The sequence below is a fragment of the Dysgonomonas sp. 521 genome (genome assembly GCF_010501055.1).
GTDB lineage: Bacteria > Bacteroidota > Bacteroidia > Bacteroidales > Dysgonomonadaceae > Dysgonomonas.
The window spans coordinates 1-49729 of the sequence record NZ_QVMO01000020.1; the positions used below are offsets into that span (position 1 = coordinate 1).

Consider the following 49729-nt stretch of genomic DNA (forward strand, 5'->3'; position numbering starts at 1 on the left):
ATAGAACCGGTTTGTCTGCATTGTTCTAATGCTTCTGCTAATTTAGGACGATGATTATTTTTACCTGTTTCCGTTTCTAAATACTCTTTGAGAATTTTTGAGTTATCCTTCACATATGTATTTATAATCTCTCGCTGAGCTTCAATACCAAGTCCGATGATTTGTTGTTTTATAGTACTTTGACGAAGATATGATATATAGGTTTTCATACAATTGATGTCAAATTTGCATAAACTGATGGCTCCTTAATTTATCGTTAAATCTCTCCGTAAAGGTAAAAACTATATAAATCTTGTAAAAGATGAGGCAGACCGAAGGCTTACATAACAATCAACTATCGTGGTATTTCGAAAAGAGAATTGTATGCAGCTATGGCAATGCAAGGAATGCTTGCAAGTGGTCTAAAAATAACTGGAGGAGAATTTGCTTCACAAGCTGTTTCGTTAGCCGATTGCCTTATTAATGAATTAGATAAAGACGAAGAGTAACAACCCTATAAAATTCCAAATCATTATGTCAACTCAAAATCAACAGTTAGCAAAACAAGAACAGTCAATGACACCAACATTCGACCTTTTCAACCCTGTAACATTCGACCTTGCTCAACGCATGGCGAATATGTATAGCCGGAGCGACCTTGTACCGAAGCAGTATCAGGCATCACAAGGAAACGAACAGAAAGCAGTCGCCAATATAATGATTGCTTTGGAAACGGCTCAACGCATTGGTGCCAGTCCGCTTATGGTTATGCAGAATATGTATATCGTTTACGGTCAACCTGCATGGAGCTCAAAGTTTCTTATCGCTACGGTCAATTCCTGCGGAAGATACAATTCCCTGAAATACAAATTCGACAAACTTGGCGAAGTAACTCTTCCCGGTACGCAAACCAAAGTAGATAACTGGCAATGTATAGCGTACACCACCGAAAAAGGCAACGATGAGATTATGGAAAGTATTCCGGTATCTATCGACATGGCTATCAAAGAAGGATGGTACACAAAGAACGGTTCTAAGTGGCAAACCATGCCTAAACTAATGCTACAATACCGAACTGCAACATTTTGGACGCGCGCCTATGCTCCTGAATTGTCGATGGGATTAAAAACCGATGATGAAGTGTACGATATTGTCGATGTTCCTTACGAAGAAATACCTGTCAACGTAGAAGAAAAGGTAAATCAGGAGATAAAGAACCATGCCAATAGCGAAACGCTGAACATGGGCGGTTCTTCCAAATCCGCACCTTCAGGAGAAAATACACAAGGCGAAGGCGACCAAACACCGCCCCCTGCTAATAATGGTCAATCAGGCAGACAGCCTTCATTCTTATAAGATATGAAAAAAGTAATAGTCCTATATGCCGTATATGATGACCAAAGTGGGCATTTCGCAATGCGTGCTTACGATGAAAGCAAGAGGGAATTAGCTGAGAGAGATATTGATATGCTAGTCTCACTCAATGCAGACAAATCATACTTTTTAGAAACAGTAGATTTTATAGAATAATGAAACTAAGGGTACTAAACAGCAACAGCAAAGGCAACTGCTATATACTTCAAAACGAAAATGAAGCATTGGTGATAGAATGCGGAGTTAAGTTTTCCGAAGTAAAGAAAGCATTGGATTTCAATGTAAGTAAGGTTGTTGCTGCTTTAGTATCTCACGAACATGGCGACCATGCCAAATATGTGAACGATGCGCTTAATTCCGGAATAGAAGTTTATACCTCTCCCGGTACTATAAGTAAACTAAAGTTGAAGAGTAATAAGCTGCCGGTAGCAATGCAATCTAAAAAGATTGTCCAGTTGGGCAATTTCAAAGTAATGGCGTTCGATGTGAAGCACGACTGCGCCGAACCTTATGGGTTCCTTATCGACCACCCCGACACAGGAATAATACTGTTTGCTACCGATACTTACTACTTACCCTATAAGTTCGACAATCTTTCGCATATCCTGTTAGAGTGCAATTATTCTATGGATATCCTGAATGCCAACTACAACGAAGGCAAAGTACATAAGAAAGTACGTGACCGGGTTATAGAATCTCACATGAATGTAGATACCTGCTGCGATACACTTCGAGCAAACAATCTTACCGATGTAAGAAATATAATTCTCCTGCACCTTTCAGATAGCAATTCGAACGAAAAACTATTTATGAAGCAAGTAAAACAAGCAACAGGCAAACGTGTATTTGTCGCTAGTCGTGGCTTTGAAATTGAGTTAAACAAAAATCTCTTCTAATCATATGGGAAATAAAAGAGTAGATAAATCAAAAGAGATATTCGGTTTGGATAAAATTCCCGATCATATCCTGAATAAACAACTTCTTGTTGAACGCGGACAAAGAGAAGCATATATACAAGAGTTAGAGCATGACCGTAAGGAGCTTAGGAAAGAAAATCAAAAGCTAAGAGAAGAACTAAACAAGTTGAGATAATGCTGATAACATCATTCAAAGATTTGGTATTCGAAGCCGAAGGCATACAGGAATTTGTGGACGAAGATTATTCCGGTATTGAAGAAAGCCCCGAACTCATAAAAGAGCGAGGTAATAAGCTGTCTTCCTTTATTGCGCGCACAGGTAAAATGATGGCAGATGCTAAATACCACCTGAACGAACTCCGCAAAGATGAAGTATTGGAATCCATTGAAAAAATATTACTGGAGGGAAAACTGTCGGCCGGAGTGCAAAATGCACTTATTGATAGTATCTGCAAAGAAGAACAATTCCTTCTCGACCAGGTAACCCAACTGAATAAAACCTGCAAATATCAACTCGAATGGTGTCGCTCAAAGCTAAGTATGGCAAAAGAAGAAATGAATTTCAATAGAACGTGGACACATGGAAAATAGAAAAATAGATAAAGTATTATCAGACGAAAGTTTAATGCCTTTCGGTAAATACAAAGGTAAGGAAATGGCGAATGTTCCTGCATCATATCTCATTTGGATATATGACAACAACAAATGTACTCCTGATGTAGCCAATTATATCGAAGACAATATGGACGCTTTAAAATTGGAAATAAAGCAACAGGAGAGTAACAAGAAAAACTGGAACGCATATAATTCTAAATAATCTAGCGATGAAAGTCTGCCCTACCTGCGGAAAGAAGAACGCAATAATTCCTGTCGGTTATGAAGATTGCTTGAACTGCATCCAAAAAGCAATAGATGAGAAAGAAGGTAAGAAACCGAAACGCAATATTAGTCACGAAGAAGACAACATACAGGAAGCATTCTTCAGTACTGCGAGAATGATATTTCCTAAACTGGATAAATTATTATTTGCGGTTCCCAATGGTGGTAAGAGAGACAAAAAAGAAGCTGCTAGATTCAAAAGACAAGGAGTAGTACCGGGTGTATCTGATATCCTTTGTTTGGTTTCCAACAATACACATACGATGCTATGCCTGGAAACTAAAACCGAAGAAGGTACCCAATCAGAAGAACAAATAAAATTTCAAAAGCAGATAGAAGCTGCCGGAGGTTTATACCTCATTTATCGCAACGCTGCCGAAGGAATAGAATTACTCAAAGAATATTTATCAACAACTAATTACAGATGAATTATGGAAATAAAACATTGCGGGAAGTGCGGTCAGGATAAACCGAAAAGTGAATTTTACACATCATCTAAAGCAAAAGATAGATTACAAGGTTGGTGTAAAAAATGTATGTGCAACAAGAAAAGTGGTGGGGGTAAAAATGAGCCTTTAGGGCGAGTTAAGTCCGAATCATTTGCAGGAGTAAATAAACGCCCACAATCAAACGAAAACAACCCTCTTTCAAATTACACACCTAGAGAACTAATGAGAGAATTACATGACAGAGGCTACGAAGGAGTGCTAACCTATACAGCTAAAATCAATATATCTCAAATGTAAAACTATAAATAATATCTAAAATTATGCACAACTGGTTTATATCAAAAGTTCAACATGAAAAGATACTGGAGAACGGAATGCAGAAAAAGGTTACAGAACCTTATTTGATTGATGCTTTGTCTTGGACAGAAGCAGAAGCTAGAACGATTGAAGAAATTAAGCCGTATGTATCCGGCGAATTTACTATCGTAGATATCAGTCGTTACCCTCTAAACGAATTATTCTTCAACAAAAATGGAGACAGATTTTATAAAGCTGTTGTTGCCTTCATCGCTTTGGACGAAAGAAGCGGTTCGGAGAAAAAGACCAAAGTAAATATGCTTGCTCAGGCTTCCGACCTGCAAATTGCAAAAGATGTCATTGTTAAAGGTATGGAAGGAACACTAGTAGACTATGAAATAATCGAAGTCAAAGAAACACTGATAATGGATGTGTTCCCATTTTCTGACACCGAAGTCAGAACAATCACTCTTTAAAACAGGATTCTAGCCCCGCTTTCGGGTGGGGCTTAAAATTAAGAAAAGACAATGGCAAAAACCGGACTAATATATTACAATGTCGATACAAACAGGTATCAGGACAGACGTATAAAACGCCTGAAGAAAGACTTCAAGTGTGATGGTATTGCCGTTTACGATTACATACTGTGCGAGATATACAGAGTAGAAGGATGTTTCCTTGTGTGGGATGAAAATACTGCCTTTGACGTGTCCGAATACTTTGGCTTGAAAGAAACAACGGTAAAAGAAATAGTAATATACTGCGGTGCTGTGGGGTTATTTGATAAAACACTGCTCACACGCGGGATAATAACATCTTTATCTATCCAAAAGCGATATCTCGAAATGTGTAAACGTGCCAAACGAACCAACTTCGAAATTCCCGAAGATATCTGCATTCAGGAAGAACAGGAGAAAATTACGGAAGAAACGCAAAAACTTCCCGAAGTTTTACCGGATACTCCCGAAGATATACCACAAAGTAAAGTAAAGAAAAGTAAAGTAAATATCTATCTCTCTAGCGCGCGAGAGAATCGGCTTGTTTTTGAATCTCTTCTTCCGTTAATGGAAGAATTGCTTAACGATCAATCTTGCATCGAAGATTTTCAGCGAACCGCAGGTGCGCCATATCCCGACAATGAAACTATTTCCGATAAGGTCAAAGAGTTTTTTGTGAAGCTGACAGTTGATGGCGAAGACACGAAAGAACGCAAGGATGCTATCTATCATTTCAAAAGTTGGTACCGGCAGCAGGCAGAAGTAGAGAGAATACAAAATCAGAAAGGAGGTAAAAATGGAACAGAGACAAGGACGGCTCACAATGGAGCAAACAATAAACCTGCAAAAGAGACACCTAGAGACTATACAAAAAGGTTCTGAGTTTGACCTTACTATTCCGGCGGTATGTGAAAGTCATGCACAGTTTGTAAAACGCATCGGCAACAATTACATGAGCCGGGAGTTCAGAGGCTTCGATGTCGATGATTATAACCGGAAGCTGCTAACCTTCATGCTGTATTATTTCAACAATTGCAAGTTAGCGGAAAATGTTTTCGAGGGCGAAGATTATAAAATTCACAAAAACATTATGCTGATAGGCGAACCGGGTACCGGGAAAACAATCATCATGCAGATATTTTCTGACTACCTGAGACTGACTAGGAACCCGAATTTTTATCACAACCTGTCTGTTACCCAAATGATGAATTATTATAAAATCAACGGACACATAGACAGGTTCACATATAACGAGAACGGCAAAAACAGCCTTGAGGGTAATCCTTTTCATGTATGCCTGAATGATATCGGACTGGAAACAGAAAAGCAAAAAAGCTTCGGCACCACGCTCGAAACCGTAATAGATGAATTTCTATTCGCCCGATACGAAATATATCAGCAAACATTTATGAAGTATCACATGACTTCAAACCTTACTGTCGATGAATTTCAAAAACGATTCGATGATAGGTTAGTAGATAGGTTCAAAGGATTTAATGTAATCGCTATGACTGGCGAGTCAAGAAGAAAATAGAAATGGAGATTATTCAGCTAGGAAATATAACAGCGATACACGGAGATAGCCAAGAGTATATCAAGACTTTGCCCGACAAATGTTTTGACCTTGCTTTTCCCGATCCGCAGTATGATATCAATGCTACCAATATGAGCATGGGGCAGACTAAAGGCTATGAATCAACAGCAAAACGAGTAAAGAAAGGCAGGTTAAACTCTGGCGGTGGTAAACTGAAGAATAGAATACTTAATCAATCCGATATTGCTTGGGATGATGCACCGCCACCATCCGAATACTTTGACCACCTATTCAGAATATCTCACAATCAAATCATCTGGGGCGGAAACTATTTCCCATTGCCACCCACACGAGGTATTATCGCATGGGATAAAAAGCAACCCTGGACTAACTTTTCTCAATTTGAATTGGCGTGGACCTCATTCGACAAACCTGCAAGACTTTATTCTGGCGGTAGTCGTGGCGGAGATAACATAGAAAAGAAGATACACCCGACACAAAAGCCTGTCTGGCTGTACAAAGCGATTCTTATCGACTACGCAACACCAGGCATGAGAATTATAGATACTCACGGCGGTTCCTTCTCTCTAGCAATAGCCTGCCACGATTTAGGATATGAACTAACCATTTTCGAGAAAGATAAATTCAATTTCGACAATGCAGTAAACCGTCTAAAGTGGCACCAACGACAAACCCAATTATTCACAGGTCGCGAACAGCAAGCTACTCATATTCAAACAAGTTTTTTAGAATGAAAGATATTCTCTTAGGATGTGAGGAAAGCCAGGAAGTATGCAAAGCATTTAGGCAGCTAGGGTTTAATGCTTATTCCAACGATATACTCCCATGTTCGGGGGGGCATCCAGAATGGCATTTACAAATGCCTGTACAAGAAGCTATAAAATTAAAGAAGTGGGATGCAGGTATATTCTTTACTCCTTGCACTTATTCCTGTAACAGCGGTGTAAGATGGTTGGCGAAAGATGGAATTATTATAGACCAGACAAGATATGAGAATATGATTTACTATGCTTCATTGCTAAGAGATTGCCTAAACTCAGATATTCCTTTTGTTTCTTGTGAGAATCCGATACCACACAAATATGCTTTAGATATTATCGGCAGAAAATATGACCAGATAATTCAACCGTGGCAATTCGGACATGGAGAAACAAAAGCTACCTGCTTATGGCTAAAAGGATTACCAATGTTACAACCTACAAATATTGTTGCAGGACGTGAACAACGAATTTGGAAGCTGCCACCATCCGAAGATAGAGCAAAGTTAAGAAGTAAAACATATTCTGGTATAGCTCAAGCAATGGCTGAACAATGGGGCAATTTTCTTCTGTCTGGAAAACAAATAGAATCACACATCCAATTAAAAATATTTGAATGATGAAAATATTTACAGTAAAGCGTACCATCAACGGAAAACTATTTCTAAAAGATGAAGATCGGATATGTGCCAGAGGTTGGTTATCTGCCTATATAAAACTTCTGGTAGGAATAATAACAGGTCGATTCGATTCCAGTTGCAAAATAGACGGAATGCTAATAGAAGAAATACCTGTCTCCGATGATGAAATGCTAGATATTATGATTGACAATAAACTAAATAAGTAAAAACTATGGCATATCAAGATTATAGACCAGAATATGAATACCTATGGGGATTAGGTTTTATTGAAACAGACAATGGGGAAAATCATCCATACGAAAGATGGAACGAACTAAAACTAAATGATAAATTAATATTACACATGGATGCTTTTTGGGATTTTCAAGTAGAACCCTTTGCAGACGCAAGCTTTATACCTATTTGCTTTTCATGCGATGAAGAATTAGAAGATTTTATTAAAGCATTCAGAAACTGATACTACCCATAATGAACGAAACAGAAACAAACATTTATGAAGATTGCGGAAAGGAATTTGACGCAACCGGAGTGCCTGATAACACGCCTTACGCAATGTGTTACCAATGCTGGGATGATTACTGTATGGAAAATTTACCAATTGACGGAAAAGAACTTTGAAATATGAATATAGTAACATTTGAGCAAGCAAAGAAATTGAACGATTTAGGGTTTACGCAAAGGGTAGAACATACCTATTGCCTGCATCAAAAATCAGGAAATCATAGATTAATGAGTCCTTTTGGAAGAATGGATTATAATCAGAATAATAACAGGGACAATTCAGAGAAAGTAGCAGTATATTATTCCGCCCCCACCATTTCCGAAGCCCTGCAATGGATAAGAGATAACAAGGGTATTTATTGCGGTATTGGTTGTGGATACGATGTAGATAACGAGATCTATTATCATGGCCATTTTTTTACCGACAATCCATATTTCGTTTGTGAGGATATTTATGAAAACACTTATCCCAAAGCCGAATCCGCTTTACTTGATGCAGTATTAACCTATTTAATAGAGAAGATATGAATTTAAACGAATTTACAATAAACAAAAGCCAATGCGAACTATATAAAATCAGGCATCAATCTGGGATGTATTGGGCTGATATAACACTTGACTATAAAGATAAGACAGGTAGAATACAGATTGCATCTGATTACGGCAGTTGGCAAAACTATTGGGGTGCTTGTGGATGCTCTTTTAAAGAGTTCCTGACTAAAATTGATATGTGGTATTTTGCAGGAAAAGTGGGCGAGAGTGATTGGTTCGATTCAGATGCGACACACAAAAGAATCAAAAAAGATATTATTGAATCAAGACGGGGTAACGATATTTCAGAAGATGAAGCCCGTGATTTATGGGATGTTGTGAATGATATGTTTATTGATATTTGCGGGAAAGAAAGCTATTGGCATCATGCTTACGATAATGATAAACTTTGGAGATTCTATAGAGAACCTTACGCTTATCCTTGTATTACCGATATTTCGCCCCAATTCAAACGATTCTGGAATGAAGCGTGGGTTGTATTTATAAATCAGATAAAAGAAGAAATTACCGATCTTCAACTTGATTTAGACAACGAAGCAGAATATACTGTCGGTAACAGACGTATGTACAAGAAAGAGATTAAGGGGAAGAAAGAACGAATAAAAGAACTCGGTTTCAACTATGACGATCTGATATATTAACTATTTTATTTTTTATAACATGGAAGACTACAGTTTTTGTAGTCTTTTTTTATTGAAAAGTTCACAACAAAGTTTACAACATTTCTAAAACACAAAAGAGCCTCAATTCCTTGAAACCCTTTGTGCGCACGGCGAGACTCGAACTCGCACATCCATACGGAAACTACCCCCTCAAAGTAGCGTGTCTACCAATTTCACCACGTGCGCATGGTTTTAAACAAAAAATGTGACCTCCTGTCACATTTGAGCGAAAGACGGGATTCGAACCCGCGACCCCGACCTTGGCAAGGTCGTGCTCTACCAACTGAGCTACTTTCGCAATTGAGAGTGCAAATATATAGGCTATTTTTATTTTTTCAAAATTTCTTCCTGTCTTTTTTAACCTAAAATTATTATTTACTCTATTTTTCTGTCTAAAAAGCAAAGAAGTCTCTAAAAATAACTCTAGAGACTTCTTTTATTTCAATGATTACGGGTTATTTTACTTCCCATACATCCTGTTTCATCAGATAATCTTTAAGCTTACGAACCGGATTCTTTTCCTGAACTTCCTTTATTTGCTCTGCAACACCCCTGTCGTAAGTAGGGCCTTTTGCATCACGGATAACGCCTAAAGCGAGAGGTAAACCGTTTTCGGGAGACATCAGTCCCAGCTTCATGTGTAATGTGTTATCTTTGGTCGTAGCATCATGTACCAATACGTCATCGATAGTATAGCCGTTCTGGCCGATTATCACATCTTTTATCTGCCAGCCATCTATAACAAGCCCCTTGTCTTTATTCGCCCCGAAAAGCATTTTCTCGCCATGCTTAAGCAAAATGGTGCGTTCTGCTCTCCATGCTTTGTCTACGATGTTATCGTGGATGGCGTCGTTAAATATCACACAGTTTTGCAGTACTTCTACTACAGATGTACCCGCGTGCTTAGCCGCAAGGGTGAGTATCTCCGTCGTATTAGCCAAATCGACATCGATACAACGCGCGAAGAAAGTACCCCGTGCGCCCAATGCCAGTTCTACCGGATGGAACGGGTCTTCCACAGTTCCATAAGGAGAAGATTTAGAAACAAATCCCCTGTCCGATGTTGGGGAGAACTGTCCTTTGGTCAGTCCGTATATTTTATTATTCAGTAGCAGAATGTTAATATCCACATTACGGCGTACCGCATGTATAAAGTGATTACCCCCAATAGCCAGACAGTCTCCATCGCCGGTTGCCAGCCATACCGACAATTCGGGCTTCGCGGTTTTTACCCCTGTGGCTATTGCGGCGCCACGCCCATGAATAGTATGGAACCCGTATGTGTTCATATAATATGGCAGACGGGACGAACAACCGATACCCGATATCACTGCCGTCATGTGAGGTTCTATATCCAGCTCGGCCATTGCCTTGTGTAAGCAATTGAGAAGAGCATGATCTCCACATCCCGGACACCAACGCACATACTGATCGCTCTTATAGTCTTTTGACTGATGGGATGAAGCCATCTTTAAATTTACGTCTATCATAATTTTACTCTCCTAACTTCTTTGTAAATGCATCTATTAATTCAGAAACGGCGAAAGGTTGCCCTTCAACCTTGTTGTAACAGGAAACTTGTAATCCCGGAACTTTTTCCATCAGATAACCTGCAAGCTGCCCATTGTTAAGCTCGGCTACAATTATCTTCTTAAACTTCCTGAGTAGAGATTCCGTATTCTTAGGCAACGGACTGATAAAGCGGAAATGCGCCAGAGCAACTTTATCCCCGGCTGCGTTCATTTTTTCCACAGCTTCGCGCAGATGCCCGTAGGTGCCACCCCAGCCTACAACCAGTAAGTCAGCGTCTTCGCCTCCGACCAGTTCGAGTTGAGGGATTACATCTGCTACTTTATCTACTTTGGCCTGACGTACATCGGTCATCTTTTGATGATTGTCGGCATCTGTGGATATAGCTCCTGTGTTAAAGTCTTTTTCGAGACCTCCTATACGATGTGTATAGCCTTCCAGTCCGGCTTCTGCCCAATAACGAACCATTGTTTCGTCATCGCGTAAAGCGCTGCACCACTCATTTCCTTTATATTGCGTTACATCATGCGGCACGATTGGCGGATATTTATCCAGATCGGGTATGCGCCATGCTGACGAGCCGTTTGCGATATAACCGTCAGTTAATAGTACAACAGGCATAATATGCTCCAGGGCGATCTTGGATGCCCAATATGCCATATCGAAACAGTCTGTAGGGCTTGCAGCGGCTAAAACCACAATTGGGCTTTCCCCGTTACGTCCGTACAATGCCTGACGTAGGTCAGTCTGTTCTGTTTTAGTAGGTAATCCTGTAGAAGGGCCTCCGCGCTGTACGTCGATGACAACGAGCGGCAATTCGGCCATTACAGCCAGACCGATGGCTTCACTCTTCAGTGCCAGACCCGGCCCCGATGTAGATGTCGCTGCCAGGCTTCCGGCAAAACTGGCACCGATAGCCGTACAAACGCCTGCAATCTCATCTTCAACCTGAATGGCCTTGACCCCGAGTTGCTTAAATTTTACCAGTTCATGCAAAATATCGGTAGCGGGCGTAATCGGATAAGAACCTAGAAACAGCGGTTTCCCTGAATTTTCCGAAGCAGCGATTAAGCCGTAAGCTGTCGCCGTGTTACCATTCACATCTATATAAAAGCCTTTATCAACATTTACGGTTTCTACCCGGTACGACGATATAGACATGTCTGTATTATGACCATAATTAAATCCGTCTGCCAATACTTTCAGATTGGCTTCTACCAGAACGGGTTTCTTCGCAAACTTAGCGGAGAGCATGTGGTTGGCAACGTCGAGCGGACGGTTAAACAACCAGCATACAAGCCCTAGTGCAAACATATTCTTACTACGGATACGGGATTTCATATCCATCTCCATCCCTTCGAGGCTACTTTTTGTCAGCGATGTTATGGGCACAGACATTATCTGTTGGGTAGTAAGTCCCAGTTCTTTGAATGGGTCTTCTGTGGCAAACAAGGCTTTTTCCAAATCCCGTTTTTGGAAAGAGTCACTATCTACAATTATTACCGAATCTTTTTTTAAGGATTTTGCATTTACTTTCAGTGCAGCCGGGTTCATCGCGACCAAAACATCCGATTTGTCCCCCGAGTTATAGATTTGGTTACCTAAATGTACCTGAAACCCTGATACGCCAGAAAGGGTGCCTTGAGGAGCACGGATTTCGGCCGGAAAATCAGGGAACGTAGATATTTGGTTCCCAAAGATTGCGGAAAGGTTGGAAAAGATGGTTCCGGTTAACTGCATACCATCTCCCGAATCGCCAGAAAAACGTACGACTATGTCTTTTACGTCTTTAATTTTTACTGTGTTTTGCATTGCTAATATTTAAATGACGGATCGTATTTTAAATCATTGAACAAAGGAAAAAAAGTATTCATGAATAAACAAACTTATTTAGACAAAAATATCAAAATAAGTAATTCAAAATATTTAGACACAAAATAAGTAACTGTCGAAAACAAATAAAAAACTGTTACCTTTGAGTTACTTTTTTCACCTTTGGGTCAATAATACGAATCAGGGGTTGAAAGATACAGTAGCTTATTCTCCAGAAGGGATTGAAGGTGGATAACCACGGGTAAAACCTGTGGAAGGGACTGACTGAAAAATATGTCTCAGTAGGAGGCTAATACAAAAACCAGCCCCATTCGCCTCCTACGGAGACGGTCTATTACTTTCCGCTTTCTCCACGGGTTTTACCTGTGATTATGCATATCAGGCAAAAGAACAACAAGGATACTAAAATTTTAATATTATGAAAAACAGTTCACCTTTTCTTAAGTTATTCGCTTTTATCGGACTGAGTATTTTATTATTAGCATGTACCAAGCCAACAGACAAAGGGCTTCCTATACCTGTCATAGAAGCCGGAACTGCTAAATTGTCCGGAAAGATAGTAGGTTACAAAATTGATAGTACTGCCTTTACTGTAGCAGTTCCACAACCTATAACTTTAGACTTTTTCAGACAAGAACTAAAAATAGCGGGTGACGGTAGTTTTTCGATAGAAATTCCCATAGAAACAAATCCTGCAATAGGTTTTTTACATGATTCATATTCAGCTAAAGGATTTACTATAAATTTTGAAGCTAATAAAGAAACAAAAATAATTATTGATAATGATTCTATCACTGTCGTTTCAGGGCCTGATTTTTATACAGAAAATAATATACACACACAAGAGGCTATGGTAAAAGCTGGGCAATTAGGAGCAAAATATGATCTTCTTACAAAAGCGGTCTTTGACAGTTGCCTTGAGAATCCCCAGAAATACCTTCCTATAAATCAGTATGACCTGGACAAAAGACTTGATATATTTCGTAAAGATTCTTTATTATCAGAACAGAGCAAAATATTTCTTACCTATTACCTGAAATCTATGCATATAAGCAACGCGCTTCAATTCACGGAAGAGATGGATATGATATTCATAAATATAAAAGAAAAGGATGATACAACAATCATTAAAGTAAAGGAACCGGATTTACCATATTATACCTTTATGAAAGAGTATGATTTGGGAAACCCTTACTATTTGTATAGTGAAGTCTATGGGAGGGTATTTCAAACCATGCTTCGGAATGAAACATTTAATATTCCGGAAATAAAAGAAACGCCTATAAAAGAATGGGCTGCAAGCGTTAAACATACAATGGCTGATTTGGTAGGAACCGATACAGGGTTGTTCTACGATATGGCAATCGCGCAAGCCTATATGCGACAGTTATCATATCAAGTGAAACCATTATCAGACAAACAAATACAAAACATAAAGGATTATTGGGGGAATACCGGATTGGCGCAAGTTATTCTTCGGAAAAATGAAGAAATAGTTAAAATAGCGACATCCAAAGGAAAATCTATATTAAATGAAACACCTGCTGTTGCCAAAGAGAAACTAATGGAAGCCATTATCGATAAATATAAAGGGAAAGTTGTTATGGTCGATTTCTGGGCTACATGGTGTGGTCCTTGCCTTAATGCGATGAGAGAGATATTACCCCTTAAAGAAGAACTGAAAGGTAAAGATGTCGTTTTTGTGTACATTAGCAATACTTCATCTCCGGCTAAGTTATGGCAAGAAAGAGCCGAAGGAATAGGTGGTGAACATTATTATCTGACAGGTGAGGAATGGGATTATATTTCTGATAATCTAAATATTGAAGGGATACCCGCTTATCTACTCTATGATAAAAACGGAGTAATGAAATACCAAACAATAGGTTATCTCGGAACAGAAATATTAAAAGAGAAGATCGAAGAATTATTCTAAGTAACTGTTAGGAAATTTCACGAATTCTTTTTCATAAGAGAAAGGTTAAGAGTTCTTCGTTCATTTTTAGCTTGTTTTCGGCTAATTTTCTCTTTCACTCAGCTCAAGTAGCCCGCTACTATCGCTTCGTGGAAATAAAAATTATCTCAAAAACAATTCTAAAAATCAGAACGAGAAATTTCCTAACGGTTACTAAGAGTCTGTTTAAATTTTATGGCAAATCTTTTTTATAGCTATTTTTAGATGGATTTTATCATTTTTGCTAGCCGAACCAACGGTCAGCGGAGCTAATTAGCGGGCCAAACCAAGAGTAAAAAGGGAATTGAAAATCGGCGGAGCCAAATAGACGCTAAAAATAGCATAAAAAAATTGCTAAGAACTATTGACCTGAACCTGTTATAAAAATTTTCGCTAAAATTAAGAAACTGTTTAAATTTTATTCGTTCCAATTTTTAGAGATGTTTTAGAGATGTTTTTTTCTTTCTTGAAACGATAATAGCGGGCTATTTGAGTTGAGAGAAAGGAAAAAAAGAGCCAAAAACAGACTAAAAATGAACGAAGAAAAAGATATAATAAAATATTCGTATAAAATTTAAACAGTTTCTTAAACAGGCTCTAAACATGTGGGAAAAAGTAACAGGTAAAAACAAATAAAAAACTGAGTTACTTTTGTTACCTTTGTTACTTTTTAGTAAAAAAAGAGAAACCACACGAATGACTGATAAACAAAATATAATGGTATCCGTTTCCATGATTACCTATAATCATGAGAAGTTTATAGCGGAAGCCATAGAAGGCGTTGTTATGCAGAAAACCGATTTCCCGTTCGAGCTTGTCATCGGGGAAGATTGTAGTACGGACAATACCCGCGCCATTTGTATCGAATATCAGAAAAAGTATCCGGATATTATAACGCTCAGGCTACCTGAAACGAATCAGGGCATGATGCTCAACTGGATAAACAATATAAGCAGTGGCAGGGGAAAGTATATCGCCCTGTGCGACGGAGACGATTACTGGACAGACCCGTATAAACTGCAAAAGCAGGTAGACTTTATGGAGGCGAATCTCGATTTTGCCATGTGTTCGCATAAAGTGCATACACTGATGTGCGGACATCTGGACGAAAATATTGAAATGGAACGGGATATACTCACTACGGAAGACCTGATCCGTAAGGACTGGGGCTTGCTTACTGCCTCTATCTTTTTCCGTAAAGACGCGCACAAAACACCCAACTGGTATTATACGGTAAAGAATGGGGATTTTGCCCTGCAACTGATTGTATCCCTGTCAGGTAAAATTAAGTTCCTGCCTGAATATATGGCAGTTTACAGGCAACATCTGGGCGGAATGTCATCTACATTGAAGCCCCTGAACCAAACGGCATGGATGGTATACTTATTGCATGAATTTGATAAATATACAACCCGTAAATACAGAAAGGCTATAATAGAACGCATAAAGAGAATGTATAAAGTACAAATCTACTATGCAAAAGGGTATAGCCTGCGAAAAGCCGCTGTAGTATTGGCCTTGTATCAGAAACTGGCATTCATAAAACCGTTCTTAATAGAATCAAGACGAAAATGAGAAAACAAAGAACAGTTAACAGTGAGCAGTTGGTAGAGAATAATTCATAACTTATAATTCATAATGAAGCTATCGATAATAACAGTCAACCTCAATGATAAAGCAGGCCTGGAAAAGACCATCAAAAGCGTCCTTTCACAGACCTTTACCGACTATGAATTTATAATCATTGATGGCAAATCCACTGATGGCAGTGTAGAGATTATAGAGCGATACAAGGACAAGGTAAGTTATTGGGTAAGCGAAAAGGACAGTGGCATCTATAATGCCATGAATAAAGGTATCCGGCAAGCCAAAGGAGAATATCTGTACTTTCTGAACTCCGGCGATGCCCTTTATACTGATACTGTCCTGCAAAAGATATTTGAAGGAGATCCGCATGAGGCGTTTATCTGCGGCAATTTCTATATGGAAGTTGCGGGCAAGCTGGAAGAGGACAGATCATACAAAGACCGTGACTGGCGGTTTGCCCTCTATGACCTGTTTGCAGGTTTCCTGTGCCATCAGGCATTCTTTATACACAGGTCAAACTTCGAAAAATACGGAGAATACAGTGAAGACCTTAAAGTGATGTCGGACTGGAAACTATTCTTTCAGGGGATTGCACTCGACCATTTACCGGTCAGATATGTAGATACTTTCATCTCCATCTACAATATGGAGGGTTTTAGCACACAGATCGGCGGAGAAATTATCTACAAAGAGAAGCTGCAAGTATGCAATGAACTCCTTACTCCATCCTTAGTAGAAAAGCTGAAACGCTTATACTACCTCGACCAGAACGGATTTGTGACCGATATAATGAAGTCTAAATCTTGGATTTACAATGGGTTTCGCGTATTTGCCAAGATAGGGAGAATTTTAGGATTTGTAAAAAGTTGATTATAATTAATGCGAATCAAGGGTTAAATGTGCCGTTAGGCACATCATATTGGTAGAAACATGAATGAAATTCGTTTTTTTGTGCCGTCAGGTACAAAATGTGAATTGTTCTGTAGATATTGCGTACCTGACGGCACGCAATTAACCGGTTAAAGCTTCTTTCTACCAACATTCAGTCCCTAAAGGGACAAAAAATAGCACAGTTAACCCTTGATTCGCATAATTAAGTAACTGTTCAAATTTTAGCGAAAATTTCTATTATAGGCTCTGACTGTTTTTCAAACCTCTAAATAAAACCATATTACGAAGAATGAAATTTGATACCGATTTTAAAAAAGCGATTTCTATGTTATCCTCTGAAGATAAGGATAAGCTTATTTTCAGGCTTTTAAAAAAAGATCCAGTTTTAGCAGATCAATTATATTTTGAACTAGTCAGCAAAGATACCATCCTAGACCGCAGGCACAGAATGGAGCTTAAGATAAAAAAATATGTGGAATATATAAGCGACAATTATTATACCCCCGGTTTTTTACTTATGGATGTGCGGAGCCTGAGTGGTGAAATAACCCAACATATTCAAACGACAAAGGACAAATACGGAGAGGTCAGCTTAAATTTATTGATGCTTAACGAACTACTCGACAGAAATAACGAACAACTTTCGATATCGACATTAAAAGCATCATACACAATGAATATTTATATTATAGCTCGCACCTTTAGAATATTGGTATTACTAAAATCGCTGCATGAGGATTATTATATAGAGTTTGAAGAGGATTTAAAAAAATTAGGTCAATCGATAGCCACAAATCCTATTCTTTCCGAAGTAGCTCTCAGTAACGGATTGGTTTTGAACTGGCTTATATCCGGGGTAATACCTGACAATATAGCAACAATACATAAGAATATCCGTGCCCGAGGGCTTCTAAGATAAGCTCTAAATTATCCTGACTTCTTCTGTAGGAGCAAAGGCCGAACGGATACGCCACTCCTGCGGATAAAGGTTGTTGGCACGATTACCGATATTCTTAACAAAACCAACAGGCATCCGCCTGTATGTAAGCAAGATATATCCTTTAGGCTGACCCTCCAGAAACAGAGGCTCTTTGCGCAAATACGCTACAGCCATCTTCCAATCTATCTCGCAAGTAGTAAAAGCCTCAGTATTAAGCCCTGTACTTAACGCAAGAGACTGGTTTGGAATAAAGTCTTTCCCTTTTACCTCTCCCAAGCATATCCCTTCGGATATGACATTCAATTGGGACTTTATGAGAGACAGGTCATCATACAGACGAATAGGGAAAGCAAACCATACATCGTTCTTCGGACAAAACGTAAACAACTCATTGTCTTTTACATACATCTTACATTCCACCGGAATAATGTTCTTTGACATCCTTCCTTTATCTTTCTTTCTTTTATGGGATACCTCCTCTGTATTTGTTTTTCTCAGCAGGGCACAGAAGAATCCTTCTCCTTTGGTCTTATGCGGAAAGAAGCGATAAGCCGGGATATCCTCCCTGAAAGAAGGGCTTATCCCCCACTCTGCTTTTGTTTCTATGGGAAGTGCTTCAGCACCGAGTTCTTCGCATATCCATTGTACGTTTTCCTCATTCTCTTCCGTATTGTATGTACAGGTGCTGTACAGTAGCAAGCCGTCAGTTTTCAAGGCAGGCCATATATCGGCCAATATACGCTGCTGGCGTTCCTTACACAGCCTGACATTATCTACAGACCATTCCTGAATAGCACCCTCATCCTTACGGAACATCCCCTCTCCCGAGCATGGAGCATCTACCAGTATAAAGTCAAAGTATCCATGCAGTTTACCGATACGTGATGGATCGTTATTGGTTACCACAGTATTGGGTTTCCCCCACTTGGTTATATTTTCGGACAGGATATTCGCTCTGGAACGGATTACTTCATTCGATACCAACAGGCTGTTACCGTTCATAAGGCCGACAATCAAGGTCGATTTACCTCCCGGTGCCGCACAAAGGTCAAGTACACGGACATCCCCATCTGCATATTGCCTGAAAGCCTGCTCGATAAACATAGACGATGCTTCCTGCACATAGTAACATCCGGCATGGAATAGTGGGTCGAAAGTGAACTGAGGCCTTTGCGCCAGGTAGTAGCCCGAATCAGACCACGGAACTTTCGGATAAGAGAGCTTTCCCTCCTTACTGTCATTTATCCTGATACTTACAGGAGATGCACTCTCAAGAGCTTCTGCGAAAGCTTCCCATTCGCCTCCTAAAAGAAGTTTTGTACGGGTTATAAAGTCAGTTGGTAAATTCATCATCATATATTTCCCACAAAGTTAGGTTAAATTATAAATCATCTCGGTATATTAACGGTATCAATAAAGTAAATTATCCTATATCAACAATATTTTTCCTACTTTTGCATTCTATTCCGATGCAATGATTGAACCAATGATTAAGAAAGCAATAACACGAGACAGGAATATACTGATCCTACTACTGGTCTATACAGTGCTGTTGCTATTCTTTTGCTCAAAGATGTCGCCGCTCTATCCATTCAATGAGTGGTCTGATGTAAACCTGTATTTCAATATAGGCAAGGCCATATTCAATGGCAGGACGCTTTACACGGAAGCCTTCGACCATAAGGGGCCGCTTATCTTTTTCATATACGGAATAGGGTATCTCATATCCAATACCGGATTCTTCGGAGTTTTCCTGTTAGAAATTATCGGATGGTTTCTACTTGCCGGTTGCGCCTATTATTCAGCCAGATTATTCATTGCAAAAGAGTATGCTGTGCTTGTAGCTCTGGCTTTCCCGCTCATCGTGTTAACTCATACACAGCACGGCGGTTCTGCCGAAGAATTTATCCTGTTTTTTCAGGCTATCAGCTTTTACCTTTTCCTTCGCTTCTTTAAAAGTGGCGACAAGCCCCATCCATGCAACTATATGCTGATGCACGGAATAATGAGTGCCGCTACATTCCTTATAAAGCTGAATGTCGTTCTATTCTGGTTCTTCCCGTTATTAGCCATACTTATCACATTATTAATAAATAAGGAATATAAAAACCTCCTCCGGAATATACTATTCTATATAGCAGGAGTTCTGATTGTCTTTATTCCTGTCTGCCTCTACCTTTATATAAACAGTGCATTATCAGAGGCATACGATATATACATTACCTTGAACAGGGAATATGCCAGCGTAACACCTCAATATCTTCATGTAAGGCTATTCGCCAGGCTTAGATATGACAGTCCAGACTTTATCATTCTGCTTTTAGGCGTATTCTTATTCCCTATCAAAAACCTAAAAAACAGGATAGGCGCCATATCCCTGGCTCTGACCTTTATTATCCTGTTCGTTACTGTAAACCTGTCTTATATATATTCTCCGTATTATGCTATACCATACTACATTTTCGGGATAACAGGCTTTATCGTTATAGTGCAATTTCTGGCAAAATATATCCATCTCAAAGATTCCCTTATTATATACTCATTCTTCCTGCTTGTAGCTATATTTATAGGAATAAAAGAGAAACAATACTTCAATGTTGACAGGAGGGTGATCCAGCGATATGACAAACCTCACGAACTGGTTGACCAGTTTAGTGAGATCATCGGACGGGAATCCAAGCCTACATTATTGAATCTGGGTCTTGATCTGGGAAACGGTGTCTTTACCAAGACCGGTATAATACCCAATATCAGATACTTCATCTCGCCTAACCTGCAATATCATTATTATCCGCAGATGCGGGACGAACAGACAAAGTATATTGAAAATAAGCAGGTTCAGTTTATCATTCTATATGAGAAGTCATTCAATTATGAGTATTTCAGCCAGTTGCCAGCGTTCAACGAATATTACGAACGCGTAGATACCTACACCCACTCTACGCATGAACCTTATCACCTGTATAAATTAAAAACCCCATGATAAAAAAGGAAATAAGCCAGGACAAGAAGATATTCTTTGCTCTTTTTATCTATTCCTTCTTATTGCTATTCTTCTGCACTAAGATGTCGCCATTATATCCTTTCAATGAGTGGTCGGATATTAACCTGTATTTCAACATAGGCAAAGCGATGTTCAATGGCAAAACGCTCTACACAGAAGCTTTTGACCACAAAGGCCCGTTGATCTTCTTTATTTATGGCATCGGTTACCTGATTTCGAACACCTCATTTCTGGGCATGTACCTTATAGAATGCATATTCTGGGTTGTCATGACATGTGCCGCCTACCTTACAGCGCGGTTGTATCTGGACAAGATTTATGCTTTCCTTGTAGCATTAGTATTTCCTGTTATCATGTTAGCCCATTCGTTCAACGGAGGATCTGCCGAAGAGTTTATAGCCGTACTTCAGGTGGTAAGTCTCTATCTTTTTATCTTATACTTTAAAGATAAAGACGCATCGGTTCATAATCCTGCCTATATGTTTATTCATGGAGCGATGTGTGCCATAACATTACTAATCAAAATAAATCTGGTCATGTTCTGGTTTTTCCCATTAGCAGCCATTTTTATAAATATACTTTTACAGCGTGAATACAGTAATCTGATTAAGAACCTCATATCATTCTTCTGCGGAATGTTGCTGATAATACTTCCTATCTGTATCTATTTGCTAGCGAACGGAGCGCTTTCCGAAGCATGGTATATATACATAGACCTGAATGGGACTTACGCAATGATAGGAGAAATTAGTCGTATTATAGAAAATATCATAGTCAGGTTCTACCAGAAGATACGTTTCGAGACTATCGAATTTTCCCTTGTATTGCTTGGCGCTATATACTTCCCTATAAAACACATCGGGAATAGATGGGGGAAAATCGCCATACCGCTCTCTTTCTTATCATTATTCGCATCTATTTTCATTACGTCTAATCAGATATTCGCATATTACTCAATCCCTTATGACGTATACGCCCTTCTGGCATGCATCGTTATATTCAAACATGTACGAGTCAGTTCGTCAAAGAAGGTGTACATCCTGTCTTTCTTTATCGTACTTATCATCGGCATCAAACAGAAAGACTTCTTCGGGGCAAAGCTGGATGAACTAATCTCCAGAAAGAGTCCCCCTACCCTCATAGATACCTTCTCGGCGCATGTTATGCAAGAAAAGAACCCGACCTTGCTCAACCTGGGGCTTAATCTGGGAAACGGTGTATTTACAAAGGCGAATATAATGCCCAACGTTAGATACTTCATTTCGCCCAACCTGCATTACTCCTATTATCCGCAAATGCGGGATGAACAAACGAAATATATACAGAACAGGCAGACACAGTTTATCATCCTGTGTACCAACGATTATAATTACGAATATTTCAGTACATTACCGGCTCTGAACGAATATTATACAATAATAGACGAAAATGACGGAGGCGGAATCAGGCCTTACTATCTTTACAAGTTAAAGGATGCGATTCACATAAAATAATGCAGGCAATGATAAAGAAAGAACTGATACAAGACAGGAAGGCATTTATTATACTATTTGCCTATACTGCTCTGTTATTATTCTTTTGCTCAAAGATGTCGCCGTTGTATCCTTTCAACGAATGGTCGGATGTCAACCTGTACTTCAATATAGGCAAAGCCATTTTCAATGGCAAGACCCTCTATACCGAAGCTTTCGACCACAAGGGCCCGCTTATCTTCTTTATTTATGGAATCGGCTATCTCATATCCAACACGACCTTCTTTGGGATGTACCTTATCGAAGTCTTGTTGTGGACACTGATGATATGTGCCGGATACCTGACAGCAAAACTATATATGGACAGAATATATGCCTTTGCCGTTGCACTCATTTTCCCGCTGTTTGTATTATCCCATTCATCGGAAGGAGGTTCGGCCGAAGAATTCATCATTATATTCGAGAGTATCAGCCTTTTACTATTCCTCACTTACTTTCGCGACAAAAACGGCTCTGTTCATAAACCCGTGTACATGCTGATACATGGCGTTATGTGTGCGGCAACCCTATTGATAAAAATCAACCTGATTGTATTCTGGTTCTTCCCCTTATTAGCCATATTAATCAATATCTCAAAGAACAAGGAGTACAAAAATCTTGTACAAAACATAGTAGCATATATCATCGGTCTGCTTATACCTATCCTGCCTGTCCTGATATATTTCGCATACAACAACGCGCTTGCCGATGCATGGGACACCTATATAGTGCTGAATAGCAATTATGCCAAACTGGGCGATATAGGCCAAATATCCGAGAACCTTATCATCAAGTTCTATCAACGCCTGCGCTTCGAAACCATTGAATACCTGATCATCCTGACCGGAGTTTTCTTTTTCCCTATCAGGTATATACAAAATACCTTGGGGAAAATTGCGGTCATACTCTCTTTTATAGTGTTGCATATAGTCATATTCATGTCTCCCAACTATGTATTCTATTACTCGGTGCCATACTACATTTTCGGCTTGTTAGGCTGCATTGTGATAGCCGATATGATCAGGCGGTTCATAAAAATACAGCCAAAATGGTATTTCTACATCCTGTTCCCAATCATTGCTCTGGCCGTAGGCATTACAGAAAAGAACTTCTTTTCCACGCCAAAGGCCGTATTATTGGGGGAGCAAAAGCCTGAAGGGCTGGTCTTTCAGTTCAGCGAAAAAATGGCAAATGAAAAGAATCCTACATTGCTGAACCTTAGCCTCGATCTTGGCAATGGAGTATTTACCAAGGCCGATATTATGCCCAATGTAAAGTACTTCATATCTCCCAATCTGCCTTATTCCATTTATCCCGAAATGCGGGACGAGCAAACTAAATACATTGAGAACAAAGAGGTACAGTTCATTATATTATCCGGATTTTCATTCAACTTCGACTATTTCTATAATCTGCCTGCCCTGAACGCAAATTATGAGGTAATAGATACTTATGTCGAACATAGAACCAAAACCTATTACTTATACAAAAGAAAAGACTAGCCAGTTATGCAAGCATCATTATACCTTATCCCCGTAACTCTGGGCGAAACCTCTATAGAGCAGGTACTACCGCCACATAATAAGGAGGTTATACTGCAAATAAAGCATTTCATAGTAGAGAATATACGCTCTGCCCGCCGCTTCCTTAAAAAAGTAGATAATAGCATCGATATAGACGGACTGACCTTCTATGAATTGAACAAGCATACTAAACCCGAACAGATAGAGAACTACCTCAACCCGATGGCAAACGGCTTCCATGTAGGTATTATCTCCGAAGCAGGATGCCCTGCCATAGCCGATCCCGGAAGCGATATAGTAGCCATTGCCCAGCGTAAAGGCTACAAAGTAGTACCTTTGGTAGGGCCGTCTTCGATACTGCTTTCGCTGATGGCGTCAGGTTTTAACGGGCAAAGCTTTGCTTTTCACGGTTACCTGCCGGTTGACGGGGCGGAACGCATAAAGAAGATAAAGCAACTGGAGCACCTGATACACCAAGAACACCAGACACAGATATTTATAGAAACGCCATACCGCAACCAAAAGCTGACAGAAGACATTATCAAACACTGCATACCATCTACAAAGTTGTGTATCGCCATGAATATTACCTGTGAGAACGAATATATAAGAACCCTTTCGGTAAAACAGTGGGGGAAGCAATTGCCCGACATGAACAAGCAGCTTTGTATATTTCTGCTATACAAATAAAAGTAACACGTGTCACTTTACACAAACACTAATTATCAGCCAATTACATTAAAAAAGTGACAAAAGTAACAGTTTTTTTCTACTTTCTTATTGTCACTTTTCATCTATATAATACGAGAAAGAACACTGTATATATAGATAAACTTATTCTTCTTCAATAAAAGTATAAGAGAGAAACAAATGCTCTGCTTTCCCCTCATCCTGAAGAAATACCGTCAGCAAATACTCATTTACTGAACCATCCACAGGGTCTATAGCCGCCTGTTTTTCAATTATCCTTCTGTTTAATCTGTGTTTTTTCAGGAAAGGCTTATCATTACCTATTTGATATAACAGTTGCTTACGAACCTTCTTTTCAAGTTTATTTTCCCAAAAACCGTGCGGACGGATTTTAAAATTGCAATAATAATCAGTCCTCAGTTCGTTGAATAAATCAATCTCCTTCGATACCAAAAAGCTATGCAGATAGCTGAAAATATCTTCCAGCCGATAGCCATGATGAGGGTATTGCTGCCTATTGTAATATTGCCCTATTTCGTCAAACAGTTCAAAATACCTGCCCTTATAATACGTTTCGGTCAGTATCTTCATTGTACGGCTAAACTTTCCGCTGTTCCAGTACTTCTCCAGGGCATGTTCGGCATCATGTATGCGCATCAGTTCCTGTTTCGAAACAGCATTATTCGATTCTATTTCGTACGGAGCCTGCGCATTATATATATAGCCGTACTTATCAGCATTTCGCCTCAGGGCTGTACCTCGCAGCATTTTCAGGAAGCCGAGTTGAAGTTCTTTGGCTTTCAACCTGAACACATCGTTGAATGACTTTACAAAACGGTCGAATGTCTCGTAAGGCAATCCGGCAATCAGGTCGAGATGGAGGTCTATTTTTCCGCCATCCATCAGCTTCTGTATATTTCCCGACAGGAGTTCAAAATCCTGCCTGCGGCTTACCTCAATATTCGTAGGCTCATACGTTGACTGTATACCGATTTCAAACCTGAAATAGTTCTCAAGCAACCTTTCATTCAGGTAATCAATAGCGTCATCAGTCAGCAGGTCAGCATATATTTCAAACTGGCAACTCAGCTGCGGACGATGATGTTCTATTAAGAAATCGAATACAAACCGGGTATGTTGCCTATTGAGGTTAAAAGTACGGTCAAGGAATTTTATCTGCTTCGCGTTGCTATCGATAAAATAAGACAGATTGTCAATAATATACTGCTGGGGAAAGTACCGTACTCCTTTTTCGAGAGACGACAGGCAATACTGGCACTGGTAAGGGCAGCCTCTTGAGGTTTCGAAGTAAACGAGCCTGTTCTTCATCCCCTCCCTGTCTTCCTCCAACTGGTATGGAGAAGGCAATGCCGCCAGTTTCTCCAAGTCTGCTTTTACAATAGTCCGGCTTATTGCATTTCCGGTAGATACTCCGGCTATTTCTACCGGAGCCCCTGTTTCTAATGCAGAAAGCAGTTCGCCCAGCACAAATTCCCCCTCTCCACTGATAATGTAATCTGCATGCCAATTGGCAAGAAAAAATTCCGGTTCGTAGGTAACCTCAGGCCCTCCCAGTATAATGGTTATACGCGGGTTTCTTTCTTTCAGTAATTCGATCAGCTTTTTTGTTTTCTCTACATTCCATATATACACACTGATGCCGATTACATCGGGAGCCTCGCTTAACAGATTATCCGCCATTGTGTCTATGTCCTCCTTTATGACATATTCTTTGAACGATATATCGAAGCGGTCTTTATTAGCTACATACAACCACCTTAAAGCCAGCGAAGTATGTATATATTTTGCATTGAGCGTAGTCAGGATTACTTTCATAATGTAAAGATAATTATTTAAAGGAAATTAATATTGTATTGGTCGTCCTGAGGCAAGATAAACACAGGAAAGATCAACTTCTCAATCAAGATCATTGTAGGGGTAATCCCAATGTCATCAAATTAAGGATTACGGTCTTGTAAATTTAGGGCTGAAAGTCCGTATTAGTTCAGCCCAATGCGAAGCGTTGGGTAGAAGATGCAGAATAGCAACAAAGCGCACTGAAAGTGCAGGTTAACCCCAAAAGAATATAGTTCAATCACTTACCGGCGCTTTCAGCGCGCTGTTCCTACTCCATTCTGTTTACCCAAGGCGACGCTTTGCTTGCCATTGGGCTGAACTAAGACGGGCTTTCAGCCCTTACCAGCGCCCGCGCAGACTTGCAGCCTGTGTGTTGCGAAGCAAAAAGAGTCCCGAAGAACAAAAAATATAAATAACACATTCAAAGACATTTACATTGCTTAATAAAAATTAATGTAAAATTTCCATATATTTATTTTGATTTATAAAATATTTTGACATATTTTTACAGATAAATAAATCAAAAAGAAACTCCAATACCATTTTTCTAATCAAAAAGAAATTTTAAGATTATTTTTAACATCTTTAAATATTTTGATTATGAAGATTTATACTTTAAGGAAAAAAGTTTGTTTGGTTATCGTATTATCAGGTTTACTATCTACATTATCACTAAAGGCACAATCTGTAGATATTGATTTCGGGGCTGATTTGGTTAGCTCGTATGTATGGCGCGGATATAAACAGGCGGGAGCCAGCATTCAGCCTACACTAAGTGCCGGCATCAGCGGATTCTCATTGGGGGCATGGGCTTCAACAGACTTCACAAGCAAAGAAGGCAAGAAAGAAGTGGACTTCACAGCCGCCTACCAAAACAGCGGGTTCAAAGTAGCCGTGACCGACTACTGGTGGGATGGCGAAGGCCAGTACCGCTACTTCAGCAGTCCCTGGGGCGACAACAACGGGCATTATCTGGAAACGACATTGGGATATACGCTTCCCGAATCATTCCCTCTAAGCGTGACATGGAATACCTTCCTGCTGGGGAAAGGCAACAAAAAGGAAGACGGAAAGAACTCATATTCAACCTATATCGAATTAGCTTATCCTTTTTCGGTTGCAGGTGTCGACATGGGAATATCCACAGGATTTACCCCTTGGGAAAGCGCGGTATATGGTACCGGCGGATTCGAATTCTCATCCGTAGCGCTCAGCGCTTCCAAAAGTCTGAAAATTACGGAATCTTTCTCATTACCCATATTCGGCCATATAATCTGCAACCCGAGTGCAGAAGATATCCATTTCGTATTTGGATTCTCCCTCAAATAGTTGACAGCAGCCCCCTACCCCCCGGAGGGGGAAAGCCTCCCCTAAGGGAAGGATGGGAGGGGCTTTTATAACTCTTAATTTATAACTTATATGAAAAAAATCGAAGCGATAGTTCGCAAATCAAAATTCAATGAAGTACGCCGTGCCTTGCACGAAGCAGATATCGACTTTCTGTCATGGTGGGAGGTAAACGGTCAGGGCAGTGCCCGTCAAGGTTTAATATTCAGGGGGATAGCTTACGATGTGAACACTATAGAACGCATCTACATAGCTTTCGTTGTGAGAAATATAAATGTGGATAAGTCTATAAAAGCGATCATAGAATCGGCGTTTACCGGCGAAAGCGGCGACGGCAGGATATTCGTGTCGGCTATCGAGCAATCCATTCGTATACGCACAGGCGACCACGGAGACGAAGCCTTGTATGACAAGGACGAAGATGACGAAGAAAGTAAGTAAAGATCAGGTTATTAAGACAAAGGAAAAAAGAAAAAAAAGTATGAAACGAAGACTATTCAGATATATTACCATTATATTATTTATGGCTCTGGCACTGCCCACAGTCGCACAGGCACAGGATTCACTCGTCACCGTAACAGACACCCCTAAAACGACAGCGATTGTCCCTGTGGAAACAAGCGTAACAGTTGCAGAAGAAGCAACGACACTCGATTCGGGAAATACAGCATGGATGATAGTAGCCACCATTCTGGTTATGATGATGACCGTTCCGGGATTAGCATTATTTTATGGAGGGCTTGTCCGCCAGAAAAACATATTGAGCATTATTATGCAGTGCCTGTTTATTACAGGTGTTATCAGTATTATCTGGATTGCCTTCGGGTACAGTTGGGTGTTCGGTACCGGCTACATGGACTCTGGCAGTTCGCTCGGAGCCATTATAGGCGGGTTCGACAAGGTATTTCTAAACAGCCTGACACTCGACACATATATGGACGGAGTAGGTATTCCTGAAATATTATTCGCCTTATTCCAGTGTATGTTTGCAGTTATCACTCCGGCTCTGATTATCGGTGCCTTTGCTGAAAGAATCAAATTTTCGGGTTATGTGGTTTTTATCGTCCTGTGGTCAATTATCGTTTACAACCCGATGGCTCACTGGGTATGGGGCGGTGGCTGGCTGATGGAAATGGGTGCCATTGACTTTGCCGGAGGAACTGTAGTACATATCAACGCGGGTATTTCCGCCCTTGTAATGGCCATTATGCTCGGCCGCCGCAAAGGTTACAGGACTATCGGGCATCCGTTTACCCCTCACAATATTCCGTTCGTGTTCATTGGTACGGCTTTGCTTTGGCTGGGCTGGTTCGGGTTCAATGCGGGAAGCGGGCTGGCAGCAGACGGTCTGGCGGCGAATGCCTTTCTGGTTACACACCTTGCAACCTGTGTTGCCGCCGTGGCATGGATGGCATTAGAATGGATTATGTATAAAAAACCGACAATAGTAGGCTTCTGCACCGGTGCTGTTGCGGGACTGGTAGCTATCACGCCTGCCGCGGGGACTGCCGACGTACTGGGCGCATTCGCCATAGGAGGCATATCGGCGTTAGTATGCTTCTTTATGGTTGCCTACGTAAAACCTAAACTGAAATATGACGATTCTCTCGATGCCTTTGGTGTACATGGTGTGGGAGGTATCGTAGGGTCTATCCTTACCGGGGTATTCGCTACACAAGCTATTACCGGAGCCGATGGTGTACAGGGCGCCTTATATGGAGACTGGGATCAGCTGTGGATACAGATCGCAGCTACAGGGGCTTCGGTCGTATACAGTGCTGTCTTAACATTCATCCTATTCTTTATTGTCAACAAAACAATTGGTCTGAGAGTAAACAAAGAAGATGAGGCTGTAGGGCTCGATATTTCTCAACACGGGGAAATAGCCTACAGCGAAGACGAGTAAGAAGACCATACTGAAAAACACTAAAAAGAGGCTGCCCTCTGTAGGACAGCCTCTTTTTTTATGATTCAATTTTAATTTATTTCTCCACCGTCAAATCAACAATTTCAGCGTCAGGCGCATTTTTCTTAACGGAAGCAATACCGTTGTCACGGCTAACTACGCTTTCATACATTTCACTGGTTCCGATTATTTGTCCGTTGGTAGCTTTCAGATTGAAATATGGTTTCCCGTTTTTAGCTTCCAGCCTATCGAAACGTGCATCAACCTGGCTGTTTTTCCTTACTGATTCAATACCGTTTTTGCAATTTTCTTTTTTTGTATAACCTTCGCTGACTAAAACCACTTGTCCATTACTCGCTTTAAGATTAAATTGGAATTCTCCATTTTTTCTCTTTGTAATCTCAAATTTTCCCATTTTTGTTTCGTTTAAGAAGTTCGTATTTAGTTTAAACGCAAGTTTACAATAAAAAGTTTATTTAACCTCATTTTTAAGTGAAATATTTCACCTGTAAATCTATTTTACACAAAATACTCAGAATACTCTCTTGTCGAGCACCAACAAGAAAGCCCGGTTAAACGTTTAGTTCAACAGGACTTATATATGCGAATCAAGGGTTAAAAAGCACAGTAACTTATTGTCCCGAAGGGACTGAAGGTGGATAACCACGGGTAAAACCCGTGGCAGGAACTGACTGAAGAATATGTCTCCGTAGGAGGCAAATAGCAAAAAAATGTCATTCGCCTCCTACGGAGACGGTCTATTTCTACCTGCTTTTGCCACGGGCTTTACCCGTGGTTATCCATATTAGCCCACTTCGTGGACTTAGAACCCTGACTGCAAAACAGAAGATTGATTTATAATAGTATACTGCAACCCAAAGCAACCCTTGATTCGCATTATATATATCTTTTTACATGTAATATTAAAGCAAGGCTTCCAGATACCCGGCCATTTCCTCTTGCAGCTTCTTTGCTTCCGCTGCGGCGGCAAACGCAAAATCTTTCGTGCTATCCGCATAGATTATAGCACGGGAAGAGTTGACCAATAATCCGCACTGCGAATTCATCCCATACTTTACAACCTCCGCTAAACTCCCACCCTGAGCCCCTACTCCGGGAACAAGCAGAAAATGGTTCGGCGCATATTTACGTATATCCGCAAACATTTCGCCTTGGGTAGCGCCTACCACATACATCATCTGTTCATCGGTAGCCCATTCTTGCGACTTCTTCAATACTTTTTCAAACAGCCTTTCCCCGTTCTTATCTTCGGTTAATTGGAAATCGGCAGAACCTTTGTTTGAGGTCAGAGCCAGCAGGATAATCCATTTGTTAGGATATTTGAGGAATGGCTTCACGCTGTCTTCGCCCATATATGGAGCTACTGTAATAGCGCTTGCTTTCATGTGTTCGAAAGCCGACATGGCATACATTTCGGCAGTATTGCCTATATCCCCGCGCTTGGCGTCTAGTATAATAAATTGGTTTGGATACCTTAACCGTATGTATTCTATCGTTTTATACAATGCTAAGACACCTTTTACTCCCTGGCTTTCGTAGAAGGCGGCATTAGGCTTATAAGCAACACAGTATTTTGCCGTAGCATCTACTATTGCCGTATTGAAAGCATAGATAGGGTCTTCTTCTTCGAGTAAAACCGATGGAATTTTATTTATATCTGTGTCTAAACCTACACAGAGAAATGATTTTTTCTTTTTTATATTTTCAAATAATTCTTGCCTTGTCATATTGGGAAAACAGTTAACAGTTAGTAGTTAGCAGTTAACAACTGATAACCCATAACTGATAATTCATAATTTATAACTCATAATTCATCAACCACGACTTACATTTCACTTTCTTTTAGCCGCTCCGTATTCTCGGCAATAATCAACTGGTCGATAACCGGCTGTATTTCGCCATCCATCACAGCGGGCAGATTATATAAGGTCAAATTGATACGATGGTCGGTTACCCTGCCCTGCGGATAATTGTATGTCCTGATCTTTGCAGAGCGGTCTCCTGTCGAAACCATTGTCTTACGCTTCGAGGCTATCGCTTCCATGTGCTTTGACAGTTCGATGTCATACAACTTAGACCTCAGCATCTGCATAGCCAGCTCCCTGTTTGCCAACTGGGATCTCGACTGCTGGCAGACAACAACTATACCCGATGGCTTATGTGTTAGCTGAACCTTCGTTTCAACCTTATTTACATTCTGACCTCCCGCCCCGCTGGATCGTGCGGTCTGCATCTCTATATCAGCCGGATTAATTTCCACGTCCACCTCTTCGGCCTCAGGCAGTACGGCTACTGTTGCCGCAGAAGTATGTACACGTCCCTGAGTTTCGGTAGCAGGCACCCGCTGAACACGGTGCACACCCGACTCATACTTCAATATACCATATACACCGTCTCCGGTAACTGTGAATATTATTTCCTTGAAGCCGCCCGAAGTACCTTCCGTTACGCTTGTTACTTCAGTTTTCCAGCCTTTCCATTCGCAATACTTCGTGTACATACGGTAGAGGTCTCCGGCAAAGATAGCCGCTTCGTCTCCACCTGTACCTCCACGGATTTCCATAATGGCGTTTTTACTATCCTCAGGATCGGCAGGAACCAGCAGGAATTTTATTTCCTCTTCGAGTATAGGCAAACGTTCATTGGAAGCATCCAGTTCTTCTTTTGCAATCTCTCGTAGTTCGGCATCGTTCTCATTCTCAAGTATCTCTTTTGCCTCATCCACGGTTGTCAGCAATTGCTGATATTCCTTGCGGGCTATACTTATTTTTTCCAGATCACGGTATTCCTTATTCAGCTTTACATAACGCTTCATATCGGCTATCACGGCAGGGTCTGTTATCAGTTTGCCTATTTCCTCGAAACGTATATACAAAGCGTCAAGCTTATCTAATAATGACGATTGAGCCATATTTTATTTATCCTCTAAAAATTAATACGGGCACAAAGGTACGGAAAAAGGGGCTAGATTATTTATCAGCGGATAGAAAAATTCAGTCTATTTTCTTTATGCCATTTTTGCAAAAGAAAAGCCCTCTCTCTATTTTTTCAATCCGCATCTTTCTGCTGGCTTCTATTTGTTGCTCCGAATAATTTACCTTGTGATAAAGATGATACGTAATAACTTCATGCTTGATGTTCAGTATTTTTATGTTGGGAAGTTTACGCAACCTCCAGTCCAGATCCAGATCTTCTCCGCATCTCGGGATGGTATAATCCTCATCATAACCGTTTACATCGAGTATTGCCTTACGTGGAGCAGCCCAGTTACAGCCTATAACCTTCCTTTTGGGCTTGCCTATACCCATCCACGGCATATAAAAGGCTCTGTCGAGATGACTGGCGTGTAATATAAGATTCGCAAAATTAAGTTTTCCCAAATCTTTTGTGTCGAGTATCTCCTTTGTAATCTTTTCATCCAGATAACACCTTCTCCCCAGGCAAACCGTATCGGGAGCCAAACGCTTGCCGTATGCCTCCAACAGGCGGTGATGAGGAATGCAATCTCCATCCAGAAAGACAAGGTATTCGCCTTTGGCCGCAACCATTGCCTTATTCATTATCTGCATTTTACGGAATCCCATATCTTCCTGACTCACATGCCTGATATCAAAATTGAACTGCTTACGCGCCGATTCGAGGAATACCAATGTTTCGGGAGCATCATCGTCTTCGGCTATTATGACTTCAAAATCGGTATATGTCTGTTTAGATAAAGCCAGAAGTAATAGATATATGTTGTCAAGTTGCTTGTACAAAGAAAGTATTACGGATATCATTTTTTTTAAGGTATAAGTTTGGAAACAAAGATATAGAGTATATCCGAGATAGAAAAATTTGCAAAAAGAAAGTCCGCGAAATCACCTTCGCAGACTTCCCAACCTTAACACAAACTTTACAAAACTACACAATAGAGCTGATTGCAGCCTGTTATTTGGTTCAAAAATAATACAGGAACCAACTCTGTGTTTCATTATATCTTATATTTTGAGGGAAATAGAAAGACAATTCATCTTATTGAACATTATTAAAACCTTCTGTTTCCTTCAAAATTTGTATCTCAGTCTTTACAATAGCAAAGATAGTAAAATTTACACATTAACAATAGATACTATCTATTTTTTAAAAAAAATTATTTTTTTTGACGATTCATTTCTTTATCTCTCTCCTTAAATATTCGGCTGTGAAGCTGTTATCTTTTTTTACCACATCTTCAGGCTTCCCAAATGCGACGACTGTTCCTCCGGCTCTCCCTCCGTCCGGTCCCATATCGATAATATAGTCGGCGCTTTTAATTATATCCTGATTGTGCTCAATAACGATAATTGTGTTCCCACGATCAACCAGTTTATTCAAAACGCCCAATAAAACACGGATATCTTCGAAGTGTAAACCCGTGGTGGGTTCGTCCAGAATATAAATTGTATTTCCGGTATCTACACGCGCCAGTTCAGCGGCAAGCTTTACTCGCTGCGACTCCCCGCCCGACAATGTGGTCGAAGGCTGCCCAAGTTTCAGATAGCCGAGCCCTACTTCCTGCAAGACTTTTATCTTATGCAATATATTCGGTACATTTTCGAAAAATTCCACAGCCATATTGATGGTCATATCCAATACATCGGCGATGGATTTCCCTTTGAAACGAACCTCCAGTGTTTCCCTGTTATATCGTTTGCCATGACACTCTTCACACTGTACATATACGTCAGGCAGAAAGTTCATCGCAATCGTCTTGTACCCGTTTCCGCCACACACCTCGCAACGCCCGCCTTTTACATTAAAGGAGAAGCGACCGGCCTTATATCCCCTTATTTTCGATTCAGGAAGGTTTACAAACAGGTTCCGTATATCGGAAAACACTCCCGTATATGTAGCGGGATTAGACCGCGGAGTACGCCCGATAGGCGACTGGTCTACACTGATTACCTTATCTACAAGCTCGATGCCGTCGAGCTTCTTGTATGGTAAAGGGTCGGTCAAAGACCTGTATAAATGCTGGCTTAATATAGGCAGCAATGTACCATTGATAAGGCTGGACTTTCCGCTACCCGAAACCCCTGTAACACAAATAAATGTATTGAGGGGAAAGGTTATATCCACATTTTTCAGGTTATGTCCGGTAGCTCCTTTCAACGTGATTTTTTTTCCGTTCCCTTTTCTCCTTTCCTTCGGAATCTCTATTTCGAGCCTGCCATTGAGATAGTCGGCGGTCATAGTATTGGCTTTCAGCATTTCCTGCGGGGTTCCGGCAAAGACTACCTTACCACCGCGCCGTCCGGCATAGGGCCCCATATCGACCACATAATCGGCATCCAGCATTATATCTTTGTCGTGCTCTACTACAATAACTGAATTGCCCGAATCACGCAATTTTTTGAGTGAGTCTATCAGGCGGCTGTTATCTCTCTGGTGCAGCCCGATACTAGGCTCGTCCAGGATATAGAGCACATTTACCAACTGTGAACCGATCTGTGTAGCCAGACGAATACGCTGGCTCTCCCCTCCCGAAAGTGAAACGGAAGGACGGTTTAGTGAGAGGTAGTTGAGCCCCACATCCAACAAAAATGAAAGGCGGGACGCTATTTCCTTCTTGATTTCTCCGGCAATCAGTTTCTGCCTCTCTGATATATGCACATCCATATCCTGTATCCATTCGTACAAATGCTGGATATCCATTTCGGCAAGTTCGGCTATATTCTTACCGTTTATTTTATAGTGCAAAGCTTCCTTATTCAGGCGCAGCCCGTTACAGTCAGGACATACATCCGTCTTGATAAACTGTTCTGCCCACTTCTGTGCAGAAGCAGACGAATCACTATCCTGCTGCATATCGATATATTTGGCTACACCCTCAAAGGCTACTACATAGTTCGAATTACCTAAAGATTCGTTCTTAATCTGTAAACGTTCTTCTGTACCAAACATAATTTCGTCCATCGCCTCTTCGGGGATATCCTTGATGGGAGTCTTGATGGTAACTCCATGTTTTTCACAGATAGCTTCTATCTGCCAGAAAAACAATGAGTTTTTATATTTCCCCAAAGGCGCGATACCTCCGGCATAGATACTAAGTTGCGGCTTCGGCACAATCTTATCCATGTCTATCCTGTTCACGATCCCCAATCCTTTGCAACGGGGACAGGCTCCATGAGGCGAATTAAAAGAAAAGGTATGTGGCGCAGGCTCACTATAGGAAAGCCCTGTGGTAGGACACATCAGCTGACGGCTGAAATGGCGCACCTCACCGGTGGCTACATCCTGTATCATAATCAGCCCGTCGCCCTGCTTCATAGCAGTGCGTAAACTGCTCTTGAGATTATCGGCGAACTTATTGGATGCAACAAGTTTATCTATCAGTATTTCAACACTGTGCATCTTATAACGGTCGAGACGCATGCCGGGTATAATTTCCCGGATTACCCCATCGACACGTACTGTGAGATAGCCTTTTTTGTTTATTTGTTCAAACAACTCCTTATAGTGCCCTTTACGGTTGCGGACAACAGGTGCCAGCAGATATATTTTCTTTCCTGTATACCGATCCAGTATAAGTTCCAGTATCTGTTCTTCCGTATATTTCACCATCTTCTCGCCCGTCAGGTAAGAGTAAGCTTCTCCTGCGCGCGCATAGAGCAAACGGAGGAAGTCATATACTTCGGTTGTAGTTCCTACCGTGGAACGGGGATTACGGTTTGTCGTTTTCTGTTCGATAGATATAACAGGACTAAGGCCTGTAATTTTATCTACATCGGGACGTTCCATCCCTCCCAGAAAATTACGTGCGTATGCCGAAAACGTCTCTATATAACGCCTCTGGCCTTCTGCAAAAATAGTATCGAATGCTAATGATGATTTTCCGCTACCGCTAAGCCCTGTAATCACAACAAGCGAATCGCGTGGAATCTCTACATCAATATTTTTTAGATTATGAACACGTGCGCCGTAAACGTTGATGGCTTCTTTCCCTTCTGGTATAATTGTTTCCATTCAGTTTTCACCCCTCCCGGCCTCCCCAAAGGGGAGGAGAACAAAGAGAGTCTTTATTTTTATTATATAATAACTTCATCCGCACCATACTCCCTCTCCAGTGAGGAGTGTTGGGGTGGAGTGTGTTAATTGTCTTTAATCCAGGCTCTGTCATGTACCTTGACTTTATCGCCTTTTTTGTAATATAATGATTCCTGCGTAGGAATAAGGATAGTATATGAACTCTGGCTTTTTGCCGAAATAGTCAGTTTACGGTCTCTCAGCCAGCTGTTAAAGTCTTTCAGTTGCGCATAGGTCAAGCCTCTTTCTTTGGCAAAAGAAGCCAAATCGGGAATAGACTGGGTCACTTCTACTTTTGTAAATTCTATCGGCTTATATAAATCTTTATCGGTAAAGATAAACCCAAATTTTGCGGGATTTTCAAATATCTGCTTTACAGCCAGCATACGGAAATAATAACGGGTGGTTTCAGACACCAGCCACAAGTCGAGACTATCGTCAGCCTGCTGCTTATCCAGTTCCCCACTGATGCGTCCCTGCCCGGCGTTGTACGACAGAGCCACACTTGCCCAGCTTCCATATTTACGATAGGCTTCCTTAAAATATTTACATGCCGCAACTGTTGATTTTTCTACCGAATAACGCTCGTCCACCTCTGACGATACTTCCAATCCATAGTTTGGCCCTGTCTTCGGCATAAACTGCCACAGGCCGGCAGCGCCCGCAGAGGATACGGCTCTGGTATCCAAGCTGCTTTCTATCACAGCCAGATATTTAAAATCTTCGGGTATCCCGTTCTCTTTCAATATAGGCTCTATTATGGGGAAATACCGGTTCGCCCTTTTTATGAGAAGCAATGTAGTGGAATGCAGGTAAGTGAAACCGTTTATTTCACGGTCGTACCGTTCATGCATATCGTATCTGTCCAACTGGATATCTTCTCCGGCAAAGGTAACCTTGTCAGGTACTTCTACCGATTTTGTCATCGACAGTACATAAGGCACCTTTAATTCTGTTTCGCCACGGCTGTTATTCGAAAGAAAGACCAGCGCCAATATACAGGCAGCTACTATTGGTACGATATATAATATAATTTTTTTCATACGGCTAGTTTGTTTTTAAAGATTGTATGGGTACTTGCATGACAAAACCTTCTAGTGCTTTAATGAATCGTTCCCCCATGCTCGTTTTCATTTACTATAATTGTGAGTTTTTTTAATAGATTATAGCTATCAAAGGTACTGCTTTATTTCGGAAAATAAAAGAAGCTGTCCGGCTACAAACCCTGACCTTTCCATACAAAACAGCCCGGATAAAGCGATTCGGATAAATCCGGCTCTTCCTTAAAAATTCCAAAAACGGATGAGCCTGATCCTGTCATAGACGCATATAGCGCACCTTGCTCATACAGTGCGTCTTTTATTAGGGCTATACCGGGATGTTTGGCAAATACGCTTGCCTCGAAATCATTTACCATCACTTCCTTCCATGCCGAAACAGGCAGCCTGATTATATCTTTAAGCGATTGCTTCGGGGCTTGCGGTGCAACAAGGGCAAAAGCATCCTTTGTAGACACATGGATATCGGGTTTGACTAAAGCAAAATAATAGTCTTTTAATGATAGTTCTATCTCTTCAAATATCTCCCCTATCCCCGATGCAAATACAGGATGGTTATGAATAAAGAACGGGCAATCGGCACCAAGACGCACGGCTAACCTTATCAGTTCTTCATCCGGTGCACCCAGATTAAATGTATTGTTCAGCAGCCTGAGCATAAAAGAAGCGTCTGCCGAGCCTCCGCCGAGTCCCGCGCCAAAAGGGATTTTCTTCAGCAAGTGAACTTCTACCGGAGGAAAGGTATATTGGGAACGCATAAGACGCAGGGCTTTCATCACTAAATTATTATCGGGGTCGGCATCTGTTTTAATGCCTGCCTCGAAGAACGTATCTTTAATATGCCCTTCTCTAATAATAACTTCAAGCGCATCTTTGATGGCGACAGGATAGAATATCGTTTCAAGATTGTGATATCCGTCTTCACGCTTAGAAACGACATTCAGCCCTAAATTCACTTTGGCATTGGGGAAAGTAATCATAATGTTTATTCTTTAGCCTGCAAAATTAATTAATCTTCATTATACACTTCTACTTTTACGCCCAATTTATCGCTGGGTATAGTATTTAGTTGTTGCCAGCCCCCTTCATTTATGATATGATTTCAACACCATTAATAGCTCTCCGTCTCTGTATTGTATTTGATAACGTTCGATTATACTTACCAGGCTCTACTGATTGACATTAAGAAACTGTTCAAATTTTATACGAAAATTTTTATTACAGGTTCTGGTCAATAGTTCTTAGCAATTTTTTTAGGCTCTTTTTAGCGTCTTTTTGGCTCCGCCGATTTTCAATTCCCTTTTTACTCTTGGTTTAGCCCGCTAAACCTGCTAGCAAGGTTCGATAGCGTTTTTAGCCATTCCACAAAGATACGAAGCCTGTTTCGGATATGATAGTCCGAAACAGGCCTCTTTTTAATCACTAACGGAAATTGCTTCTCAGCATTCAATCCTTCCCGATTCCCCTCCGAGTTGGCAAAGACAGTGAAATTGTAAAGAAGGACATTTATTCTCTTTTGTCCTTATAGGAGTTCTTTACCATCTTGGTAAATGACCTCTCTTGCTTCCGCTTCTCATATACAGAAGCTGTATAATGCCAGGCTTCCCGGCGGAGTTTGAGGTAACTCTCATATACACCACGCTCTATCTCACCATTCTCTACCGCTTCGATTACGGCACATCCTTTCTCGCTGATGTGCTGACAGTCACTAAACCGGCATTCACCCTCATAATCTGATATATTCAAGATTTCAGACAGATTATCGGCATTATCATTTGTAACGCCAAAGAGCTTTACACCCGGAGTGTCGATCAGCACACCTGAATTTGCCATCAAGACCATCTCCCGGCGGGTTGAAGTATGGCGACCTTTTCCGGTTGAATCACTAATTGCACCTGTCTGCAACACTTCTTGTCCGCAAAGAGCATTGATTAGAGTACTTTTACCAACACCCGACATGCCTGTAAAGACAATGGTTTCTCCCGGAGAGATAAACGCCCGAAGTAGAGCGATACTTTCTTTCGATTCCACGCTGGTATAGAAAACGGGTATCTTACCGGAAATGTGTTTCAAGGCATTTTCTGTTTCTTCCCGGTTGAAGCCCAAATCCGTTTTAGTTAATACCAATACGGGTTGAATACCTTCGTCTGCGGTTTGTACGATGAAACGTTCAACCCGGCGGACATTAAAGTGCTGGTCCAGACTTTGCACAATGAAGGCTTTGTCAATAAACGAAGCGATGGCCTGCCTTTCTGAAACGGTTCCGCTTTTCAGCCGATAAAGCGTCTTTTCCCGGGGTAAAAGATCGAGGATAATACCTTTGTCTGTATCAATAGGCTGAAAAATAATCCAGTCACCTGTACATGGATATTCGGATGAGCTCTTTCCATAGAGCATATTCCCGGCAAGTTCACAGGTGTAAAAGGCATCTTCGGCAACTACTTCGTAACAGGTTTTATGGGTAACTGTTACTCGTCCGTGCGGAAGGTCTTTGAAATTAGAATGTTGTTTTTGTTGGAATAGTTCGTCGCTCCAACCGTATAATTGTAAATCGTTCATTATATTAATATATAGTAGCATACACAGAAAATACAGCAATGCATTCAACATTGTATGCAGATTAAAACTGAGATTATAATAATGGAAAACGACTCCCGAAAAGAGATATTCGAGAGCAAACGAATGGACAATCTGTACAGAACGCACAGATTGTTTACTAAACCAAATCCTTCTTTGTAATTGTCATAGGATGGCAAAGATACGATATTTTTTTGTATCTACCTTAAAAGCACTACTTTTGTAGTTCAAACTTGAAGAAAAGTCAATTCACGAACCCTATGAAGTGGCAACGTTGTCATTCCTGATTTACTGTGTCTTTATCCGGCATAGTTAAATCCATATTCTTATTAACAAATAAACTGATTTTCAATGAATACAAAAAAGAGAGGGAACGGAACGATAAATTCCGATTGTCCTGTATGATACGAGGTTAAGGCTACTTCGCCTTTTCTTTAGTAACTATTTAGTAACTGATTTCTGTCCAGTCTTGACTTTCGACTGTCTTTTCCTGTCCACAAGCTTCATATCAGCTTTCAGGTTCAAATATACGAACTTTTTGAATCTTACAAAAATTAATTGAATATCAAGTCGTTCTCCAGTGCAAGGTGCAGCCTATTTATATATAGGCTGCACCTTGCACTGGGCTTTACATATCATTCATAGATAAGCCCCTTAATTCAATCTTATATTTTGCAAGTTCTTTTTTGATTGAATCGGCTTTCGCCTGAAGTAAAGTTATGTCAATTTTCTTGGGGTTACGCTTTACCTCGGCAACAATAGCCGTTTTATCCAAATCATTCAAGGCTATCAGGTCTATCTCATTTTCGCCTTTACTGTCCCAATAGCTACCAATAGCGGTTATCCTCTCCTCTTCCGCCATTTTAGCCCGAAAGTATTTTTCCAAAGTGAAACCGCTATATTGCTCATAGTTCTTATCAATAGACTCACGAAGCAAGTCATATTTTCCCATTTCAATCAATGACTGATTCGGATAAATGAACCGAAACCAAAAACGAAGGTAGTTGTCATTCAAACTCCAACGGGCTTTTCTGCTTTCTGGCTTCGAGAACATAGGCTTGTTCTTTGTGATAAGGGAATATTCCTTCTCCAAGTTGACCAAATATGCTCCTGTATTCTTTCCGATGATGGAATCTATTTCACTTTGGGTCGTTTTCCCGGAAGCGATTAATTGTAATATAGAGAAATAGGTTCCATACTCTTTTCCAAACTCAGAGATAAGCAATTCTTTGCCTTCCCCTATAAAGGGAGAATCAGGACGTGTAACCATATCCAGTATCTTATTCTTTGTTACAGCTCCGGCTTCCATCAATAGGTCAATATACTTGGGAACTCCACCCGTCAGCATATAGAGACACAGAATATCTTCCGATTTATATTTCGGATTATAATCGTTTATGATTTCTTTTATTACACTAACGGCGAAAGGTTGCAATGTTATTTTTGAAGTAAGTCGCCCGAATAACGGTTCTTTCCTGTTCTCAAAAATCTTCATCATCATTGAATAGATAGAACCGGAAGCAATAAAGTTGATCTTAGTCTTATCCTTGTACTGATCCCAAAGATTCTGAACATCGCTGAATATGGACGAATTTACATTATCAAACTCTTGAAATTCATCAATGATAAGCGTGTAATGTTCCTTTGTGGCAAAAATCAACAACTGTTCAAAAAGGTCTTTGAATCGGGTAATAGTGCCAAAAATCTGTAATCCCAAAGCATCTGCCGCATCTTTTTGAAACTGTTCGCAAAGAAGCGGTTCGCTTTTACGGGAGACAAACAGATAAAGATACTTCTGTCCCTTTACAGATTCAAGTAAAAGGGAGGTCTTGCCAATACGACGACGACCAACCATAACCGTAAAGCAGGAACTCCTCTTCGATTGCTCCAATGTACGGGCTAATATCTCTAACTCCGCTGTTCTGTTATAAAACTTCATATCTCATGTTATTTAATACTCATTATCTTAATGGTGGTTACAAAAATAAGAAGAATATTTCAATCCGCCACTATGTATATCAGGTTATTTTAATGGCGATTATTTTAATTGCCATTAAAATATTGGCAAATAAAGGTACTGTCGCTTGTCCTACATGGATAAATCCGCATAAAAGCAGCACATTTGTCCATGTGGAAATGGGATGCAAACATGTTGATTTTTTGGAACGTTTTTTGGGGATATTAGATATATCAATATCAAAACTGCTTATTTGCTGCTTTGCCCATAGTTCTTTAGGTGCATTTTGTTGGAAATTATAGCGCATAAGATAGTTATAAATGGCTTTATATACTCTTTCGGAGATAAATCTCTTATTTGAATTGTCCCGGTGTTGTATGAAAATGTTTAGAGAAAAACTTATTGAATGCACTTTGAGTTTCAAACCCCAAGAGAAAAGCTACCTCCGTTAGTGGAATATGTTGTCTAAGATATTTTTGAGCTAATTCCATACGAAGATCATCAAGTATTTTTTGATAGGATGTCCCCTCTGCTTTCAACTTCCTTTGCATATTACGTTCACTCATATTGAACCTTGTAGCAACTGGTTTTAAGCTTAATTCGGAAGTAGACAGACTGTGCATCAGATAGCGTCTGACCACATTGGAAAGACTGTTGGTTTGGCTGTAATATCCAATATGGCTCATTGTATTTTCAAAAAGCGAAAAATGTTCTTTGTTTGTTGTTGTAACAGGTAATTCCAAAATTGATTTTCGGAATATTAATGTTTGCGTCTTTTGGTTAAACTTTATAGGACAATTCAGATATTCCTCTAACTTGTCCGTTCTCCCTTCTTTTTCATAGATGGAGTGAACTTCAACTGGCTGAATAAATCTTCCGGTATAGCTGTAGGCATATTGAAGAGCCATTCCATATTGCATCTCCATCCATTGTCGGGCTGCAACCGGATATTTACAAGCAAAATCATCATCAATCAAAATCTCATAGTAAGCAAACATTTCATCTGTCCTTACAGAATAGCGAGAAATCGTATTGGCTGTTGAAGTATGATTTTCCATTTCCATAAACAGATCACCCACTGTTTTACTATTGTGATAAAGATTAAAGAAGGCTGCTATGAGATTAAAAGGGATAAGAAACCCCGATTTTAAGCCAATCCGGGAATCTTTCTTCAATTCGACTAGCTTTTCAAAATACCGGCCAAGTATCCCTGCCTCAAGCTTTGTAACAGGATTAATCAGAACAGATGTGTCCGTCCCAAACTCCGCTAATATGGCATCCACATCTACTCCTGAATCCCGATGTTGGGTCTGAATAATATTGAAAAGTCCAGCAATTATATACATAAAACTTAGAATTTGTCGTAATCGGACAAAATTATGACTTTATATTCAATTCTGCAAATATGATTCTGCGATACTTTTGTATTGTGAAAAAGTATATACCTCAAGGAAGTTTATGAACTATAAATATGAGCATACTACAACTATTTTGTTCGACGCTCCTTTTTGGATCGTTCTCTTTGAACGTATAGAAAACGGAATGTATTCTGTCGCAAAAGAGGTATTAGGAACCTCTGAACCTACGGCTGCTGATATTATTCTTTTCTTCGATAGGTTGGACTATAACCGTCTTCGTTATTCTATACCGGTGGAAGATGAAAAGGCGATAAAACCTAAAGTCAATTTCAAAAAAGCGCAGAAAGAAGCCCGGAAAGCAATACAACAGGATGATTTCAGATATGCATATAGTAAAGCACATGTAGAACTTAAGAAGTTACAAGAAGAGAAAAAAACAGAGAAGAAAACCGTTTCCAGACTTCAAAAAGAAGAGGAAAAGGAACGAAAGTTCGAACTCAAACAACAAAAGAAAAAACAGAAACTCAGAGGGAGATAGTCTAAAATGCACCTGTAAAGATATTGATGATGGAGAATGCTTTTGAAAATTTAAAAGCAAGAAATAGCAAAATTAAAATTGCTTTCACACTTACTTTTGCAGACAGATAGTGAAAATTGATGCTAAAAAGAGACAAAAGTAGTAAGGTACACAAAGAAATAGTCGGAAAAATTACGGACTATATTCTGAATAATCTGCATGAGACTTTAGATTTAGAGCAGCTTGCGGATAAAGCCTCCCTGTCTTGTTTTCATTTTCATAGGATTTTCACAAAGCTGAAAGGTGAAACTCCGCATAATTTTATCAGGCGTTGCCGTGTAGAGAAAGCGGCACGATTGATTCAATCGGGGCAATACTTATTCCTGCATGAAATCGCTTATGAATGCGGCTTTTCTACACAATCATTATTTGTAAGAACGTTTAGAAAATATTATGGTATATCGCCACATGAGTTTAGGAAAGCAGTTAAAACAATATAAGTTATGGTACATTTAGATTTAGAAGGAACACATTACGAAATTGGTCAGGAGTTAGGCAATTTCTTTCAAGAACAGGAAACAACTTTTCCAATCAAGCTAAACAAATGGCAGAAAGAACGGGGTGTTGAAAGCTTGCAACTTCTCGAAAAGTTCTTTCCCGAAGCTGTTGACGAAATAAAAGGCATAACAGAAACCATAAATTACGATTATGAACTTTTCGGTGCATGGCTAATGACTATGGGATGTTGCCTGATAATGAGAGAAAATCATAATGTAGAAGTTAGAGGCTGCACGGCATTTTGTTTTACCGATAATGACAAGATATATTACGGACGAGATAATGACCTTCCGCCATACCTGAAAGAGGTCAGCAAAAGTATCTACTATCGACCTATCGGAAAAAATAGCTTTTTGCTGAATACGTCTTCTTTCACAAATGGAGAGGAAGGCATCAACGAACACGGACTTGTCGTAGCCATGACGTTTGTTGTTCCGTATAAAGAGAAGGTGAAAGCCGGTTTCAACTCCGTATTTCTGGTACGTTATCTATTGGAAAATTGTTCGACAGTACAAGAAAGTATAGAAGCGTTGAGAAAATTGCCGATAGCCTCAGGTTGTAACATTATTTTAACGGATAAGTCAAAAGAAATGATTGTTGCCGAATGCACTTCATTTGAGATAAACTTACGCCAGCCCGAAACGAATGCCAAAGGAGAAAGATTTATCGTAACAGTAAATCATTTTACTTCCCCAAAGATGCAGAAGTATGACAGAAGCAAGCAAAATTTATATTCCTCAAAAGTGAGGTATGAAACAGCTTACAAAGCCCTCGAAAAAGCCGATTATGATAATGCCATTTCGTATGCCAAGAATCTTTTAAGCGGGAAATATGGTTTTATGTGTCAATACCGCAAAGTCAAGTTTGAAACAATTTGGTCAACGATATTCGATATAAAAGATTCCAAGATGTATTTGGCTGAAGGAAGTCCCGAATTTATGGATTATAACGAGAGCATGCTGCGAATATAACATCTTACAAAATTCTCTTATGAAAGATAAGATAGAAAAAATAGTCAGTGAATTGAATGCTTCAATTCAAGTAGGAGAATTGGAATTGTATGATATAGTCCAAAACGCTCCGTCCATGATATTGATGATGGAGAATGCTTTTGAAGAATTAAAAGCTCTCGTTTTGAGATATGAATTCCCTACCCCGGAAGAAGAAATCACTTTCTTTAAATATACTAAGCCCACACTGTTTAGTAAATTAATTTATTTCCGTAAGATTTATTATCTGGAAATTAAACGTCCTATCCCAAATTTCATAACTATAAAGGCGTATCTTGAGAAAGAGCACGAACAAATAAATGGCTTTTGTAATAAGAACGCTGAATTTATTCAATACTATCGCTCCGGTCAAAGTTGTTTTGACGAGTATTATTTTTTAAGAGGACGTCATGAAATGGATTTGAATCTGGAAAGTTTTTATTTCGAGCGTGATCCTAAGTTTTCGACTAATTTTGATTTCAAGGTTGCTAAACTGCTTGCCAACGATATGTTGGCGGCTTATCTGAATTGCGAGTTGTCGAAATTAAAGTATCAGGAAGAAAACGGCTATCAAGTAGATGAAGAATTACCTTCTGCTCAATGGACGGACAAGAAAACGGCACTTGGAGAACTCATATATAGCATTCACGAAGAAAAAAGCATCAATGCAGGAATGATAGAAATAAAAGCATTGGCGACCATTTTCGGAAGAATTTTTAAGGTCGATTTGAGCGATATTTACCATATATTTTTAAAAATCAGAGGTCGCAAAACCAATCGAACAGAATTCCTTAATCGTTTGATTAAGGCGTTAACCCGAAGAATGGACGATGCGGACAGCAAATAAACCAATTAAATATAGTATCTTTGTATGCGTAAAATAAAGAGAATAAGAAGTATATCAGATACTTCATAGAGATATAACATAACGTTCGCTGAACGTCTCGCTACGAAAACTGGCACTTTTCAAGACAAACGAGGCAACAGTTGGAATGTTCATGCTATACGAAAGTATGGCGTGGACTCTATCTGTTTCGTTTGTCGGGTATGCCAGTACCTCGTAGCGGAATGGTGTGAGTTCCACGCTTCTTTTTTGAAGTACAGCGAGTGATGGTATGAACAATTAAATTCGAAGAAACATGAAAAAAATTATCCTTTACATCGCTGCATCACTTGATGGGCGCATTGCAGAACCGGACGGTGGTATCGAATGGCTTTCCGAATTTCCTATTACCGAAGAAATGAATTATGGCTACAAAGAATTTATGGATTCGATTGATACGATTATCATGGGTGGCCGCTCTTGGCGTGAATTATCAAATATGGATGCAATGGGTGCGTATGCGGACAAAACAGTTTATGTGGTTTCTCATCATGATTGGGGAGAAAAAGAAAATATTAAATTCATTACGGAAAATGTAATTGAACATATTGATGACCTACGTAATGAGTCGGGAAAGAACATTTGGCTATTTGGCGGTGGTGAATTGGTTTCAATGTTGCTTGCTGCCGATTTGGTTGACGAAATGCAGATAGCTTATATCCCCGTTATTCTAGGCAAAGGAGTTTCTTTATTTCCCGAACAACCTAAAGAATCAAAATGGAAATTGCAGGATAGTACAAGCTATAAAAATGGAGTTTTGAAAACGACCTATATTAAAAAGTTAGCAAGATAGGAAAAGTCCTAAATCTGTTTATACCATACTTTTGCAAAAACAAATAAAAGAAATGAGTATGACAAAAACAGAACGAGTTACAAGCATTATCCTGGCGGTTATCCTTCTATTAACCGTTGCCAACAGTACATGGTATTTTCTGGGCATTGCCAAAGTGAGCGTTGTTCAATGGCTTGTTTTCAACGCATGTGCTCCGTCGAGTATTGCTTTCCTGCTGGGGTTAATCTTCTATTTCAGAACAAAGAACAAAATGTGGCTTACAATCGCCCTTGTGCCGATGATGTTTTTCGGAACAATGGGCTTGTTTGTCTTTCCGTGGAAAAGCGGAATTGATCTTTTGACCCAATTCTCCCATATCATTATGACGCTCAATATCGTATTGGGTTTATGGATTACATTAAAAGAAAAAGATTACAAGGCTTTAGGAAACGGATTATTGACAAGCGTATTAATAGGAATACCTTTTATAGCATTCACCCAGGCTTACTGCCGTGAATATGCGGAGGAAGTAATGAGAGTTTTAGGAATCTAATTTCAGTAAATAAGATGCAACAACGAATATCAACCATAGAGGAATACCAGAAACAAATCAATATCATTGTGGAGTATATCAACAATCACTTGGATCAAGCCGTTGATTTGACAAAACTGGCTGAAATAAGTCATTTTTCTCCCTATCACTTCCACCGCATTACCCGTGCGTTTATGGGAGAACCTATCGGAACTTATATCGTCAGGGTTCGGCTAGAAACTGCTGCCCGTTTGATTCGATATACCGATATGTCTGTTGCTGAAATCGCCTACCGTGTCGGCTACGATGTTCCTGCGTCTTTATCAAAAGCATTCAAACAACAATATGGTATTTCGCCGTCAGAATACCGCACCAACAAAGATTTTACCATTATGAAAGCAGAAAAGAAAGATATGCAATTAAAGATAAAAGCACCCAAAGTATTGGAGATTGAAGCCAAGCAAGCCATTTACATTAAACTCACAGGTGAATATGGAAGCCTCGACTTTTCCGGTTCATGGCAACGTTTGTGGCAATTCGTCAAAGAACATAAACTCTTTACTTTCGGAATGGAGCATATCGCCATTTATCACGATGACCCAAAAGTAACAGAGGGTAATAAACTCCGCACCGATATTTGCCTTGTCGTTAAAAAAGACGTAAAGGCACAGGGCGATATTGGAGTAAAAGAAATCAAAGCGGGAAAGTTTGCTGTGTTTCATTATCAGGGTTCATACAGCAATTTGGATGCCGTTTACGATACGATATATGCTCGCCTGCTTCCCGAAAACAACTTGAAACTTCGGGATTGCCATTGCTTCGAAAAGTATCTGAATCACCCTGACAGAACAAAACCCGAAAAGTTAAAAACTGAAATCTATATTCCTGTGGAATAAGATAGTATCTTTGCAATTCGATTAACAAATAAATGAATCCGTTAAACGAAACAGTCGCGAATGAGTTAAAACAACAGGGAATAGAATTTATCCACTTTGTTGATATCTCCGGTTTGGCAGAAAAGCGAAATCGGGGATTTTCGTCTGCTATACTATTTGGCGTTAAATGCTCTCCCGAATACCTGAAAAGAGTCAGTGACAATCCTAATTATGTGTCTGATATGGTTGCCCGCAACTATTTCGATGACGACGAGCATTATGTTTATGAAATGGGCATGTACCGCATATCCGACCTGCTTGCAGAGTTAATTGAAAAGAACGGTTACAAAGCCTATTCACTTTCGGATGCCAACCAAATAGCAACAAGTAATTTTGATGGGATGTTTGGTAAAACAATGCTTCCATTAAAGACATTGGCTACTCATGCCGGATTGGGTTGGATTGGTAAGAACAACTTGTTGGTAAATAAAGAATATGGTTGTTGTCAAACATGGGGTGGAGTATTAACTGATGCACCTTTGAATGTAGTCTTGAAAAACCCGCCCGTTGTCCAATGTGGCAACTGCCAAACTTGCTTGGATGTTTGTGAACCCCATGCCTTGCAGGGTGCTTCTTGGCAATCAGATATACAACGCGAAGAAATGATTGATGTCGATAAATGCACTACTTGTTTGAAGTGTATGGTGCATTGCCCGTGGACACAACGATATATGAAAAAAGAATTATAAGTAGAAACAACATGAACAAAAAAGAAGTAATTTTCGTACTCTTAAACGAGTTTGCCGATTGGGAAGGAGCTTATATTTCCACCTGTTTGAATATAGGAGTAAAACCGGGAGGCCCAATCAAATACACAGTGAAAACCATGTCTGTAACCAAAGACCCTATCCTGTCGATAGGCGGCTTCAAAGTATTACCCGACTACGACCT

The 49729-nt window shown here is 40.1% G+C and carries 53 protein-coding genes, 2 tRNA genes and 1 pseudogene; 39 read left to right on the top strand and 17 right to left on the bottom strand.

All coding sequences use genetic code 11. The features are described from left to right. Positions 1-209 (bottom strand): recombinase family protein (locus tag D0T84_RS07800; protein WP_163307324.1); only part of this gene is annotated, 209 nt, incomplete at its 3' end. A 304-nt stretch (positions 210-513) separates the two neighbouring features. Here D0T84_RS07800 and D0T84_RS07805 point away from each other — a divergent pair. The 18 genes from D0T84_RS07805 to D0T84_RS07890 are packed head-to-tail and all read left to right on the top strand — an operon-like array spanning position 514 to position 9040. Beyond that, positions 514-1335: a hypothetical protein gene (locus tag D0T84_RS07805; protein WP_221413126.1), complete on the top strand. Its 822-nt coding sequence runs from the start codon at positions 514-516 to the stop codon at positions 1333-1335. Between the two features lie 3 nt (positions 1336-1338). Further along, entirely contained in the window at positions 1339-1509 is a 171-nt protein-coding gene (locus D0T84_RS07810; RefSeq protein ID WP_163307326.1) for a hypothetical protein, read from the top strand. Next, positions 1509-2249, top strand: a complete 741-nt coding sequence (locus tag D0T84_RS07815) for an MBL fold metallo-hydrolase (protein ID WP_163307327.1) — start codon at positions 1509-1511, stop codon at positions 2247-2249. The genes D0T84_RS07810 and D0T84_RS07815 overlap by 1 nt, the downstream gene beginning before the upstream one ends. A gap of 4 nt (positions 2250-2253) precedes the next feature. Beyond that, positions 2254-2445, top strand: coding sequence for a hypothetical protein (locus D0T84_RS07820; protein WP_163307328.1), 192 nt, complete (start codon positions 2254-2256; stop codon positions 2443-2445). Further along, the gene (locus D0T84_RS07825) at positions 2445-2861 is read left to right on the top strand and encodes a hypothetical protein (protein WP_163307329.1); all 417 of its coding nucleotides are present in this window, start codon (positions 2445-2447) and stop codon (positions 2859-2861) included. The genes D0T84_RS07820 and D0T84_RS07825 overlap by 1 nt, the downstream gene beginning before the upstream one ends. Continuing rightward, positions 2851-3087: a putative quorum-sensing-regulated virulence factor gene (locus tag D0T84_RS07830; protein WP_163307330.1), complete on the top strand. Its 237-nt coding sequence runs from the start codon at positions 2851-2853 to the stop codon at positions 3085-3087. Before D0T84_RS07825 ends, D0T84_RS07830 begins: the two co-directional genes overlap by 11 nt. A gap of 7 nt (positions 3088-3094) precedes the next feature. Beyond that, on the top strand, positions 3095-3577 hold the full coding sequence (locus tag D0T84_RS07835) for a VRR-NUC domain-containing protein (RefSeq protein WP_255495259.1): 483 nt from the start codon (positions 3095-3097) through the stop codon (positions 3575-3577). A gap of 3 nt (positions 3578-3580) precedes the next feature. Further along, complete coding sequence (locus tag D0T84_RS07840; protein WP_163307331.1) at positions 3581-3895, top strand: hypothetical protein; 315 nt, start codon at positions 3581-3583, stop codon at positions 3893-3895. A gap of 23 nt (positions 3896-3918) precedes the next feature. Continuing rightward, entirely contained in the window at positions 3919-4371 is a 453-nt protein-coding gene (locus tag D0T84_RS07845) for a DUF4494 domain-containing protein (protein ID WP_163307332.1), read from the top strand. Positions 4372-4422: 51 nt separating this feature from the next. Then, positions 4423-5274, top strand: coding sequence for a DUF4373 domain-containing protein (locus D0T84_RS07850; RefSeq protein ID WP_163307333.1), 852 nt, complete (start codon positions 4423-4425; stop codon positions 5272-5274). After that, entirely contained in the window at positions 5189-5926 is a 738-nt protein-coding gene (locus D0T84_RS07855; RefSeq protein WP_185155712.1) for an ATP-binding protein, read from the top strand. The genes D0T84_RS07850 and D0T84_RS07855 overlap by 86 nt, the downstream gene beginning before the upstream one ends. A gap of 2 nt (positions 5927-5928) precedes the next feature. Then, positions 5929-6681 carry a site-specific DNA-methyltransferase gene (locus tag D0T84_RS07860; protein ID WP_163307334.1) on the top strand — a complete coding sequence of 251 codons (753 nt, stop codon included), beginning with the start codon at positions 5929-5931 and terminating at the stop codon, positions 6679-6681. Continuing rightward, the gene (locus D0T84_RS07865) at positions 6678-7325 is read left to right on the top strand and encodes a DNA cytosine methyltransferase (protein ID WP_163307335.1); all 648 of its coding nucleotides are present in this window, start codon (positions 6678-6680) and stop codon (positions 7323-7325) included. Before D0T84_RS07860 ends, D0T84_RS07865 begins: the two co-directional genes overlap by 4 nt. After that, positions 7322-7552 carry a hypothetical protein gene (locus D0T84_RS07870; RefSeq protein ID WP_163307336.1) on the top strand — a complete coding sequence of 77 codons (231 nt, stop codon included), beginning with the start codon at positions 7322-7324 and terminating at the stop codon, positions 7550-7552. The genes D0T84_RS07865 and D0T84_RS07870 overlap by 4 nt, the downstream gene beginning before the upstream one ends. A gap of 5 nt (positions 7553-7557) precedes the next feature. Further along, on the top strand, positions 7558-7803 hold the full coding sequence (locus tag D0T84_RS07875) for a hypothetical protein (RefSeq protein ID WP_163307337.1): 246 nt from the start codon (positions 7558-7560) through the stop codon (positions 7801-7803). An 11-nt stretch (positions 7804-7814) separates the two neighbouring features. After that, positions 7815-7964 (top strand): hypothetical protein, encoded by a 150-nt coding sequence (locus D0T84_RS07880; RefSeq protein WP_163307338.1) that lies wholly within the window; start codon positions 7815-7817, stop codon positions 7962-7964. A gap of 3 nt (positions 7965-7967) precedes the next feature. Next, the gene (locus D0T84_RS07885; RefSeq protein WP_163307339.1) at positions 7968-8375 is read left to right on the top strand and encodes a hypothetical protein; all 408 of its coding nucleotides are present in this window, start codon (positions 7968-7970) and stop codon (positions 8373-8375) included. Then, positions 8372-9040, top strand: a complete 669-nt coding sequence (locus tag D0T84_RS07890) for a hypothetical protein (RefSeq protein ID WP_163307340.1) — start codon at positions 8372-8374, stop codon at positions 9038-9040. Before D0T84_RS07885 ends, D0T84_RS07890 begins: the two co-directional genes overlap by 4 nt. Before the next feature lie 123 nt (positions 9041-9163). Here D0T84_RS07890 and D0T84_RS07895 read toward each other — a convergent pair. The 4 genes from D0T84_RS07895 to D0T84_RS07910 form a co-directional block, all read right to left on the bottom strand. Then, positions 9164-9247 (bottom strand) — tRNA-Leu (locus D0T84_RS07895). Positions 9248-9286: 39 nt separating this feature from the next. Beyond that, positions 9287-9359 (bottom strand) — tRNA-Gly (locus D0T84_RS07900). 157 nt (positions 9360-9516) lie between these two features. Next, positions 9517-10551 (bottom strand): 2-oxoacid:ferredoxin oxidoreductase subunit beta, encoded by a 1035-nt coding sequence (locus D0T84_RS07905; protein ID WP_163307341.1) that lies wholly within the window; start codon positions 10549-10551, stop codon positions 9517-9519. 4 nt (positions 10552-10555) lie between these two features. Further along, positions 10556-12403 carry a 2-oxoacid:acceptor oxidoreductase subunit alpha gene (locus D0T84_RS07910; RefSeq protein ID WP_163307342.1) on the bottom strand — a complete coding sequence of 616 codons (1848 nt, stop codon included), beginning with the start codon at positions 12401-12403 and terminating at the stop codon, positions 10556-10558. Positions 12404-12842: 439 nt separating this feature from the next. On the opposite strand from D0T84_RS07910, the gene D0T84_RS07915 reads away from it, so the two are divergent. The 4 genes from D0T84_RS07915 to D0T84_RS07930 all read left to right on the top strand — a co-directional run bounded on the left by D0T84_RS07915 (position 12843) and on the right by D0T84_RS07930 (position 17775). Then, on the top strand, positions 12843-14360 hold the full coding sequence (locus tag D0T84_RS07915) for a TlpA disulfide reductase family protein (protein ID WP_163307343.1): 1518 nt from the start codon (positions 12843-12845) through the stop codon (positions 14358-14360). A 714-nt stretch (positions 14361-15074) separates the two neighbouring features. Further along, entirely contained in the window at positions 15075-15953 is an 879-nt protein-coding gene (locus D0T84_RS07920) for a glycosyltransferase (RefSeq protein WP_255495260.1), read from the top strand. A gap of 63 nt (positions 15954-16016) precedes the next feature. Further along, a complete protein-coding gene (locus D0T84_RS07925) occupies positions 16017-16835 on the top strand; it encodes a glycosyltransferase family 2 protein (protein ID WP_163307344.1) in 819 nt (272 codons plus the stop codon). Between the two features lie 310 nt (positions 16836-17145). Beyond that, on the top strand, positions 17146-17775 hold the full coding sequence (locus D0T84_RS07930) for a hypothetical protein (protein WP_163307345.1): 630 nt from the start codon (positions 17146-17148) through the stop codon (positions 17773-17775). Between the two features lie 3 nt (positions 17776-17778). Here D0T84_RS07930 and D0T84_RS07935 read toward each other — a convergent pair whose 3' ends face one another. Then, positions 17779-19146, bottom strand: coding sequence for an rRNA cytosine-C5-methyltransferase (locus D0T84_RS07935; protein WP_163307380.1), 1368 nt, complete (start codon positions 19144-19146; stop codon positions 17779-17781). A gap of 136 nt (positions 19147-19282) precedes the next feature. On the opposite strand from D0T84_RS07935, the gene D0T84_RS07940 reads away from it, so the two are divergent. The 4 genes from D0T84_RS07940 to D0T84_RS07955 are packed head-to-tail and all read left to right on the top strand — an operon-like array spanning position 19283 to position 24524. Next, a complete protein-coding gene (locus tag D0T84_RS07940; protein ID WP_163307346.1) occupies positions 19283-20779 on the top strand; it encodes a glycosyltransferase family 39 protein in 1497 nt (498 codons plus the stop codon). Further along, on the top strand, positions 20776-22293 hold the full coding sequence (locus D0T84_RS07945; protein ID WP_163307347.1) for a glycosyltransferase family 39 protein: 1518 nt from the start codon (positions 20776-20778) through the stop codon (positions 22291-22293). The genes D0T84_RS07940 and D0T84_RS07945 overlap by 4 nt, the downstream gene beginning before the upstream one ends. Positions 22294-22301: 8 nt before the next feature. After that, positions 22302-23813, top strand: a complete 1512-nt coding sequence (locus tag D0T84_RS07950; protein WP_163307348.1) for a phospholipid carrier-dependent glycosyltransferase — start codon at positions 22302-22304, stop codon at positions 23811-23813. A 6-nt stretch (positions 23814-23819) separates the two neighbouring features. Next, on the top strand, positions 23820-24524 hold the full coding sequence (locus D0T84_RS07955; protein ID WP_163307349.1) for an SAM-dependent methyltransferase: 705 nt from the start codon (positions 23820-23822) through the stop codon (positions 24522-24524). Between the two features lie 144 nt (positions 24525-24668). Here D0T84_RS07955 and D0T84_RS07960 read toward each other — a convergent pair whose 3' ends face one another. Further along, positions 24669-26360: a B12-binding domain-containing radical SAM protein gene (locus tag D0T84_RS07960; protein WP_163307350.1), complete on the bottom strand. Its 1692-nt coding sequence runs from the start codon at positions 26358-26360 to the stop codon at positions 24669-24671. A gap of 621 nt (positions 26361-26981) precedes the next feature. Here D0T84_RS07960 and D0T84_RS07965 point away from each other — a divergent pair. The 3 genes from D0T84_RS07965 (at position 26982) to D0T84_RS07975 (ending at position 29634) form a co-directional block, all read left to right on the top strand. Continuing rightward, positions 26982-27710 (top strand): hypothetical protein, encoded by a 729-nt coding sequence (locus tag D0T84_RS07965; RefSeq protein ID WP_163307351.1) that lies wholly within the window; start codon positions 26982-26984, stop codon positions 27708-27710. Between the two features lie 90 nt (positions 27711-27800). Beyond that, positions 27801-28169: a P-II family nitrogen regulator gene (locus D0T84_RS07970; RefSeq protein WP_163307352.1), complete on the top strand. Its 369-nt coding sequence runs from the start codon at positions 27801-27803 to the stop codon at positions 28167-28169. Between the two features lie 40 nt (positions 28170-28209). Beyond that, positions 28210-29634: an ammonium transporter gene (locus D0T84_RS07975; protein ID WP_163307353.1), complete on the top strand. Its 1425-nt coding sequence runs from the start codon at positions 28210-28212 to the stop codon at positions 29632-29634. Between the two features lie 76 nt (positions 29635-29710). On the opposite strand, the gene D0T84_RS07980 is transcribed toward D0T84_RS07975, so the two are convergent. The 9 genes from D0T84_RS07980 to D0T84_RS08020 all read right to left on the bottom strand — a co-directional run bounded on the left by D0T84_RS07980 (position 29711) and on the right by D0T84_RS08020 (position 42276). After that, on the bottom strand, positions 29711-30049 hold the full coding sequence (locus D0T84_RS07980) for a YegP family protein (RefSeq protein WP_163307354.1): 339 nt from the start codon (positions 30047-30049) through the stop codon (positions 29711-29713). Positions 30050-30557: 508 nt separating this feature from the next. Further along, entirely contained in the window at positions 30558-31382 is an 825-nt protein-coding gene (pyrF, locus tag D0T84_RS07985) for an orotidine-5'-phosphate decarboxylase (RefSeq protein ID WP_163307355.1), read from the bottom strand. Between the two features lie 98 nt (positions 31383-31480). Further along, entirely contained in the window at positions 31481-32566 is a 1086-nt protein-coding gene (prfA, locus tag D0T84_RS07990; RefSeq protein WP_163307356.1) for a peptide chain release factor 1, read from the bottom strand. 82 nt (positions 32567-32648) lie between these two features. Next, complete coding sequence (locus D0T84_RS07995; RefSeq protein WP_163307357.1) at positions 32649-33434, bottom strand: glycosyltransferase; 786 nt, start codon at positions 33432-33434, stop codon at positions 32649-32651. Positions 33435-33804: 370 nt separating this feature from the next. Beyond that, positions 33805-36642 carry an excinuclease ABC subunit UvrA gene (uvrA, locus tag D0T84_RS08000; protein ID WP_163307358.1) on the bottom strand — a complete coding sequence of 946 codons (2838 nt, stop codon included), beginning with the start codon at positions 36640-36642 and terminating at the stop codon, positions 33805-33807. 125 nt (positions 36643-36767) lie between these two features. Beyond that, entirely contained in the window at positions 36768-37745 is a 978-nt protein-coding gene (locus D0T84_RS08005; RefSeq protein ID WP_163307359.1) for a lytic transglycosylase domain-containing protein, read from the bottom strand. A gap of 173 nt (positions 37746-37918) precedes the next feature. Next, positions 37919-38740, bottom strand: a complete 822-nt coding sequence (gene ispE, locus D0T84_RS08010; RefSeq protein WP_163307360.1) for a 4-(cytidine 5'-diphospho)-2-C-methyl-D-erythritol kinase — start codon at positions 38738-38740, stop codon at positions 37919-37921. Positions 38741-39266: 526 nt separating this feature from the next. Then, the gene (rsgA, locus tag D0T84_RS08015; protein ID WP_163307361.1) at positions 39267-40319 is read right to left on the bottom strand and encodes a ribosome small subunit-dependent GTPase A; all 1053 of its coding nucleotides are present in this window, start codon (positions 40317-40319) and stop codon (positions 39267-39269) included. A gap of 646 nt (positions 40320-40965) precedes the next feature. Next, the gene (locus tag D0T84_RS08020) at positions 40966-42276 is read right to left on the bottom strand and encodes an ATP-binding protein (RefSeq protein ID WP_163307362.1); all 1311 of its coding nucleotides are present in this window, start codon (positions 42274-42276) and stop codon (positions 40966-40968) included. A 5-nt stretch (positions 42277-42281) separates the two neighbouring features. Between D0T84_RS08020 and D0T84_RS08025 the strand changes: the two genes are divergently transcribed. Next, on the top strand, positions 42282-42596 hold the full coding sequence (locus D0T84_RS08025; RefSeq protein WP_163307363.1) for a hypothetical protein: 315 nt from the start codon (positions 42282-42284) through the stop codon (positions 42594-42596). 51 nt (positions 42597-42647) lie between these two features. Here D0T84_RS08025 and D0T84_RS08030 read toward each other — a convergent pair whose 3' ends face one another. Then, complete coding sequence (locus D0T84_RS08030) at positions 42648-43640, bottom strand: AraC family transcriptional regulator (RefSeq protein WP_163307364.1); 993 nt, start codon at positions 43638-43640, stop codon at positions 42648-42650. A gap of 112 nt (positions 43641-43752) precedes the next feature. Here D0T84_RS08030 and D0T84_RS08035 point away from each other — a divergent pair, with 112 nt between their 5' ends. The 9 genes and pseudogenes from D0T84_RS08035 to D0T84_RS08075 form a co-directional block, all read left to right on the top strand. Then, the gene (locus D0T84_RS08035) at positions 43753-44190 is read left to right on the top strand and encodes a YjdF family protein (RefSeq protein WP_163307365.1); all 438 of its coding nucleotides are present in this window, start codon (positions 43753-43755) and stop codon (positions 44188-44190) included. 119 nt (positions 44191-44309) lie between these two features. Beyond that, positions 44310-44669: a helix-turn-helix transcriptional regulator gene (locus tag D0T84_RS08040; RefSeq protein WP_163307366.1), complete on the top strand. Its 360-nt coding sequence runs from the start codon at positions 44310-44312 to the stop codon at positions 44667-44669. 3 nt (positions 44670-44672) lie between these two features. After that, positions 44673-45698, top strand: a complete 1026-nt coding sequence (locus D0T84_RS08045) for a C45 family autoproteolytic acyltransferase/hydolase (protein ID WP_163307367.1) — start codon at positions 44673-44675, stop codon at positions 45696-45698. A 19-nt stretch (positions 45699-45717) separates the two neighbouring features. After that, complete coding sequence (locus tag D0T84_RS08050) at positions 45718-46563, top strand: RteC domain-containing protein (protein WP_163307368.1); 846 nt, start codon at positions 45718-45720, stop codon at positions 46561-46563. A 292-nt stretch (positions 46564-46855) separates the two neighbouring features. Continuing rightward, on the top strand, positions 46856-47392 hold the full coding sequence (locus tag D0T84_RS08055) for a dihydrofolate reductase family protein (RefSeq protein WP_163307369.1): 537 nt from the start codon (positions 46856-46858) through the stop codon (positions 47390-47392). A gap of 58 nt (positions 47393-47450) precedes the next feature. Continuing rightward, complete coding sequence (locus tag D0T84_RS08060) at positions 47451-47924, top strand: hypothetical protein (RefSeq protein ID WP_163307370.1); 474 nt, start codon at positions 47451-47453, stop codon at positions 47922-47924. A 14-nt stretch (positions 47925-47938) separates the two neighbouring features. Continuing rightward, positions 47939-48799, top strand: a complete 861-nt coding sequence (locus tag D0T84_RS08065; protein ID WP_163307371.1) for a GyrI-like domain-containing protein — start codon at positions 47939-47941, stop codon at positions 48797-48799. A gap of 32 nt (positions 48800-48831) precedes the next feature. Next, positions 48832-49527, top strand: a complete 696-nt coding sequence (locus tag D0T84_RS08070; RefSeq protein WP_163307372.1) for a 4Fe-4S dicluster domain-containing protein — start codon at positions 48832-48834, stop codon at positions 49525-49527. An 11-nt stretch (positions 49528-49538) separates the two neighbouring features. Next, a pseudogene (locus tag D0T84_RS08075) lies at positions 49539-49729 on the top strand (glutamine amidotransferase); the annotation flags it as partial.

Coding starts and splice junctions, on each gene's coding strand:
- D0T84_RS07830 (WP_163307330.1), top strand. CDS start 2,851: ATGGAAAATAGAAAAATAGATAAAGTATTATCAGACGAAAGTTTAATG.
- D0T84_RS07940 (WP_163307346.1), top strand. CDS start 19,283: ATGATTAAGAAAGCAATAACACGAGACAGGAATATACTGATCCTACTA.
- D0T84_RS07915 (WP_163307343.1), top strand. CDS start 12,843: ATGAAAAACAGTTCACCTTTTCTTAAGTTATTCGCTTTTATCGGACTG.
- D0T84_RS07965 (WP_163307351.1), top strand. CDS start 26,982: ATGAAGATTTATACTTTAAGGAAAAAAGTTTGTTTGGTTATCGTATTA.
- D0T84_RS07870 (WP_163307336.1), top strand. CDS start 7,322: ATGATGAAAATATTTACAGTAAAGCGTACCATCAACGGAAAACTATTT.
- D0T84_RS07825 (WP_163307329.1), top strand. CDS start 2,445: ATGCTGATAACATCATTCAAAGATTTGGTATTCGAAGCCGAAGGCATA.
- D0T84_RS08045 (WP_163307367.1), top strand. CDS start 44,673: ATGGTACATTTAGATTTAGAAGGAACACATTACGAAATTGGTCAGGAG.
- D0T84_RS08020 (WP_163307362.1), bottom strand. CDS start 42,276: ATGAAGTTTTATAACAGAACAGCGGAGTTAGAGATATTAGCCCGTACA.
- D0T84_RS07975 (WP_163307353.1), top strand. CDS start 28,210: ATGAAACGAAGACTATTCAGATATATTACCATTATATTATTTATGGCT.
- D0T84_RS07905 (WP_163307341.1), bottom strand. CDS start 10,551: ATGATAGACGTAAATTTAAAGATGGCTTCATCCCATCAGTCAAAAGAC.
- D0T84_RS07935 (WP_163307380.1), bottom strand. CDS start 19,146: ATGAATTTACCAACTGACTTTATAACCCGTACAAAACTTCTTTTAGGA.
- D0T84_RS07840 (WP_163307331.1), top strand. CDS start 3,581: ATGGAAATAAAACATTGCGGGAAGTGCGGTCAGGATAAACCGAAAAGT.
- D0T84_RS07875 (WP_163307337.1), top strand. CDS start 7,558: ATGGCATATCAAGATTATAGACCAGAATATGAATACCTATGGGGATTA.
- D0T84_RS08050 (WP_163307368.1), top strand. CDS start 45,718: ATGAAAGATAAGATAGAAAAAATAGTCAGTGAATTGAATGCTTCAATT.
- D0T84_RS07865 (WP_163307335.1), top strand. CDS start 6,678: ATGAAAGATATTCTCTTAGGATGTGAGGAAAGCCAGGAAGTATGCAAA.
- D0T84_RS07995 (WP_163307357.1), bottom strand. CDS start 33,434: ATGATATCCGTAATACTTTCTTTGTACAAGCAACTTGACAACATATAT.
- D0T84_RS07820 (WP_163307328.1), top strand. CDS start 2,254: ATGGGAAATAAAAGAGTAGATAAATCAAAAGAGATATTCGGTTTGGAT.
- D0T84_RS07930 (WP_163307345.1), top strand. CDS start 17,146: ATGAAATTTGATACCGATTTTAAAAAAGCGATTTCTATGTTATCCTCT.
- D0T84_RS07960 (WP_163307350.1), bottom strand. CDS start 26,360: ATGAAAGTAATCCTGACTACGCTCAATGCAAAATATATACATACTTCG.
- D0T84_RS08055 (WP_163307369.1), top strand. CDS start 46,856: ATGAAAAAAATTATCCTTTACATCGCTGCATCACTTGATGGGCGCATT.
- D0T84_RS07970 (WP_163307352.1), top strand. CDS start 27,801: ATGAAAAAAATCGAAGCGATAGTTCGCAAATCAAAATTCAATGAAGTA.
- prfA (WP_163307356.1), bottom strand. CDS start 32,566: ATGGCTCAATCGTCATTATTAGATAAGCTTGACGCTTTGTATATACGT.
- D0T84_RS08005 (WP_163307359.1), bottom strand. CDS start 37,745: ATGAAAAAAATTATATTATATATCGTACCAATAGTAGCTGCCTGTATA.
- ispE (WP_163307360.1), bottom strand. CDS start 38,740: ATGATTACTTTCCCCAATGCCAAAGTGAATTTAGGGCTGAATGTCGTT.
- D0T84_RS07955 (WP_163307349.1), top strand. CDS start 23,820: ATGCAAGCATCATTATACCTTATCCCCGTAACTCTGGGCGAAACCTCT.
- D0T84_RS08025 (WP_163307363.1), top strand. CDS start 42,282: ATGTTATTTAATACTCATTATCTTAATGGTGGTTACAAAAATAAGAAG.
- D0T84_RS07815 (WP_163307327.1), top strand. CDS start 1,509: ATGAAACTAAGGGTACTAAACAGCAACAGCAAAGGCAACTGCTATATA.
- D0T84_RS07835 (WP_255495259.1), top strand. CDS start 3,095: ATGAAAGTCTGCCCTACCTGCGGAAAGAAGAACGCAATAATTCCTGTC.
- D0T84_RS08035 (WP_163307365.1), top strand. CDS start 43,753: ATGAACTATAAATATGAGCATACTACAACTATTTTGTTCGACGCTCCT.
- D0T84_RS07805 (WP_221413126.1), top strand. CDS start 514: ATGTCAACTCAAAATCAACAGTTAGCAAAACAAGAACAGTCAATGACA.
- pyrF (WP_163307355.1), bottom strand. CDS start 31,382: ATGACAAGGCAAGAATTATTTGAAAATATAAAAAAGAAAAAATCATTT.
- D0T84_RS07920 (WP_255495260.1), top strand. CDS start 15,075: ATGACTGATAAACAAAATATAATGGTATCCGTTTCCATGATTACCTAT.
- D0T84_RS08040 (WP_163307366.1), top strand. CDS start 44,310: ATGCTAAAAAGAGACAAAAGTAGTAAGGTACACAAAGAAATAGTCGGA.
- D0T84_RS07945 (WP_163307347.1), top strand. CDS start 20,776: ATGATAAAAAAGGAAATAAGCCAGGACAAGAAGATATTCTTTGCTCTT.
- D0T84_RS08060 (WP_163307370.1), top strand. CDS start 47,451: ATGACAAAAACAGAACGAGTTACAAGCATTATCCTGGCGGTTATCCTT.
- D0T84_RS08030 (WP_163307364.1), bottom strand. CDS start 43,640: ATGTATATAATTGCTGGACTTTTCAATATTATTCAGACCCAACATCGG.
- D0T84_RS07880 (WP_163307338.1), top strand. CDS start 7,815: ATGAACGAAACAGAAACAAACATTTATGAAGATTGCGGAAAGGAATTT.
- D0T84_RS07890 (WP_163307340.1), top strand. CDS start 8,372: ATGAATTTAAACGAATTTACAATAAACAAAAGCCAATGCGAACTATAT.
- D0T84_RS07855 (WP_185155712.1), top strand. CDS start 5,189: ATGGAACAGAGACAAGGACGGCTCACAATGGAGCAAACAATAAACCTG.
- D0T84_RS08070 (WP_163307372.1), top strand. CDS start 48,832: ATGAATCCGTTAAACGAAACAGTCGCGAATGAGTTAAAACAACAGGGA.
- D0T84_RS07910 (WP_163307342.1), bottom strand. CDS start 12,403: ATGCAAAACACAGTAAAAATTAAAGACGTAAAAGACATAGTCGTACGT.
- D0T84_RS08065 (WP_163307371.1), top strand. CDS start 47,939: ATGCAACAACGAATATCAACCATAGAGGAATACCAGAAACAAATCAAT.
- rsgA (WP_163307361.1), bottom strand. CDS start 40,319: ATGAACGATTTACAATTATACGGTTGGAGCGACGAACTATTCCAACAA.
- D0T84_RS07885 (WP_163307339.1), top strand. CDS start 7,968: ATGAATATAGTAACATTTGAGCAAGCAAAGAAATTGAACGATTTAGGG.
- D0T84_RS07950 (WP_163307348.1), top strand. CDS start 22,302: ATGATAAAGAAAGAACTGATACAAGACAGGAAGGCATTTATTATACTA.
- D0T84_RS07925 (WP_163307344.1), top strand. CDS start 16,017: ATGAAGCTATCGATAATAACAGTCAACCTCAATGATAAAGCAGGCCTG.
- D0T84_RS07810 (WP_163307326.1), top strand. CDS start 1,339: ATGAAAAAAGTAATAGTCCTATATGCCGTATATGATGACCAAAGTGGG.
- uvrA (WP_163307358.1), bottom strand. CDS start 36,642: ATGGAAACAATTATACCAGAAGGGAAAGAAGCCATCAACGTTTACGGC.
- D0T84_RS07980 (WP_163307354.1), bottom strand. CDS start 30,049: ATGGGAAAATTTGAGATTACAAAGAGAAAAAATGGAGAATTCCAATTT.
- D0T84_RS07850 (WP_163307333.1), top strand. CDS start 4,423: ATGGCAAAAACCGGACTAATATATTACAATGTCGATACAAACAGGTAT.
- D0T84_RS07845 (WP_163307332.1), top strand. CDS start 3,919: ATGCACAACTGGTTTATATCAAAAGTTCAACATGAAAAGATACTGGAG.
- D0T84_RS07860 (WP_163307334.1), top strand. CDS start 5,929: ATGGAGATTATTCAGCTAGGAAATATAACAGCGATACACGGAGATAGC.